The following is a 57671-nucleotide window of genomic DNA, read 5'->3' on the forward strand; positions in this document are numbered from 1 at the left end:
GTGCCCGGACGTCGGGCGGCGAGCCGTCGGCGACCACGACGGGCAGCTCGGCGGCGAGGGCGCGCAGGTACCCGGCGAGCTCGGCGAGCTCTTCGTCGACCACCGTGTGCCGACGCAGCGGCAGTACGTAGGCCGCGTCGCGCCCGACCGCGTCAGACATGCGCGTCGAGCGGCACGCGCAGCGCCGAGCCGCCCTCCTGCCACCGGCCGAGCGCGTACGCGGCGACGTCGCCCTCGACGGCGAGGCACGCCGCGGCGCCGAGGAGGACGTCGTCGCGCAGGCCGGGCTCCTGCTCGACGAGCCGCCCGGCGAGGTCGCGGGCCGCGATCTGCTCGTGGACGGCGTCGGCCTCGACGTGCTCGTCGAAGTACCCGGTCGTGTCCTCGTCGTGGCCGAGCCGCCGGAAGCCGTTGCCGTACAGCCGGCTGGGGATGGACGACGTCATCTCGAACGCCGCGAGGTGCCCGACGATCGCGCCGCGCAGCCGCCGGTGCAGGCCGAACATCGACATGGTGTTGAGCGCGACGAGCACGACGGTCGGCACCGCGTCCACGTAGCGCCCGTAGGTGTCGTCGAGCCCCACGCCGCGCATCGTGCGCGCGAACAGCTCGGCGTGCATCCGTCCCGGCTGCCCGCCGCCGTACTCGTCGGCCTGGATCTCGACGAGCGCCGCCTTCGGCGCGCCCGCGAGACGAGGGATGGCCCACGTGTGCGGGTCGGCTTCCTTGAGCTGGTACAGCGACTTGAGGACGAGCAGCTCGCGCGCCTGCTCGGCGTCGGCGCGCTTGGCGACGTAGCGCGAGAGGCTGGGTCCGTCGTCGGACGCCGCGAGGTCGAACAGGCGCCGGGCGATGCCTGCCGCGTCGGTCTCGGTGCCGCCCGGCGTGCCGGCGCGCTCGCGCACGGCCGCCTCGAACGGGCGCTCGACGGTCCGGCGCACCGCGAGGAGGGCGGGCTCCCACTCCCACGCGTCGTCGACGCCTGCGACCCCGCGGTGGTGCAGCTCGTACATGACAAGGAGCGCGAGCTGTACGTCGGCGTCGTCGAGGACGTCCCGACCGCCCGGTGCGTGCGCGGCGAGCGCCGTCGCGAGCGTGTCGCGCACCGACGCGAGCCGCGCGTCGGCGTCGTCGGCGGGCGGCCCGACCGTCAGGACGTCGAGCAGGGCCGCGCTCACCGGACCGCGCGCGGCCGGGAGCGGCAGGCGCGTCTGCCGCGGTGCGGCGTCGGAGTCGTGGGCTGTGGTGCCTCGCACCGTGGTCGACGTCATCGGGAGCTCCTGTGGCGTGAGCGTCGGCGCCCCTGCTGGACGCCGAGGTCATGGTGGACGACGTCCCGTCGACTCGCGACCGCTGGGGGTCCCGCCGTCACCGACCGTTCATCCGCAGGTCAGCGGGGCTGTCTAGCGTCGCCGGCATGCGTCCACGTGCCCTGCACCTCCTCCCGACCGCCGTCCTCGTCGCCGGCCTCACGGCGTGCGCGTCGGGCCCGCCGACGAACGCGAGCATCGACGAGTTCTGCACCGCCATGGAGGCCTACTGGGTGTCGGCCGAGTCCAGCGATCCCACGGACCACGTCCGCGCCGCGGAGAGCCTCTCCAGCACCGGAACCCCCGAGGGCGCCCCCGACTACGCCGTCCGCACCGCCGAGACGCTGGGTACCTGGCTCGAGAGCGAGCGCGGCGAGGACGAGGGATACTACGCAGAGATGACGAGCGACCAGCGCTGGGACCTGCGCGATACCGACCTGTGGGCGCAGGTCACGTGCTGGGCAGGGGAGATCGGCGACATCGAGGACCACCCCTCGTACCAGCCACGCCCCTGACGGTCAGGCGGGCACCGCCGAGACCCGCGGCCGTGACGCGGCACGCGCGGCGGTCCCGTCGCGCCAGGTGAGGTACCCGCCGTCGAGGTTGCGGACGTCGTAGCCGAGCTGGGTGAGCAGGCGGGCGGCGGTGTGCCCGCGCTGCCCCACCTGGCAGTGCACGACGACGGGTGCGCCCGCCGGGATGTCGCGCGCTGCCCGGTCGCGCAGCTCGTCGAGCGGCATGTTGAGCGCCGCACGGCCGTCCGCCGTCCGCACGGTCCCGCGCGCGTGCTCGGCGGGCGTCCGGACGTCGACGAGCGTGATGCCCTGGTCGACGAGTGCGTCCAGCTCGTGCCATTGCACGGCCCGCGTCTCGCCGGCCCGCAGGTTGTCGGCCACGTACCCGAGCATGTTCACCGGGTCCTTGGCCGAGCCGTACGCCGGTGCGTACGCGAGCTCGAGGTCGGCGAGCTCGGAGGCGGTCAGCCCGCCGGCCATCGCGGTGGCGACGACGTCGATCCGCTTGTCGACGCCGTCGCGCCCGACGCCCTGCGCGCCGAGGACGAGGTCGGTGTCCGGGTCGACGAGGAGCTTGAGCGCCATCTGCTCGGCGCCCGGGTAGTAGCCCGCGTGCTGGAGCGGGTGGGTGTGGATCGCGCGGTACGGGCGTCCTTCCGCGAGCAGGCGCTTCTCGCTGCGGCCGACCGTCGCGGCGGTCAGGCCGAAGACGCCGACGACCGCGGTCCCGACTGACGGGCGCACGCGGCGCGCCCTGCCGAGGATCACGTCGGCGACGTGGCGGCCGTGCCGGTTGGCGAGGTTCGCGAGCGGGATCGTCGTGGTCGCGGCGCCGGGGCCGGCGGGGGCGAGCGCGTCGAGCTTCGTCGCGGCGTCGCCGACGGCGAACACGTCGGGCACGGTGGTGCGCAGGTCCTCGTCGACGACGATCGCGCCGCGCGGGTCGGTGCGGGCACCGGCGCGGGCGGCGAGGTCGGAGTCCGGTCGGACGCCGACGGCGGCGACCACGAGGTCGGCCGCGACGGCGCCGAGGGCGTCGCCCGCGGCGTCGGCCAGGTCGACCGTGCGCGCGCCGACCGCGGTCACCTGGGCGGAGGTGCGCACGTCCACGCCGTGCGCCTCGAGCTCCCGCCGCACGCGGACCGCCATCTCCGGGTCGAGCGGGGCGAGGACCTGGTCAGCGAGCTCGACGAGGGTCACGTGCAGGCCGCGGTGCACGAGGTTGTCGGCGACCTCGACGCCGACGAACCCGGCGCCGATCACGACGGCCGTGCGGGCCGGGCCGCCGCCCTCCCCCGCGTGCGCGATCGCGTCGACGAGACGGTCGACGTCGGCGACGTCCCGCAGCACGAGCGCCCGCCCGACCCCGGGCACCGGCGGGACGACGGGACGGGCGCCGGGGCTGAGGACGAGGCGGTCGTACGTCTCGACGTACGCCTCCCCCGTGGTCTCGTCCCGGACGGTGACCTGATGCGCCACCGGGTCGACGTCGGTCACGCGGCTGCGGACGCGGACGTCGAGGCGGAACCGGGCGGCGAGCGACGCGGGCGTCTGGAGCAGCAGCGCCTCGCGCTCCTCGATGACGCCGCCCGCGTGGTACGGCAGCCCGCAGTTCGCGAACGAGACGTGCTCGCCGGCCTCGAGGACGACGATCTCCGCGTCCTCCGACAGGCGGCGCAGGCGCGTGGCCGCGGACATGCCTGCGGCGACCCCTCCGACGACGACGACCTTGAGCGAGTTCTTCTCCGTCATGTCGACCACAATACCCCCCGGGGTATAGTGGTCGAGAAATCGGCGCCCCGGCACGAACGCCGCCGGGTACCGTCACGACCGACCGAGGAGGACGACCATGTGCCAGGCAGTCACGTGCCGGCGGTGTGGCAAGACGACGTGGACGGGGTGCGGCCAGCACGTCGACCAGGTGATGCGCGGCGTGCCGCGCGAGGACCGGTGCGAAGGGCACACCGCCCAGCGGTCGGGGTCCTCCGTGCTCGCCCGGCTGTTCGGGCGCTGAGGCGCGGATCGAGGAGGGGACGCTCATGGAGCTCGACCAGGACGAGATGAAGAAGGTCTCCAACCGGCTCAAGCGGGCGCAGGGCCAGCTCGCGGCCGTCGTGCGCATGGTCGACGAGGGCGGCGACTGCGCCGACGTCGTCACCCAGCTCTCGGCGGTGTCGAAGGCGCTCGACCGCGCCGGGTTCGCGATCATCGCGTCCGGCCTCAAGCAGTGCCTGACGGACGAGGAGAACGGGCCGGCCGACGTCCAGCGCCTCGAGAAGCTCTTCCTCTCCCTGACCTGAGCGGACAGGCGCGCCCTTCGGCTGCCGCGGCTCGCCGGTGCATACGTCGAGCAGCGGCAGGTGCCGCGCGAGACGGATGAGAGCAGGAGGGCAGCGTGCACGGGATCGCGGCGATCTCCCAGCGGATGACGGAGATCGAGACGATGATGGGGCTCGGTGCGAGGCCCGCGGCGGCGGCGACCGGCAACGCCGTGCGCTTCGACGCGGTGCTCGACGCGGCGATCGCGACGACCGGCGCCCGCCCGACGACGGACGTCCGGTCCGCGGACGGCGTCCCGGTCGCGCTCGCGGTGTACGGCAACGGCAAGGTGCCCGCCTCCGCGCTGGAGACGGTCGGCACCACGGGCCACCGGATGTGGGGCCCCGCCGCGCAGCAGCTCGAGCAGCTCATGGCGGCCGCCGCGCGCGAGGGCGTCACGATCGGGATCACGGACTCCTACCGCTCCTTCGACGCCCAGGTCGACGTCGCCCAGCGCAAGGGCCTGTACACCCAGGGCGGCCTCGCCGCCGAGCCCGGCACCAGCCCGCACGGGTGGGGCATCGCCGTCGACCTCGACCTCGACGCCCAGGCGCAGACCTGGATGCGCGCCAACGCGGGCCGATTCGGCTACGTAGAGGACACGCCGCGCGAGCCGTGGCACTGGGTCCATCGCGGCGGGCTGATCTGAGCGGGTCCCGACGACGCGGACCTCGACTCGTCTCTGCCGCTGGGAGCCACTGGCGCCCGCTCAACCGCGTCGAACTCACTGCCCGCCGGATAGGGACAACGTGGACTGGCGGCGCGCGGAGCCTGCGCTAGCCGACCGTTGAGGTGAGAGTTCGCTGCGCGCCCGACCGCGTTCGTTTTCACCCTCTTCGCGGTCTTGGCTCCTTGTGTCGGAGCACGTTATGTTCCGTGCACCTTCGCTGGTTGTGAGCTTGCTGGGAGCCAGGCTGGGGCCCGCCCGTAGGGGGTGTGGGTTTCGGTTGCTGGCGCGCGGGTGCGTGCCGTGGTGGATCGGCTGGTTCGCGATGGCGTTCTTGGTGTCGTTCTCTGGTGTCCCGGGTGCGTGGCGTGCGTCGGTGGCGTCTGTCGCTGGCGCGGTCGCGCTGAGCGTGGGTGTTGTCGCACTGCCGAACCCGGCCATGGCGGCACCGGCCGCCGTGGAGGAGCAGGCAGTCCCGGCCGCAGTCGACCCCGCGTGGGTGCCACGGACCGCTCCTGATGCCGGATCGGCGATGGTGAACGCCCGGCTCGCGGGTGAGCCGGTCGAGGACCTGTCCCAGCGCACCGAGTTCGGGTCGGTGTGGGCGTTGCCGAACGGGCAGTGGACCGCGCAACAGGGGTCCGGCCCGGTGTGGGTGCGCACGGGTGGGGACGGCACCGCGGAGGAGGACTGGGCGCAGGTCGACCTGACCTTGCAGGCGGGTGAGGACGGGACGGTTCGTCCGGTCGCGGCGGTGTCGGGTCTGGAGATTTCCGGTGCGACGGACGCCGCTGAGGACGGTCTCGTCGAGCTGGCGTCGGTGACAGACGCGGGCACGGGTGTGGTCTCGGCGATGCACTGGACGGGTGCGTTGCCGGAGCCGGTGCTCGAGGGCCGGCGCGCGACGTACGAGGGCGTGGGCGAGGGCCTGGACCTGGTGGTCGAGGCGACGAACACCGGGTTCGAGCAGTTCTTCGTCGCCCATGACGAGGCCGCGGCGCGGGCGGCGGTCGCGGACCCGCTGGTCGTGACGGCCGAGGGCGGCACCGTGGCCGCGACTGCTGATGGTGGTCTCGAGGTGACCGCGGCTTCGGGCGAGGTCGTGGGTGCGGGTGCGACGCCGTTGGCGTGGGACGCGGGCGTGGAGGAGCACCGCCCGGAATCCCTGCTGGAACCCGCCGCCCCGGTCGACCCGGCGGCGCCGCGGTTGGCGCCGCTGCCGGACCTGGACGTGCTGTACGGGAAGGAGCCGGAGAGTGAGCCGGCTCCTGCGCTCAAGGGCCAGACCCGCACGTCGACGGCGACGACGCCCGGCCCGGTGGACCCGGTGGAGGCGGACCCGCTGTCGGCCGCGGTGACGCTGGACGAGTCGGTCCAGGTCACCGACCCGTCTACCGCACTGGTCGAGCTGACCGGCGTGGAGGAGCTCCTTGCTGATCCGGGCACCGAGTACCCGGTCGTGATCGACCCGCAAGTGAACCTCAACCGGGGCCTGGACCTGTACGTGCAGACGGACGCGACGGTGGACACCTCGGCGCGCACCTACATGCAGATGGGCACGTACAACGGCGGCGGGGTCAAGGCCCGCGGGATCATCAACTTCCCGACGTCGGCGATCGCAGGCAAGGTCGTGACGGCCGCGACCATGGAGCTGTGGAACTTCCACTCGTTCTCGTGCAGCGCGCGCAACTGGGAGGTGTGGCACACCGGCGGCATTTCGACGGCGACACGGTGGACGAACCAGCCCGCGTGGCTGACGCGACAGCTGACGACGTCGCAGACCAAGGGGTACGCCGACTCGTGCGGCGACGGATGGGTCAAGACAGACGTCAAGGGCGCCATGACCTACGCCGCGAACCGCGGCGATGCTCAGATCACGCTGGGCGTGAAGGCAGAGAACGAGTCGGACTCCTACGGGTGGAAGAAGTTCAACACCGCTGACGCCGGCGCCTACATCCCCTCCATCTGGGTGACCTACAACTCCTACCCGAACACTCCGTCGAAGTCGGGCCATGCGGCGGGGGAGTACGCGTGGTGGCCGAACTCGACGGACGCGAACCGGGTGCTGTACATCAAGGTCGCCAAGCCGCACCTTCAGACGACGGTGTCCGACCCGGACGGCGGCAACGTCAAGGGCCTGTTCTCGGTGTACGGCGCGAACAACACGGTGGTGTGGAACCAGCTTCCGGGCTCGTCCGTGGCCTCGGGCGGGACGTCGAAGTTCGTGCCCGCCTCCACGACCCCGGCGCTGGCCAACGGCACGACGTACACGGCCAAGGTGTGGGCCAACGACGGATCGTTGACGTCGAAGTCGAACGCACCGCAGTGGAACTTCACGATCGATACCGCGAAGCCGGTCGCGCCGAGCGTCACCGCGACCGGGTACACGAACGGGCAGTGGAAGGACACGCCGCCGGCGTCGAACGCGTTCACGGTGAAGTCGACCTCGACGGACGTGGTGCGGTTCGAGTACTCCCTGGACGGCGGGACCTGGTCCTCGATCGCCGCGACGGGTACCACCCCGACCGCGACGATCACCTGGAACCCGGCCAACGGTGCCCACACCCTGAAGGTGCGGGCGGTCGACAAGGCCGCCTGGGCGTCTGCGGAGACCACGTTCGGCTTCGGCGCGGGAGGCTCCGCCCTGTCCTCACCGGCGACCGGGCTCAAGTCCACCGACACGTTCCAGGTCAAGGCCAGCGGTCCCTCGACCGCCTCGGGCACCGTGACGCCCTCGATCTGGTGGCGCGCGGCAGGCACCGCCGAGCCGGCCAACTACGACGGGTCCAAGGGCTCCACCACCGGCTGGACGAAGGCGGCCGACCTGCCCGCGGTCGCGGCGAACACGGCCGTGGCGGTGAACAAGCAGTGGTCCGCTGCGGCCGCGGCCGAGGCACTGGGCAAGTCACGGGTGCCGGTGCTGCTGGACGTGCAGGTCTGCTTCACCTACTCCGCCTCGGGCATCGTGCGCTGCACCTGGACCAACGACACCGCATCCCGCAGCTCAGTCGTGCGGGTCCCGCACGCGTTCGGTGACAACTACCCGGTCGCGGACGCCGGGCCCGGGCAGGTCGCGCTATGGACCGGGGAGTTCAACACCTCCGCCACCGACGTCTCCGTGCCCGGGTACGTCGGGGACCTGTCCGTGTCTCGCTCGTACTCCTCCCAGGCCGGCACCGACGACACGTCGGTGTTCGGGCCGGGGTGGAAGGCGTCGTTCGACGGCACCGACATCGGCATCGCCGGGTTCGAGGTCGCCGACTCCACCGACGTGGACGGCACGATCTCCCTCATCGACAACGAGGGCGGGGCCATGGTGTTCCGCCAGCCCGGCGGCACCCGGACCGCGATGAAGCCCGGCCGGTACACCCCGGTCGACGAGGACACCGCCACCGTCGGCGCCACGCTCACCCTCACCGGGACCGGCGCCGCCGCCACGCTCGACTTCACCGAGGAGGACGGCACCCTTACCCGGTTCACCTACTCCCACACCACCAATGGCGAGCGCATCTGGTTGCCGGCCTCGGTGACCGAACCCGGCACCGCCGGGGCGACGTCGTTCACCCGCGACGCCACCACGAAGAAGATCACCCGCATCCTCGCCCCCGTGCCACCAGGGGTCACCTGCCCCGCCACCGGTGCGCTGAACCCCGGGTGCCGGGTGATCGACATCGCCTACGCCACCACCACCGCCGGGGCCGACGTCGCCGAGCAGGTCAAGCAGATCTCCTACACCGCCTACGACCCCGACAAGGCCGGCGGGCCCGGCATGAACACCGTCGTGGTCGCCACGTACGAATACGACTCCGCCAAGCGCCTGGTGAAGGTCACCGACCCGCGCGTCCGGCTGTCCACGAGCTACGCCTACGCCGGCACCTCCACCTCCGGGCAACCATTGCTGACCACCGTCACCCCGTCGGGCCTCGCGCCCTACACCCTGACCTACGGGACCTCGTCGCAGGACGCGAAGTCGCTGCTGACAGTCGACCGCGCCCCCGCCACCAGCGGCGGCGCGACAGCGCGGCTGTCCCGGTTCGTGTACGGGATCGACCCCACCGCGACCACCTCTGCGCTGCCCAACCTTCGGGCCGCCGACACCGCGGCCTGGGGGCAGGCGGTGCCCCCGACGTATGGCGCGGCAGTGTTCTCCGCCGACCGGCAGCAGGTCGCCGGCTCCGCGCCCGCCGACGTGACCGCGGCCGACTGGCCGTACGCGGACCTGCAGTACACCGACGCCGAAGGGCGCGTGGTCAACACCGCGGCGTTCGGTGCCGGCGCCTGGCAGTTCACCGCGACCCGGTACGACACCGGCGGACGCGTCGTGCACGAGCTCGATCAGAAGGCCACCGCCCAGCTGCGGGCCCTGACCGCATCCCAGGGCCAGCTCGCCGTCCAAGTCATCGACTCCTACGCCACCATCACCCGCTACAACCCCGACATCACGGCCGCTAAGGAGATCCAGTACGAGGGCGGCACCATCACCGCGGGGGACGTCTTAACCTCGGCCGGCACCCTAGTTACCGACGTGTGGGAACCCGCCCGCGAGACGAACCACGGACTCGTGCGCAAGCACACCCACACCGACTACGACCAGGGCGCACCCAACAACGGGGTAAACCCAGAGACGGCGATCGCCTACCGCCTGCCCACCACCGTCACCGTCACCGAGGCTGACGCCCTCTCCGGCAGCAGCGACACCAGCGTGCCGGTCGCGAGCGGCGAACCCGTCGTCTCTCAGACCCTGACCGGGTACGACGCAACGGACGGCGTGCCACACACCGACCCCACCTCTGGTTGGGCTGTAGGTGAGGCCACCACACATACCAGAGTCGCCGGCGCGCTCGGGCGCAACATCACGACTCTCGTGAGATACGACACCGAGGGTCGAATCGTTGAAACAAGGAAGCCTGGATCTACTGGTGCAGACGCTGCGACGCTGTACAACCACTACTACACCGCCGAACCCCAAAGTGGAAGCACAGTTGACTGTGGTGAAAAACCGCAGTGGGCGGGACTCCCATGCGTGCTTCGGACCGCCGAGGCCACGCCAACGCTCCCCACGGAAACAACGAAGCGGTACAACTTCTACCTATCCGCGACCGAGTTCGTCGAAGCTCTCGGGACCTCGACCCGAACGACAGCTACGACTTACGATGCTGCCGGCAGAAAGACCCTGTCAAAGATCACCACGAGCGGACTGTCGGGTTCGACTCCGGTCCCAGCCATCCAATTCGCATACGACCCCGCAACAGGATTCCCTACTCGTACCTTAAGCGTCAGCGATGAGGGTGCCGAGATCGAACGCATTACAACGGCGTACGACCTATGGGGCCGCGCAATTTCCTACACGGATGCGTCCGGCGCCCTAACCACGACCACCTACGATACGGCAGGAAGAATAGGCAGAGTAACCGATCCTCAACAGACAGTGGAGTACGAGTACGACGCTGAAGATGAGCACCGCGGGTACACTACCCTTGTCCGAATTCCGGGTATTGGGCAGTTTACTGCCGAATACGACGAAACCGGTGCGATGACGTCTCAGTCGCTTCTCGGTGGACGCGTTACGCAGCACCTCGACTATGACCGCGCTGGCGCGCTAAAGGGTCTCACATACTCAGGTGCGCCAATGCCAGGCGAAGGCGAGTTGGACCTGCTGGGGTGGTCCATTGAGTCCGACATTCTGGGCCGCACTACCGCACTAGATTCGATCTCCGGAAGCGGAGAACGCGGAATCGCGCGAACTCAGACTTTCACGTACGACAATTCCGACCGCCTAACGAGCGCGTCCGACACCACAGGTGACAAATGCACAACACGCAACTACGCGTTTGATGTGCGTGGGAACCGCCTCTCTCAAAGCACCACTACGGACGAGACTGACTGCATCGGCGCTCCCACCATGGTCGTCGACAAGACGTGGAGTCACGATGGCGCCGATCGAGTACAGTCGAGCTCAGACGCGAGCAGTGCCTACGTCTACGATGCGCTGGGACGGCAGACTGAAATCCCTGCCGCCGACACCCCTGCCGGCCCGAATTCGGACTCGCTATCGATTGGCTATTACGCCACCGACGCGGCCAAGTCGCTGTCGCAGAACGATCTGAGCATCGAGTACTCACTAGACCCGGATGGACGCCGTTCTATCGAGAGGACCGACACCCCGGGCCGGACGACCGTGCTCACTCGACACTATGTCGACAGCACGGACAATCCGGGCTATGAGGTTGAGAACGCAGGGTCGAGCAGCCAGGTCACCACGTGGTACGGGCCATCCATCACTGGCCTACTCGGTCTCCGAATCGTCAATGCCCAAGCTGTCCTCAGCTTGGTTGATCCCGTCGGCTCCATCTCCACGTCTATTCCCCTTCCACGACCGGATGAAGTCCTAGAGATTGGGCGAATTAGCGCATGGGATGAGTACGGGAACCCCCTCGGTCCGGATCGTGCGGCTGATCCACACGGATGGCTCGGCGGTCTCGAACGTGTCACTGCCGATACTGGACTCGTGCTCATGGGTGCACGGCTCTACAATCCCGTCACTGGACTGTTTACATCGGTGGACCGGACATTCGGCGGAAACACGACGGCATACGCTTACCCTCAGGATCCGGTGAACTGGAGCGACACTACTGGACACTACGCCGTTGCAACACCGGGAGCTCTAGCACTGCTGCTCGCCGCAGGAATATCACTAGCACTTGCCCTGGCAATTCAGCAGTGCATTCAGCGGGGCTGCACATTTACGCTCCGAAATAACCAGCGAGTGCCCTTTCCAAAGTGGACAAACAAGCGTATGAAGACTCACTGGGTGTACGTTATTTTCACTGTCGCTAGCAGGGCAGTATATAAGTACGGCATAACGGGTGCGCGCCCGTATTCCGCACGTCCCGCAAGCCAACTTGGGCTCTGCGCTAAGAGAATGAAAACGAGGTGCAAGTACACGATGTTGGTCAGTGCACCGAATTGGTATGCGGCCCGCGTGGTCGAGGCGTCCCTGATCCTGGCTTATGGGCGACGACATGGTAAGTGCCCTCCAGGCCACAACGGGATGGTGTGCACGTGAGACGAGACTTCCTTAGCGACTGGTTCTGGCACTTGATTGAATCCGCTATTGTGGATGCGGAGGATCCCGCCAGTTCCCTGACCCGACGACTGTCAGGCCTGCTAGACGATGATTTCCGGATCTTCGTCGACGAGTTCCAGCTGGCCCTTCGGAAGCTTCAACCCGTGGCTTTTAGGGGAATCGACGTAGGCCAACTTGACGGTGATCTGCGCAGGAGCGCTGAGGTGCTCGTCATCATGCAAGGCAGGACTTCTTTTGACGCTGTCGTAAGGAGTGGGTCTTTCGAACTTGAGTTGGGTCCCGAAATGGAGGATGCGCAGGAAGTCGTCGATGCTCTAGAAGTTGCCCACGAGTCGCGGCTCGATGCACCCTTCGAGCGAGGCGGGACCTTCCCGCGGGGCCTTATCGCTGCATACCCCGAAAATCCCTATGGGATGGCGATCGGAAGACTGCTCGAGGCTGCTGAAGGTGCGTGCGCAAGAATTGAGAAGTCGCCGGAACTGCAACAACTGCTGCAAGTCCGTGAAGGTACGGATTCGGTCTTCTTAGTCATCATCTTCACGCCTGACGAGAGTTTCAGTCGGATGCGAAGACAGGAAGGCGAGATTTCGGCGGAGTTCGGGTATTCGATCAGCGCGTCCGCCACCCCCGAATCGGCGGTGTGGATGGTGGCCGAAGCGTACGATGCTCTCGCCAGGAAGTTCGACCTTCCTCCGGTCAGTTTTTCTTGATTTCCGGGGGTTCGGGCGCGGTTCTGCAGGGGCGTTGCCTGCCAGGGCCGGTGCTGGAGGCGTCGTGGGACAAGTCCGTATTACCACCCGGTCTTCAGCGATGCAGATTGCACGATCTAGCTGGTAGGCGTGCGTGCTCGGGACGTGCGAGCTCGCGCGCTGAGATGGGCTCTGGGCGGCGCCTTTGAGGTCGCCGGCGCGCAGTACTGTCGAGTGCATGGACGGTGGGGGCGGCGACAGCGCGTGGCTCGCGTTCTTCGCGGGCGTCGTCGTCGTGGCCGCGGCGATCGGCTGGTTCGCCGCCCGGGCGTCAGGTCTGGGTGTCCGCCGGCACACCGAGGACCGTGAGCTGCGGGAACTACTCGATCTCCACCACGACGACCTGGCGCCGTAGGTCGACTCGACCGGCGGAAAGTTAACTGGTAGTCGTGCGAGCTCGGCGGGTGCGAGTCCGAGTGGCGGCTACTGTCTCCGTGGCCGATGGGGCCCGTCTGATCTGACTCGCCCGGGTGGATGGAGCAGCACGGAGTCGTGGAACGGGTGACGAGCGGCGCTGTCTCTCTCTGCAACGATGGCACCGGGGGCGTCGTTGACCTTCTGCGGTTGAGGAACGAGCGACCTCGGTCGCGGTAGCACTCCGAATCGTGACGACCGGGCCTAAGGGGCGGCTGGATGGAGTTCAGGGTCAGCGTTCTGCTGTCGATTCAGCGGGCGTTGTGGGATCTCGTGGGTCCGAACCTGCGTGGTGTCACCGCGACCTTCGACTATCCCGTGGTGACGGCAAGGTTCCTCTTCGAGAACGATCCGACGGACGACGACCTCGAGGACGTCTCGCTGGCGGAGACCCATGTGATTGCAGACTTCCACGAAGACGTCACGGTCGACTTCACGGCCGTATGGGCGCCGGTCTCGGAATCGCGCGACCTCCTCCCGGGTGAGCACTGGGTCTACCTTCGGAAGGAGCCGTAGGCGAAGGTCAGGTCGTCTGGTCGAACACCTGCAGCTCAGCGCGCAGGAGAGGGACGTTCGTCGCGCCGGTGAACTGCATCGGAACCGACCCGGGAGTCTCGAGCACGCGACCATCCTTCCGAGGAATCGTGCATCTGATGCACGAAACCTAGGGTGACCTGCGGCGAGGCGGCAAGAGTCGACCGGCATCGGCACACCCCACAACGGCGGAAATGTGCTGCTGACCTGCAGCGACGACGTCATCGCACCGAGGTGCGAGTTCCTGCATCAGATGCAACTCGCACTAGTTGAACGCCGATAATTGCCCTTATGTCACATTAGCGCGGTTTCGCTGTGATTGCTGTGATCTCCGCTGAGGGCTGTCGGCTTGATGAGCGTCATTCCCTCGGGTGCGGTGGAGCGATCAAACTCGATGTAGTGGCCCTTGAACTCATCCGGGGTCTTGACGGTGAGTCGATAGCGCCCAGGCGTGAGCGGGGTGACGTCCACGAGCGCGCCTGCCGAGGGTCTGCTTCCGATCGGCGTGGTGATGACCGCATTCATGTCTTCGCCCTGCGCTGCTTGGATGCCGTGGGCGATGCGTTCGAGAGTCGAGAGAAGCAGTAGTTCGAGGTCACCCCCGAGGTCGAGTTCGTAGGCACACCAGAGCGCTGCGTCGTCGATCGGGCCGGCTTCTACGGCAGCCCGTCGGGCCTGGGTGACGTCCTTGCGGTCGATCCCGAGAACGTCTTCGAGCGTGCCCTGTGGGTGCAACCAGAGTCCAGCGTCTCGCCAGATGGCACGCACCTTTCCGCCCTTTTGCGCCTCAACCCCCTCTCGTGCCGCGGCGAGCCACGCCGCCCGGCCTTTCGGGTTCTTGTCGTATCCCTCCTTGTTCGCACGATCGACGAGCGGGCGTACGACCGAGCTCGTTCGCGGATCGACGGCGTAGAGCTCGCTGTCATAGGCGGCCACGACGACCGGGTTGGTGTCCATCTCGGTCTGTACCTCGGGTGAGAAGAGTGCGTCCAGGTCGGCAACGGCGCGCACGTCGAGCTCGAGACGTCGCGATACCCCGTGCCACATCGCGACTCCCCCCGCTCCGCCACATTCGACGAAGTCAGTTTGCGCGACGATCTCAGCGGCGCACAGACGCTGAAGAGCAGTGGTGAGAGCCGCGACATCCGTCGGGCCCTCCACCAGGACTGGGCGCGGTGAGAACGCGAGGAGGCTCACCAAGGACGGGTTTTGGGTCAGGGACGCGGTAACCCTCTCCTGGTCATCTGAACGGACCGCTGTACTGAACTGCATGGGAGTAGCACCGGGGCGGAACACCCACACCGCGTCAAGGTCACCGCACTGCTTTGGCCGCAGGAGCGTCGGCTCGTGCGTAACAACCACCGCTTGCCGACCGGTCCTTGAGCATTCTCGAGAGAGTTCTGTGAGCCAAAGGCGCGCCATCGACGGGTGCAGGTGGAGCTCCGGCTCATCCACCACGAGAAGCTGCCAGTCGCTCCTGTAAGTCTCGACCAGAAGGATGATGAGCTCTCGCAGCCCGTGCCCTTCCTCGCGGAACAGGGAGTACTCAGTGCCATTCATCCGCACATCGGGGTCGAGAAAGCCCGCATTCTCGCGCAGCTCGACTGTGCGGCCCAGCGCCCGGCGAAGGAATGCTCGAGTGCGGAGTTCGACGTCAGGCTGGTTGTGCAGGGCATGCATACTGAACAGCGCCTCGCCCCCGCCGTAAGCTCTTGACATGGCCTGAGCCTCCTTGAGGCTCTCCTCGCCCAGAGGAACGCCTCGGTACTTTCCGGCGAAGTTGGTTCCCGACCCGCTTGCGAAGCTCATGATGCCTGTCAGGCGGTCGGTGGAGACGTACCGTCCGCCGGCCTTGATGGCCAGAGCCTGTGCAGCTCGTGACTTGCCGCTTCCGTTACGTCCGACAAAGAACCGAACTCCCGGAGTGCGCAGGTCAAGCGCGAGGTAGTCCTCGGCGCGCCGACGTTCGTCTTCGAGCCCCGGGAAGACATCTGCCCACCTCAGCGAGATCCGGGACGCGGCCCCACCAAGTTCGTTCGCCACCGTCATGGATCGATGATGGCTGACTGGGCACTGCTTTCAGCCTCGCCCCACCGCGCGACCGCGTCGAAACACCTGGCTTGACGCTGATGCCTGCCGTATGTCACTGCGAGGTCTGGCCGCCCCTCCCCGTTGGGAGGCGTCCTCGCGCTGATCAGCGAGAACTGCGCGACGGGCTCGTCGCTGACCCGAGCGTTCGGATTCGTAGCCAGCAAACGAGGCCCCGGACGACCGAGTCGGGAGCCGAACATCAGGCACGAGCCACCGCTTCCCGAACTCGCCATTGCGCCCTTACCTAGCGACCGACGACCGTCGGTGTCGACGACGAGCACGCCGGTTGTGGAGGGCAGCCTTGGCGGACTGCACGGGGTGCCTGCGCCAGCGTCGACGGCGCTCTATGCGGAGCACCGCTGCGTACTCGCTGCGGCTGCGCGCCCGCGCCATGTTGACGAACTCAACGCGTAGCTCTTGGAGTCGCCGGTTGTGCTGCTCCCAGACCAGCTCCGCCGCCTCATAGGTCTCGTCGCGCCGCAGTTCCACGATTGTGGGCTCAAGTCGACGGCCAGGGTCCTCGGCAAGGTACCCGTCCGGGTCGGCGCGATGGAGGAAGGCCAGCCAGTGGATGTTGACGTGTGAGTCACCCCGGCGTGTCCGGGGACCTGATTCCTTGGAAGGATGAAGGTCATGGCACGTCCCTCGAAGTACCCGCCGGAGATGCGGGAGCGTGCGGTGCGGATGGTCGCCGAGGTGCGACCGAACTACGGCACGGAGTACGAGGCGATCCGTGAGGTCGCGCGCAAGCTCGGGATCGGTTCGGCTGAGACGCTGCGGCAGTGGGTGCGCCGCGGGCAGGTCGACGCCGGTCAACGTCCCGGGATCACGTCCGAGGAGTCGGCGGAGATCAAGCGGTTGCGGCGCGAGAACGCCGAGCTGCGGCGGGCGAACGAGATCTTGAAAACGGCATCGGCTTTCTTCGCGGCCGAGCTCGACCGGCCACAGACCAGGTAGTGGCGTTCATCGAGGCGCACAAGGATCACGCCGTGGGTGGTCTGCGTTGGGGAGTCGAGCCGATCATCGCTGTCCTGCGCGAGCAGGGCATCCAGATCGCCCCGTCCACGTACTACGAGGCTCGAGGCCGTGCCCCCTCGCGCCGGGCGGTGCGTGACGAACGGCTGCGCAAGGTCGTGTTTGAGGCGTGGTCCAAGCGCCGGGTCCTGGGCGCCAGGAAGCTGTGGCTGAGACTGCGCAGGGACGGGCACGACATCGCCCGGTGCACCGTGGAGCGTCTCATGGGCGAGCTCGGCGTCACCGGGGTGGTGCGGGGCAAGGCCCGACGTGTGAGGTCACCGGGGCCGGCGGCGGTCCGTGCAGCCGATCTGGTCGACCGGCACTTCGCCGCCCTGGCGCCCAACACGTTGTGGGTCGCGGACTTCACCTACGTCCCGACCTGGTCGGGCATGGTCTACGTCGCGTTCGTGTTCGACGTCCACTCCCGCCGGATCCTGGGCTGGCGGGCAGCCACATCGATGCGGACCAGCCTGGTGCTGGACTGCCTGGAGATGGCGCTGTGGACCCGGCGCACCGAGGGCGTAGTCGACCTGTCCGGGCTGGTCCACCACACAGACGCCGGCAGCCAGTACACCTCGATCGCGTTCACCGACCGCCTCATCGACCACGGCATCGACGCATCGGTCGGGTCCGTCGGGGACGCGTACGACAACGCCCTGGCCGAGTCCCAGATCGGGCTCTACAAGACCGAGCTCATCCGCCCCGACGGCCCCTGGAAGGGCCTCGACGACGTCGAAGCCGCCACCCTGGACTGGGTCCACTGGTTCAATACCGAGCGCACCCACGGATCGATCGACGACCTCACCCCGGTCGAAGCCGAGGCGGCCTACTACAGTCACCATCAACGCCAAGCCGGCGCGGCTTGACGCACGAAACCCAGTCCCCGGACACGCCGGGGTGACTCACCGGCGCCATCACCTACGGCTGGCTCGGCGGCAAGGAACGCGCCCAAGACACCACCGGCCTCACCCTCATGGGCGCCCGCCTCTACAACCCCACCACCGGCCTCTTCACCAGCGTCGACCCCGTACCCGGCGGAAACACCACCGCCTACGCCTACCCACAAGACCCCATCAACCACCAAGATCTCGACGGACGGTTCGCCTTGCGTAAGTGGATCAAGCGAGGCGTGGCAGTGCTTGGAGTCGCTGCTGCCGTCGGCTGTATCGTCGCAACTGCCGGTGTGTGCGGCGCTCTCGCCCTCGGTGCCGCCGCAGCCAGCATCGGCAGCAACTTTTACTCGTGGAAGCGCGGCAAGGGGTCAGACAGAATGACGGGTAGGCAGTTCGCCGCCAACACGGCGTTCGACCTATTCTCTGCATTCGTTCCGGGAGCTCGCGCCGTTCGCAGATTCCCGGGGGCCCACACAAAGTTGGGGAATGTCGTCAGGGCGCGCCTGGGTCATCCCAGGCACATGAACTTCAGTGGTCGGCGGGCCCCGGCCGTTCGGCTCCGCGAGGCAGCGCGGTATCGGCCCGTTCGCACTACCGCACGCATCGCTTTCAATGTCTACTCTGCCCGCAGGTCCGCAACAGGGCGGTGGTGGTAGCGATGCTGCTCGCGTTCGGAATGCTGCTTTCCCTCTGCAGTCTTGGATTCTTCAGCGTGGGCTACTACTGGGTTAAAACTCTGAAAGGCCCCCGGTCCACCCTGGTCATGTACTCCGTTGGGACGACATTTCTCCTCATTGGACTTGCTGGCCTGATCGTGGGTCTTGGGGCAATCTTCAGCGCCCCCTTAGGCGCCCCTCTAGCATGGGCTGTCTCAGGTGGTTTCGCTGCACTATTGCTGGGAAATGTCCTGCTTCCCCTGCACCCTGCCAGGATTGAGGGCCACGAGAGTGAACCTTTGGCTAGGCGTGAGGGCGGCGTAGGCAGCCGGCTTGTCACAGCCGGTGCAGCATGCGCGACAGCATGCGCGGCTCTGCTGGCAATTTTCGGCGGGTAGTGGCAACGGAGTGGCCGTTGGCGCAGTTAAGGCCAGGCACGTTACTCCCAGCGCATGGGCCAGCGCGGTCCATACGTTGCGGTCTTCGATGAGGTCACGCCGGCCCGGGTGCAGTGGGTCCTGCTGCAGATGCCGCCACACCCGCCGGCGCTGCGGCCGGTGACCTCACGGTCGGGTACTACGACACCGACGCCGCCCGGAGCCTGGCACAGAACGGCGCCACCACCACCTACACCCTCGACCCCGCCGGCCGCCGCCACACCGCGAACGATGCCGGGGCAGCCCTGGGTCCGAGTGGTGCCACGGTGCAGTTGGCAACGGGGTGCGACCACCGGTTCACAGGCAAGGAAACTCGTTGACCAGCGAAAATACTCGCGGATAATCGACCTTGAGCCGTTGTGCAAGCGCTGTACACACTCGTCTTGACGCGGTCGCACCACGGCCCAAGGGACCGCCATGTGTGCCGTACCGCTACCGTGCCTCGACCCGAGCTGCGCGGCGATCGACGTCGTGCCAGCGGAACTGGCGGACGACGTCATCGATGACCGGCACGCGCGAGAGCACGGAGAAGACGGCGAAGCCCAGTGCCCCGCCGAGCACGTTGAAGATCAGGTCGTTCACGTCCGCGATGTGCCCTCCGCCCAGCACGTGCGCCGTCACGTACTGCGTGCCTTCGATGACGGCACTGAACATCGCCGCCGCGCCCGAGACCCTCCCCCATGAGACCCGGACGAGGACGAGCGGCACGAGGATGCCGACCGGGACGAAGACCAGGACGTTCATCACCGCGTCGGCGACCTCGTAGTCCGCGAACGGCACGACGACGAGGTAGCTGCTCCACGGCGCGCTCCGGGCGGGCTTGTCCCAGTAGATCGGGAAGACGGTGTTCGCCACGACGCCCGCGGCATAGACACAGAGCGCGAGGGCCACGGAGGCGCGCGGCACCGAGAGCCGCCCACGGCGTCTCAAGAACCAGAGCAGCACCACCAGCACCGCTGCAGCGAGCGGGACGACGACCGGGAGGACGGGGACCTGGTGGAACACGGGTGACCTGCGCATTCGTGGAGACGTCATCGCACGTCAGCACGTGCGGCTCCACCCTGCCCGCCGACGACGGTCATGCCATCCACCCGTGGTCGGATCCGACTCGCGGGTGGCGGTCCGTCGCCGGCGGACAGGTGAACGCGGGTCGTCAGGCGAGGCCCTCCAGGTGGATCGCCTTGCGCACGGTCATCTCGTCGAGCAGGTCCGGGCCGAACCCGGCACCGCCGCCGCTCCCCCGCCGCGGGTCGGCGGAGCCGCCGGGCGCGCCGCCGAACACGGCGTTGACCTTCACGGTCCCGACGTCGAGCTGGTCCGCGGCGCGCAGCGCGCGCTCGAGCGACGGCGTCAGCACGGTCGCGGCGAGCCCGTACGCGGACGCCGACGCGCGCCGCAGCCCTTCGTCGAAGTCCGCGACGCGCACCACCGGCGCGACGGGGCCGAACGTCTCCTCCGTGAGCAGAGCGACGTCGTCGGGGCAGTGGTCGAGCACCGTCGGGGCGTAGAACGACCCGTCGCGGTCGAGCCGCTGCCCGCCCACGACCACCTCGGCACCGGCCGCGGTCGCGCCGCGCACGTGCTCGTCGACGACGGCGAGCTGGTTCTCGTCGACGAGCGGCCCCATCATCGTGGCGTCGTCGGCGGGGTCGCCGACCGTCACCTCGCGGGCGATGCGCGCGAGCTCCGCGACGACGGCGTCCGCGACCTCCTCCACGACGTACGCGCGCTCGACCGCCGTGCACAGCTGGCCGCCGTTCGTGAACGCACCCGTCGCGATCTGCTGGGCCGCGAGCGCCGGGTCGACGCCCGCGTCGACGACGATCGGGTCCTTGCCGCCGTTCTCGAGCAGCACCTTGGTGCCGCGCGACCCCGCGGTCGCGGCGATGCGCCGGCCGGCCGCCGTCGACCCGACGTGCGCGACGAGCGCGACGTCCTCGTGCGCCACGATCGCCTCACCGATCGAGCCGTCGCCGCTGAGCACGCGCAGCACGTCGGCGGGCAAGGCGCCCGCGACGAGCTCGGCGAGCCGCACGCCGGGCGCGTCGCTGCGCTCGGACGGCTTGTGCACGACGACGTTGCCCGTGATGAGCGCGGCGGCGATGAGCCCCGCGGCAGCCGGGTAGGGGTCGTTCCACGGCGTGATGACCGCGACGACGCCGCGCGGCTCGCGGCGCACCACGTCGAGCGCGGCCGGGTCGCCCGCGAGGACGCGCCCGGAACGAGACAGACCGGTGACGGCGGCCTCCTCGAGCAGCTCGGCCGCGACCTCGGCCGACTGCCGCGCCTCGCGCTCGAGCCGCCCCGTCGTCGCGCACAGCAGGGCGCCGAGCTCGTTCGCGGCGTCGCACACCGCGCGGGCGGCGGCGCGCAGCGCGCCCGCGCGCTCCCCCGGCGGCGTCGCGCGCCATGCCGGCCACGCGGCCGCCGCGGCACGGACGGCCGCGTCCACCTCCTGCGCCCCGGCGCACTCCACCGGCGTGCCCGGGCGGCCCGTGGTCGGGTCGGTGCGCTCGACCCGGTGGGCGCCGGGCGTCCGGGCGTCACCGCCGGACACGGCGGACGGGGCGGGCTGCGCGGTGGGCGTGAGCGTCATTCGAGGCCTCCAGAGGTGGGACGTCAGGGGGAACGACACGACGAGAAGTACGTATGCGTGCAAGGTCGGCGTGCGAGAAGCGCTTCTCGGCGAGAAGGTGAAGCCGGGTTGCAGCAGCGCCGACCCGCACGCGTCAGGTCGTGCCCCCGTTCGGGGCACCACCAGCCTGGCCCGAGAAAGGAAGGCTCGCCATCCATGCGCGTCCTCGGTGTCAACGCCCTGTTCCACGACCCCTCCGCGGCGCTCGTCGTCGACGGCAAGGTCGTCGCGGCCGCCGAGGAGGAGAGGTTCTCCCGGCGCAAGCACGGCAAGCGGCCCGTGCCGTTCGCGGCGTGGGAGCTCCCGGAGAGGGCCATGGCGTGGTGCCTCGAGGAGGCCGGTCTGCGCCCGCAGGACCTCGACGCGGTCGCGTACTCGTTCGACCCGGCGCTCGCGAAGCCCGCCGAGGAGATGGGCCTGCCGGACCCGTGGGACTGGCTGCGCGTGCAGTACGCGGAGCGGGCCCCGCAGTTCATCGCGACGGCGCTACCGGGCCTGTCGCCGTCGGCCGTGCGGTTCGTGCCGCACGAGGTCGCCCATACGGCGTCGGCCGCGCTCGCGTCGCCGTTCCCGGTCGCGAGCGTGCTGTCGCTCGACGGGCGCGGTGAGCGTTCGTCGCACCTCGCGGGCCGCTACGACCACGGCAAGCTGGAGGTGCTCGCGAGCCAGGAGCTGCCGCACTCCCTCGGCCTGGTCTACGAGTCCCTCACCGAACACCTCGGGTTCCTGCGCTCGAGCGACGAGTACAAGGTCATGGCCCTCGCGTCCTACGGCGAGCCGCGCTTCCTCGACGACCTGCGCGAGATCCTCTACGCGACGGACGACGGCGGGTTCGTCGCCGAGGCGCCCGACTGGACCCGGTGGGCGCCGAAGCGTGTCGACGACGGCACCTGGGGCACCGAGCACGGCGGCATGGCGGAGCACGCCGACCTCGCCGCGTCCGTGCAGGCGCGTCTCGAGGAGGTGCTGATCGACCTCGCGACGTGGCTGCAAGGCCAGACGGGCGACCGCGTCCTGACGATGGGCGGCGGCACCGCGCTGAACTGCGTCGCGAACTCCCGCATCTGGCGCGAGACCCCGTTCGAGGAGGTGTGGGTCCAGCCTGCCGCCGGTGACTCCGGCACGGCGCTCGGCGCGGCCATGCAGCTCGCCGCGGAGGGGGGCGACACGGTGGAGCCGATGGGGTCCGCCGCCCTGGGCCGGTCCTGGACCGACGACGAGCTCGCGGCGTGGCTGCGCACCGCGAAGGTCCCGTTCACCACGCCGGACGACCTGCCCGGCGAGGTCGCGCAGGTGCTCGCCGACAACGGCGTGATCGCGTGGTTCGACGGCCGTGCCGAGTTCGGGCCGCGCGCGCTGGGCCACCGCTCGCTCATCGCCAACCCCGGTCCGGTGGAGAACCTGGAGCGGCTCAACGACGTCAAGGGCCGCGAGCAGTTCCGCCCCGTCGCGCCGATGGTGCTCCTCGAGGACGCGGCGGAGATCTTCAGCGGCGGTCCCATCCCGAGCCCGTACATGCTCTTCGTGCACGAGGTCGCCCCCGAGTGGCGCGACCGGATCGCCACGGTGGTGCACGTGGACCACACGGCCCGCATCCAGACGATCGACGACTCCACGCCGCGCCTGCAGGCGATGATCCGGGCGTTCAAGGAGCGCACGGGCCTGCCCGTCGTCGTGAACACGAGCCTGAACACCGCCGGGCGGCCGATGGTCGACGACCCGCGTGACGCGCTCGAGCTGTTCGGCTCCGCTCCGGTCGACGCCCTCGTCCTCGGGCCGCACCTCGTCCGGCGCGCGGACGTCTTCGCCCCCGGCGCGGGCGACGGGGCGGCGGCGTGACGGCGCCCGCCACCCCGGGTGTCGCCGGCACCGAGCCGACGTACGCCGTCGTCGTGCCGTCCATCGGCCGGCCGTCGCTGCTGCGCCTGCTGGAGACGCTCGCCGCGCAGGCGGACGGCTCGCCCGCCGCGCCGCGGCCGTCCGAGGTGGTCGTCGCCGACGACCGACGGCTGCCGGTGGCCGGCGGTGGCACGGCGCAGGAGCCGGTCCCCGAGCCCCTCGACCTGGGTGACGTCGGCGCCCGGCTCGGCGCGCGCGTCGTGCGCACCGGCGGGCGCGGCCCGGCCGCCGCCCGCAACGCCGGCTGGCGCTCGACGTCGGCCCCGTGGGTCGTGTTCCTCGACGACGACGTGGAGCTGCCCGACGGCTGGGCCGACCTGCTCGCCGCGGATCTCGCCGCCGCCGGCGAGCGCACGGGCGGTGTGCAGGGCCGTCTGCACGTGCCGCTGCCGACCCACCGCCGCCCCACCGACTGGGAGCGTGGCACCGCGGGCCTGCAGGACGCGCTGTGGCCGACCGCCGACATGGCGTACCGCCGCACCGCGCTCGAGCAGGTCGCCGGCTTCGACGAGCGGTTCCCCCGCGCCTACCGCGAGGACGCCGACCTGGCGCTGCGCGTGCGCGAGGCGGGCTGGGAGCTCGTGCGCGGCACGCGGACCACCACCCACCCCGTGCGCCCGACCGACGACGGCGTGAGCCTGCGCGTCCAGGCGGGCACGCGCGACGACGCGACGATGCGCGCCCTGCACGGACCGGACTGGCGCGAGCGTGCCGAGACCGGTCGCGGCCGCCTCGCGTGGCACGTCGTTACGGTGGGCGCCGCGGGCGTCGCCGTCGCGGGACTGCTCGCGCGCCGGCCTGGCGTCGCCGCGCTCGGTGCCGCGACGTGGGCCGGGCTCACGCTCGACTTCGCGCGCCGTCGCCTCGCGCCGGGGCCGCGCCCCGGCGACGACGTCTTCGCCGCGGAGCTGCGCCGCATGGCCTGGACGAGCGCCGCGGTCCCGTTCGCGGCCGTGCGCCACCGCGTCGCGGGCACGATCGTCGCGCGCCGCGGGCTCGACCCGTGGCCCGGCACGCTCGCCGCGGTGCTGTTCGACCGCGACGGCACGCTCGTCCACGACGTGCCCTACAACGGCGACCCGGCCGCCGTCCGCCCCGTGGACGGCGCGCGCGAGGTGCTCGACGACCTGCGGGCGCGCGGCGTGCGCGTCGGCGTCGTGTCCAACCAGTCGGGCGTCGCGCGCGGCATGATCACGCGCGACCAGGTCGACGCGGTCAACGCGCGCGTCGAGGAGCTGCTCGGCCCGTTCGACACGTGGCAGGTGTGCCCCCACGGGCCCGACGACGCGTGCGCGTGCCGCAAGCCCGCGCCCGGCATGGTGCTCGCGGCCGCGGCGGAGCTCGGCATCGAGCCGTGGCGCTGCGCCGTGGTCGGGGACATCGGCGCCGACGTCGCCGCGGCGCTCGCCGCCGGCACCACGCCCGTGCTCGTGCCCACGCCGGTCACCCGCGCCGAGGAGGTCGACGCCGCACCCCACGTCGCGGCCGACCTGACCGCCGCGCTCCGCGCGCTCAAGGACCGGCTGCCCGAGGAGCGCGCGTCGTGACGGCGGACGTGCTGGCCGTGCGCCTCGACAGCGACGGCGACGTGCTCCTCACCGGGCCGGCGATCCGCGCGCTGGCGGCCCGGGCGACAGAGCACGGCGGGCAGGTCGACGTGCTCGCGTCGTCCGCCGGCCGTGCCGCCGCCGAGCTGCTGCCAGGCGTGCGCGACGTGCTCGTGTTCGACGCGCCCTGGTCCGGCTACGCACCGCCGCCGCTCGACCGCGCCGAGGTGCTCGGCCTCGTCGAGACGCTCGCCGCGCGCCGGTACGCGTCCGCGGTGATCTTCACGTCGTTCCACCAGAGCCCGCTGCCCATGGCGCTGCTCGCCCGCCTCGCGGGGATCGGTCACGTCTCCGGCACGAGCGAGGACTACCCCGGCTCGCTGCTCGACGTGCGCCACCGCCGCCCCGACGGACTGCACGAGGTCGAGGCCGCCCTCGACCTCGCGCGCGCTGCCGGGTACCCGACGCCGACCGGTGACGACGGGGCACCCGACGACCGCCTGCGCGTGCGTGAACCGCTCCCCGACGTGCGCGACCTCGTCCCCACCGGCCCGTACGTCGTCGTGCACCCCGGCGCATCGGTGCCCGCGCGCGCGCCGGCGCCCGACCACGCGCGCGCCATGGTCGCCGCGCTGGCCGAGGCTGGGCACCGCGTCGTCGTCACCGGCGGTCCGCGCGAGACCGGGCTCGCGGCGCACGTCGCGGACGGCCGCGCGACCGACCTGTCGGGGCGCACCGACCTCGCGGGCCTCGCCGCGGTGCTCGCCGGGGCGGCGTGCGTCGTCGTCGGCAACACCGGGCCCGCCCACCTCGCCGCCGCCGTCGGGACGCCCGTCGTCTCGCTCTTCGCCCCCGTCGTCCCCGTCGACCGGTGGGCGCCCTGGGGCGTGCCGACCGTCGTCCTCGGCGACCGGGACGCCGTGTGCCGCGGGACGCGGGCCCGCGAGTGCCCCGTCGCCGGGCACCCGTGCCTGACCGGGATCGCGGCGGGCGACGTCGTCGCCGCCGTCGAGCGGCTCGTCGCGACGTCCCCCGGCACGCTCCCGACCGCGCCCGGGAGGGCGCCCGAGACCGCGGAGGTGGTCGCATGAGGATCCTCGTCTGGCACGTGCACGGGTCGTGGGCGACGGCGTTCGTCGCCGGCGACCACGAGTACGTCGTGCCCGTCGTCGCGGACCGCGGGCCCGAGGGCCGCGGGCGCGCGCAGACGTGGGACTGGCCCGCGTCCGCCCGCGAGGCGACGCCCGAGCAGATCGCCGAGCTCGCCGCGGACGGCGGGATCGACGTCGTCGTGCTCCAGCGGCCCGAGGAGGTCGAGCTGCTGCGGCGCTGGACCGGTCTCGTGCCCGGGCGCGACGTGCCCGCCGTCTACGTCGAGCACAACGCGCCCACCGGGCACGCCGCACGCTCGCGCCACCCGCTCGCCGACCTCGACGTCGTCGAGGAGGGCCTCGTCCCGGTCGTCCACGTCACCGCGTTCAACCAGCTCATGTGGGACTGCGGCGACGCGCGCACGCTCGTCGTCGACCACGGCATCCCCGATCCCGGCCACCTGTACACCGGCAGCCGGGCGAGCGTGGGCGTCGTCGTCAACGAGCCCGTGCGGCGCTGGCGCGTCGCCGGCACCGACGTCCTGCTCGAGGTGGGTCGCCACGCGCCGCTCGACGTGTACGGCATGGGTGTCGGCAAGCTCGCCGAGCACCTGGTCGAGCCGCCGTCCGGTCAGGCCACGGGACCGGCGCTCCAGCACGGCCTGCACGACGACGTCCCGCAGGCCGCGATGCACGCGCGCCTCGCGACGTCGCGCGTCTACCTGCACCCCTACCGCTGGACCAGCCTCGGCCTGTCGCTGCTGGAGGCGATGGCGCTGGGGATGCCGGTGCTCGCCCTGCCGACCACGGAGGCGCCCGTCGCGGTCCCGCCCGCGGCAGGGGTGCTCAGCTCCCGTCCCGACGAGCTCGTCGCCACCGCGCGGCGCTGGCTCGCCGACCCCGACGAGGCCCGCGAGCGCGGCTCCGCCGCGCGCGCCCACGTCCTCGAGCACTACTCGCACACCACGTTCCTGCGCCGCTGGGACACGGTCCTCCAGGAGGTGACCTCATGAAGATCGCCATGATCTCCGAGCACGCCAGCCCGCTCGCCGCCCTCGGCGGCGTGGACGCCGGCGGGCAGAACGTCCACGTCGCGTCGCTGGCCACGCGGCTGGGCGCGCAGGGGCACGAGGTCGAGGTCTACACCCGGCGCGACGACGCGACGCTCCCCGAACGCGTGCCGCTCGCGCGCGGCGTCGAGGTCGTGCACGTGGACGCCGGCCCGCCGCGCGCGGTGCCGAAGGACGAGCTGCTGCCGCACATGGACGCGTTCGGCGCGGACCTGCGCCGCCGCTGGTCCGACCCGGACGCCGCCCCCGACGTCGTGCACGCGCACTTCTGGATGTCCGGCATCGCCGGGCTCGTGTCCGCGCCCGGGCTCGGCATCCCGCTGGTGCAGACCTTCCACGCCCTCGGCTCCGTGAAGCGGCGCCACCAGGGCCCTCGCGACACGAGCCCCGCCGAGCGCGTGGCCCGCGAGCGGCTCCTGTGCCGCGCGGTCGACCGCATCGTCGCCACCTGCACCGACGAGGTCGCCGAGCTCGTCGCCCTGGGCGCCGACCCGGACCGTGTGGACGTCGTCCCGTGCGGGGTCGACGTCGGACGCTTCCGCCCCGACCCGGCACGCGCGGAGCACCAGCGCGAGCGTCGCCGCGAGGAGCCGGGCACGTTGCGGCTCCTGACCGTCGGGCGGCTCGTGGAGCGCAAGGGCGTCGACACGGTGATCGAGGCGCTGCCCGCGCTGCCGTCCGCGGAGCTCGTGGTGGCCGGCGGTCCGGCAGCGGACCGGCTGGACCAGGACGAGGAGGTGCAGCGGCTGCGTGCGCTGGCCGACGCCCTCGGCGTCGGGGACCGGGTGCGGTTCGTCGGCAGCGTGACGCAGGACGAGGTGCGCGACCACATGCACGCGGCGGACGTGGTCGTGTGCGACCCCTGGTACGAGCCGTTCGGCATCGTCCCGCTCGAGGCCGCGGCCTGCGGGCGGCCGGTCGTGGGTGCCGCCGTCGGTGGCCTGCTCGACTCGGTCGTGGACGGACGCACGGGACTGCTCGTACCGCCGCGCGACCCGGGCGCGCTCGCCGCGGCGCTCCAGCGCCTCGCCGACGACCCGGCCCTCGGCGAGCGGCTCGGGTCCGCCGCGCGGGTGCGCGCCGAGCGCCTGTACAGCTGGACCGCCGTCGCGGCGAGCACGCTGGAGTCGTACGAGCGCGTGGTGGCGACCGGATCTCGGTCCGGCAGGCCCCGTGGTACGGCCGCGGTGCCGACCGACGTCCCGTCGGAGGTGCCGGCTCGCACGACCGCACCGGCCCCGGCGGCCGGTGCGCTGCGGGCGGTGAGCGCCCGATGAGCGCCGCGCGCGACTGGCTGCGTGCGCACGCCGACGACCTGCACCAAGGGCTCGACCTCCTGCTCGCCGAGGCCGACCGCATCGACGCGTGGGGTGAGCGCCTTGCGGACGTCGTGCTCACGGGCGGGCGGCTGCTCGTCGCGGGCAACGGCGGCAGCGCCGCGGAGGCGCAGCACCTGACGGCCGAGCTCGTCGGGCGGTTCGAGGGCGAGCGCGTGCCTCTGTCCGCGATCAGCCTGCACGCCGAGACCTCCAGCCTCACCGCGATCGTCAACGACTACGGCATCGGCGAGATGTACGCGCGGCAGGTCGCCGCGCACGGGCGCGCGGGCGACGTCCTGCTGCTGCTGTCCACGTCGGGCAGCAGCGAGAACGTCGTCGCCGCGGCGCAGCGTGCGCGCGAGACCGGCCTCACGACGTGGGCGCTCACCGGTCCGCGGCCGTCGGCCCTGTCGGCGGCGTGCGACGACACGCTCGCGATGCAGGGCGCGTCGACGTCGTCGGTCCAGGAGCTGCACCTCGTCGTCGTGCACGCGCTGTGCGCCGCCGTCGACGCGCACGTGCGGCACCGGCAGGCCGCGGCGGAGTCCGTCGCCGACAGCGGTGCCGACACCGCCCACGCGCAGCCGCAGCCCGAGGGACCCGCGCACGCGGACGACCGGCCGCGCGTCGTCGTCGTCGGGGACGTGCTCCTCGACCGCGACGTCGACGGCCAGGTGACGCGCTTCTCCCCCGACGGGCCCGTGCCCGTCGTCGACACCCTCGGCGTGCGCAGCAGCCCCGGCGGCGCCGGCCTCACCGCCCTCCTCGCGGCCGACGCCGCACGCGTACGGCTCGTGGCGCCGTTCGGTGACGACGAGGCCGGCGCGGACCTGCGCGCGCTGCTGCGCCCGCACCTCGGCGTCGTCCCGGTGCCGCAGGAGGGCACGACGCGGCGCAAGACGCGCGTGCGATCGGCCGGGCAGACCGTCGTCCGCGTCGACGACGGCGGCCCGGCCCGGCCCGTCGACATGCCCGAGGCGGCGGTGCGCGCGACGCTCGGCGACGCCGACGTCGTCCTCGTGTCCGACTACGGCGCCGGGACCACGCACGACGGGCCCCTGCGCGTCGTGCTCGCGGAGGTCGCCCGGACGACGGCGGTCGTGTGGGACCCGCACCCGCGCGGCGGCGCGCCCGTGCCCGGCGCGGCGCTCGTCACGCCCAACCTCGCCGAGGCGCTCGACGCCGCGGACCGCCTCGGGATCGACGCGACGGCCGACGACGTCGGCGGGCTCGCCCAGGCGCTCGCGCGCGGCTGGGACGTCGACGCGGTCTGCGTGACCGCCGGGGAGCGCGGCGCGTTCGTCGCGCGCGCCACGGGCGAGCCGGCGTACGTGCCGGCGACCGCCGTGGCGGGCGACCCGTGCGGCGCCGGTGACCGCTTCGCGTCCACGGCGGCGTGCGAGCTCGCCCGCGGCGCCTCGCTCGTCGACGCCGTCGCCCGCGCGGTCGACGCCGCCTCCGCGTGGGTCGCCGCCGGCGGCGCCGAGGGCTACCGTCGCCGCGCGGACGCCGCGACGGCTGCCGGCGCGACCCCCGGAGCGGGTGCGACGCCCAGGGCCGGGTCCGCCGGCTCCCCGAGCGACGGCGACGGCCCGACGCCCGAGGAGGTCGGCGCCCGCCTGCGGGCACGCGGCGGCACGGTCGTCGCGACGGGCGGGTGCTTCGACATCCTCCACGCCGGGCACGTCGCGACCCTCGAGGCCGCGGCCCGCCTCGGCGACCACCTCGTCGTCCTGCTCAACGGCGACGCGTCCGTGCGGCGCCTCAAGGGACCCGACCGACCCGTCGTCACGCAGGCCGACCGCGCCCGCGTGCTCGCCGCGCTCGACTGCGTCAGCGACGTCGTCGTCTTCGACGAGGACGACCCCCGCGACGCGCTCGACCGCCTCCGCCCCGACGTCTGGGCCAAGGGCGGCGACTACACCGAGGACACGCTGCCCGAGGCCGAGGTCGTGCGCCGCCACGGCGGGCGCGTCGTCGTCCTGCCGTTCGTCGCCGGGCGGTCCACGACGTCGATCCTCGAACGATCCGGGCGCTACGCCCCCACGACCACCTCCCGCACCACCTCGAAGGAGACCACCGCATGACCTCTCCCACCACGTTCCAGCAGCCCGCCGACTCCCCCGCGCCGGTGCCCCGCGAGGTCGGCACCGTGTACGTCACGGGCGGCGCGAGCGGCCTCGGGGCCGCGGTCGTCGAGGCGGTGACCGCCGCCGGCGGCAAGCCCGTCGTCCTCGACCGGGTCGCGCCCGCGAACGGCGGGCTGCACGCGATCGTGGACCTGTCCGACTCCGCGGCGGCCGCCGCCGCGGTCGAGCGCCTCGCCGTGGAGGTCGGACCGCCCGACGCGGTGGTCACCGCCGCCGGGACCGACGCGTGCGGCCGCCTCGAGGACATCGACGTCGAGACGTGGGAGCGAGTCGTGCAGGTCAACCTGTTCGGGACCGTCTCGGTGGTGCGCGCCGCGCTGCCGCACCTCGCCGAGCGGCGTGGGACCGTCGTCACCGTCGCGTCGACGCTCGGGCTCAAGGGCGTCTCGGACGCGACCGCGTACTGCGCGTCGAAGTTCGCCGTGCGCGGCTTCTCGCAGGCGCTCGCCGCGGAGACCGCGGGGACGGTCGGCGTGACGTGCCTCGTGCCCGGCGGCATGCGGACCGCGTTCTTCGACGGCCGCACCGAGCAGTACAAGCCCGGCCCCGACGCGGACCTCAACGATCCGCGCGCGACCGCCCAGGCGGTGATCACCGCGCTGCGCCAGCCGGTCGGGTGCGAGATCCGCGAGATGCTCGTCATGGCCTCCGGCGAGACGTCGTGGCCGTGAGCGAGGGCATGACGGGACCCGAGGACCTCACCGGCGACGGGGCGAGCGAGCTCGCGCCCGACCTCCCGGCGGTCGTCGAGGGCGAGGACGAGGGCACGGTGCTCGTGCTGCGCGCGCTCGGCCTCGGCGACGCGGTGACCGCGATCCCGGCGCTGCGCGGCGTGCGGCGCGCGTGGCCGCGCCGGCGCGTGCTGCTCGCCGCGCCGAGCGAGGTCGGGGCGTGGCTCCAGGGGCTGGGTCTGGTCGACGGCGTCGTACCCACGACCGGCCTCGAGCCGCTGCGCTGGGGCGAGGAGGCCGAGGCGGTGACGGACGCGCCGCCCGCCGGGCACGTCGCCGTCAACCTCCACGGCAGCGGGCCGGAGAGCCACCGCATCCTGCTCGAGACGCAGCCGGACCTGCTCGTGGCGTTCCGGTCCGACGAGGCCGTCGTGCCGGGGCCGGACTGGGACGACGACGAGCACGAGGTCGACCGCTGGTGCCGCCTCGTGACGTGGGCGGGTGGCCGGTGCGCGCGCGAGGACCTGCGCCTCGAGCCGCCGGCGTCGCGGGGCACGCACGTCGTCGTGCACCCCGGCGCGGCCTCCGGGTCGCGGCGCTGGCCCGCGGACCGGTTCGCCGCGGTCGTGCGCCGGCTCGCGGACGCCGGGCACGACGTCGTCGTGACGGGCGGGCCCGCCGAGCGCGAGCTGTGCGCGGAGGTCGTCGCGGCGGCGGGTGCCGGGGACGACCTGGCGCCCGGCGGCTCGGTGAGCGACGCCTCGGGCACGCTCGACCTGCCCGCGCTGGCGGACGTCGTCGCCACGGCGCGGCTCGTCGTCTCCGGGGACACGGGCGTCGCGCACCTGGCGACGGCGTACGGCACGCCGTCGGTCGTGCTGTTCGGGCCGACACCGCCCACGCTGTGGGGGCCGGCGATCGACCCCGAGCGGCACGCCGTCGTCTGGCACGGCGAGGACCTCGTCGCGCCGGGTGGCGACGTCACCTACCTCGGCGACCCGCACGGCGACGACGTCGACCCGGCGCTCGAGCGCGTGACGGTCGACGAGGTGGTCGCCGCGGCGGAAAACCTCCTGACGGGGGCCGACGCCGACGCCTAGGGTCGACGGCATGGCTCCGTCCGTGCCCTCTGGCCTGCCCCTCGACACCTCCTCCCCCGAGGCCTTCGACGCCCTCGACCGGCACCTGGCCGCGGCCGCCGCCGCGGACGAGTTCTCCGGCGTCGTGCGCGTCGAACGGCACGGGGAGGGGGTGTTCGAGCGGGCGTACGGCACGGCCTCGCGCCGCTGGGGCGTGCCCGTCCGCACGACGACGCGCTTCGACGTCGCGTCCGTGACCAAGCTGTTCACGGCGGTCGCAGTACTGCAGCAGGTCGGTGCCGGGCACCTCTCGCTCGACGACCGGGTCCACGACCACGTCGACCTCGCCGGCACCGCGATCCCCCGCGAGGTGACGCTGCGGCACCTGCTCACGCACACGTCCGGCATCGCCGACGACGCCGACGAGGAGGCCGGCGAGTCCTACGAGGCGCTGTGGGTGGACCGGCCGAGCTACTCCGTCACGACGACGGCCGACTTCCTCCCCGGCTTCGTCCACAAGGAGCCGAACTTCGCGCCCGGCGAGAGCTGCCGGTACTGCAACGTCGGGTTCGTGCTCGCCGGGCTCGCCCTCGAAGCCGTCACCGGGCAGACGTACCGCGACTACGTCCGCGAGCACGTGTTCGCGCGCGCGGGCATGGCGTCGTCCGGGTTCTTCCGCATGGACGAGGCCGCGCCCGACGTCGCCGAGGGCTGGGAGCCCGTGCACGGCGACGCCCCGGACGGCGACCACGAGCGCCCCGTCGTCGGGTGGCGGCAGAACATCTACTCCTACCCGCCCGTCGGCTCGCCCGACGGCGGCGCGCACGTCACGGCGGCCGACCTCGTCCGGTTCCTCGGCGCCGTGCGCGACGGCGTCCTGCTCCCGCCCGACCTCACGCGCGCGTTCTTCACGCCGCAGGTCAAGCACGACGACGGCGACACCGACGAGACGGACGAGAAGGACGCCGAGGGCCTCGCGCCCGAGGACCGCACGGCCGCGGTGCACTACGGGTTCGGCCTCGAGTTCGAGCTCCGCGCCGACGGGAGCGTGCGCTCGGCGTACAAGGAGGGCATCAACACCGGGTCGAGCGCCATCCTGCGCCACTACCCGGACGCCTCCGCGGAGGCCGGCGACCTGCCCCCGGCGGCAGCGCCGGGGACGACGGTCGTCGTCGTGTCGAACGCCGAGGCCGGCGCGTGGGGGCCGGTGCGGCGGATCGACGCGCTGGTCACCAGGCAGGGCTGAGCGGTCTCGGTCAGGAGGACGGCCGCGACGACGTCGAGGCTGGAACAGCGTCGTCTCGGGCGTCGCGCCGGGCACCGGTCAGCCGGCGGGGCCGGGTACCCGCTCTCGCTCGTGGATGATCGCCGTGAGCAGGGTCAAGGCGTCGGCGGACGTCTGATCGGTCGGGGTGTACACCTCGAGGCGGTGGTCCGGACTGTCGGCCTGCAGCCAGATCTGGAACTCGAGCGCCAGCTCACCCACCAGGGGGTGGTGGAATTTCTTGCTTCCGCCGACGCACTCGCCGACGTGCCCGGACGCCCAGAGCGAGGCGAACTCGGGGTCCTTCATGCTGAGCTCGCCGACGAGCTCGGCCAGACGTGCGTCGTCGAGGTACTTGCCGCTGATGCGCCGCAGGTAGGCCACGTTCGTGCACGCCTCCGTCGTCCAGTCGGCGTAGGAGCCGCGTACCTGCGGGTCCAGGAACAGCAGCCGTGGCATCGAGGGCCGCGTCGCGGGGTCCGCGGGACCGTCGAACGGCAGGTGCGGGGCCAGCAGGGCGTGACCCGGCCGGGTCCAGGCGAGCACGTCGTTGCGCCGCCCCAGGAGTACGGCAGGCTGCTCGGAGAGGGCTTCCAGCATGGCCAGCGCCCGAGGGTGCGGCCGCTCGGGCCGGGTGCGTGGCGTGGGGCGCAGCGGCGCGGGCCTGGCCAGGTCGAGCAGGTGCTCGGTCTCTGTCGAGGTCAGCTGCAGCGCGCGGGCCAGGGCCATGAGGACCTCGGTCGAGGCGTTGCGAGCCTGTCCCTGCTCCAGTCGCGTGTAGTAGGCGACGCTGACCCCCGCGAGCTGGGCGACCTCCTCCCGCCGAAGGCCGGGCACCCGACGTCGGCGACCCCAGCTGCTGACGTCTGCCCGCTCGGGGTCGAGAGCAGCACGACGCGAGCGCAGGAACTCGCCCACGCTCGTCGATGCCGCGCCGTCGGGTGGAGCCATGCACACCAGCGTAGGCACGCGGGCCGGTCCGAGCATGTCCCTGCCAGTGGTACCAACGCCGAGCGCATGCTCAGCGGGTGTCTGGCTGCGGCACCACGGGAGGACCAGCGTGGTGGACATGCACTCCCCCGACGACACGTCACGCACCCGACTGGTGCTGCTGACCCTCGCCGCCGGCACCTTCGGGATCGGCACCACCGAGTTCGCCATCTCCGGCCTCATGCCTGGGGTCGCCGACGAGTTCGGCGTCTCCGTCACGACCGCAGGATGGGCAGCCACCACCTACGCCCTGGGTGTCTTCCTCGGAGCCCCGGTGATGACCCTGGTCGGGCAGCGGTACGACAAGCGCACGTTCCTGCTCGGCCTCATGGTCCTGTTCGTGGTCGGGAACCTGCTGACAGCGTTCGCACCGTCTTTTGCGCTGGTCCTGCTGGGCAGGGTGGTCACCTCGCTCGCCCACGCGGCCTTCATCGGTATCGGGTCCATCATCGCCTCGCGCGCGGTCCCCGAGCACAAGAGGACGAGCGCGATCGCGTTCATGTTCTCCGGCCTGACCCTGGCCACGCTGATCGGTACCCCGATCGCGACCTGGATCTCGACCGAGTTCTCCTGGCGGGTCTCGTTCCTGGGCATCTCGGCGATCGGCCTGATCGCCCTGGCCGGCGTCCTCGCCTACATCCCTGCCGGCACCAGCGACGAGTCGTTCGACATGGTCGCCGAGGTCCGCGCCTTCGCCAACCCCCAGCTCCTGCTCGCCATGGTGATCACCATCCTCGGACCAGCCGGGTTCTTCACGTCCATCACCTACATCGCACCGATCACCATGGACGTCACCGGCACCCCGGAGAGCTGGGTCACGATCTACATGCTCGTCTTCGGCATCGGGCTGTTCGTCGGCAACCTGCTTGGAGGCCGGCTCGCCGACAAGAACCTCATGGGACTTCTGCTGGGCAGCCTCGCGCTGCTGACTGTCACCCTGGTCGTGTTCTGGCTCGCCGCGAGCAGCGTCGTGGTCACCTTCGTCGCGGTGTTCGTCATGGCGGCCGCCGGGTTCGCCACCGTCTCGCCGATCCAGCGGCTCGTCATGGAACGCGCCGAACGAGCCGGTGCACCCAACCTCGCGTCCTCGATGAACATCGGCATGTTCAACCTCGGCAACGCCATCGGCGCCTGGCTCGGCGGCTTCGTCATCAGCGCGGGACTCGGCAGCAGCAGCCCCAACCTCGCCGGAGGTCTCCTCGCGGCGGGCGCCCTCGTCGTCGCCCTCCCGATCTGGCTGCAGGCCAGGAGGCCGGCGCCGCAGCATGCCGCGATCGTCGAACCCGTGGGGTGAGACCGGGCAGCGACGCACGATGTCGAGCAGGCGATGTGCTCCGTACGCCCGCTCAGTGCAGCGTCGCGCACGCGGCGTCGACCTGCACGGCGCCGACTCCTTCCTCGAAGCCGACGTGCGCGATCTCGACGGTCGTCCGGCCGTCCGGCGTCGGGCCTTGCCACCACTCGCCGTCCAGCGGCTCGGGCGTACCGAGCCCGTCCCGCGACCACGCCTGGACGATCCGCTCGGCGACATCCTCGTTGTCCTGGGTGATCGAGAGGAAGTCGACGTTGTCGACCGCGGTCGCGAGGTCGCGCGTCGTGAACCGGCCGGTGAGCGACGGGAGGACGCCGGCCGTCCCGTCGGCGGTGGTGCACGGGGCGTCCACGACGGCGAGCGGCTCCGGCCACAGCAGGTCCGGTCCGCCGGCGTCCTGGGCGGCGGCGCGGAGCGCCTCGAGGTCGGCGCGCGCGGCCGCACCGCTCACCGCCGGGGCCGCCGACGGCGCCGGCTCGGGCGCCGCGGTGGACCCCGCCCCGGACGACACGCGTGGCGGCGCCTGCTGCGTGTGCTCCTGCGCGTCGGCCGCGTCGCGCTGCTGGGCGAGCTCCTGCCAGTCCGCGTCGGACGGGCCGGCGGTGGCCGCCGCCCAGGCCCACACGGCACCCGCGCCGAGCACGACGGCGAGCACCCCGCCCGTCACGGCGCGGCCCGCCCGCGAGCGCCACGCGCCGAGGCGCCGCGCCACCAGCGCGACCGCGGCCAGGACGGCCGCGGTGACGAGCGCCGTCGCGAGCACCGCGTGCCACACCGGCTGGGTCGGCACGACGTCCACAGGGCCGGCGACGCACCAGCCCTGCCGCGGGAAGCCGCCGCTGACGAAGCCGATCTCGCCCGACGCCCTGCCGAGCAGAGGCCCGCAGGTCTCGTCGACGTCCCAGAAGGGCTCGGCGAGCAGCGAGACCCATCCCGTCCACAGCCAGGCGACGGTGGTCAGCACGGCCGTGGCCCCCGAGAGAACGCTGATGGTGCGCGGACGGTCGTCCTCTGCCGCCCGGCGCGCACCGCGGCGCTCCACGGCGACGGCGGCGGCACCCGTGAGAGCGCCCCAGACGACCACCGCGGCGGGGCCTCCGTACGGCGGGACGGAGACCGCGAGCTCCCCTGCCCACCCGACGCCCGCGCCGACCACCGCGGCCAGGAGCACGGGCAGGACGACGCGCCCGGCAGAGCGGTCGGCCCGGTCGACGAGCCGTGCCGCGAGCCCGCCCACGACTCCCGCCGCGCAGCCCCACACCGCCGCAGCGGGCGACCAGACGACGGCGAGGAGCGTCGACAGGAAGAGGGCGGAGCTGAGGCGCGAAGCGAGGTCTCCGGCCGGTGCGAGAAGGATCGCGAGGCCGAGGACGACGGCCACCGCCGGCGGGCCGATCCACAGCCCGTGGACGGCGGCGACGCCCGGGCTGACCCGACGGACCGCGGGACCGACGGCCGCCGTCGTGAGGTCGGCGGGTCGGTGGTCAGGTCGGGAGACGTCGGTGTCGTCCGGGTTCGTGTCGTCCACGCCCGTATCGTCCCGACGCCCGGCCCTCGGCGCTGCCGCCTCCGCCGTCCTCGCCCCGCGCCTGCCCGGCGTCCGCCCGGAACCTTCACCGGGCGCCGTCGGACGCGGCGTCGTCCATGTCGCGGGATGCGTGAACACCGGCCGTTCCGGAGCATGGAGGCACGTCCGCCGCGCCGGCGACCGCCGTGCGCCCGTGCCGCACGACCGCGCGGCCGTCCCCTCAGGAGGCACGATGACCGACGCGACCGAGAACCGGACCGTGGCCGACGGGCTCGTGCAGCGCCTCGTCGACTGGGACGTGGACCGTGTGTTCGGGTACGCCGGCGACGGCATCGACCCGATCCTCGCGGCGCTGCGCCGCCGCACGGGCGACGTCGACCTCGTCACCGCCCGGCACGAGGAGATGGCGGCGTTCATGGCGACGGGCCACGCGAAGTACTCGGGGACGGTCGGCGTGTGCCTGGCCACGCAAGGCCCCGGCGCCGTCCACCTCCTCAACGGCCTCTACGACGCGAAGCTGGACCGCAAGCCTGTCGTCGCGATCGTGGGGCAGGTGGTGAGCACGGCGCTCGGCTCGGGGTACCTGCAGGAGGTCGACCTGCACACGCTGTTCAAGGACGTGTGCGCGCAGTACGTGCAGACGGTCATGGCGCCCGAGCAGCTCGAGCACGTGCTCGACGCCGCGTTCCGCACCGCGCTCGCGACGTCGAGCCCGGTGTGCGTGATCGTGCCGCACGACGTCCAGCAGGCACCCCTGCCCGACGCCCCGCACGCGCACGGGATCGTGCACTCGTCGGCGACGTTCGCCCGCAGCCGGGCCGTCCCCGACACCGAGGCGCTCGAGCGGGCGGCGCGCGTGCTCGGCGAGGGCGAGCGGGTCGCGGTGCTCGTGGGCCAGGGCGCGCGCGGCGCCGAGGAGCAGGTGCGCGCGCTCGTCGAGAGGCTCGGCGCGGGCGTCACGACGTCGCTGCTCGGCAAGCCCCTGCTCGACGAGTCGCTGCCGTACCACTGCGGCGTCATGGGCCACCTCGGCACGACGGCGTCCGCCGAGCTGATGTCCGGGTGCGACACGCTGCTGGTCGTCGGCAGCAACGACCCGTGGACCGAGTTCTACCCGGAACCGGGGCAGGCGCGCGCCGTGCAGGTCGACGTGACGGCGCGGAACATCGGCGCGAAGTACCCCGTCGAGGTGCCGCTCGTCGGCGACGCGGCTGCGACGCTCGAGGCCCTCGTGCCGCTGCTGCCCGAGCGGACGGGGTGGCGCGCCGACGTCGAGGGGTTCGTCCGCACCTGGCGCGAGATCGCCGACCGGCGCGTGCACCAGGAGACCGAGCGGCTCAACCCCCAGCGCGTGGTCCACGAGCTGTCGCAGCTCCTGCCCGACGACGCGCAGGTCGCGGTCGACGTCGGATCGGTCGTCTACTGGTACGCGCGGTTCCTGCGGCTGCCCGTCGGCGTCGACGCCCACCTGTCGAGCACGCTCGCGTCGATGGGCTCGGCCATGCCGTACGGGATCGCGGCGAAGCTCCTGCACCCGGACCGGCCGGTCGTGGCGCTCGCCGGCGACGGCGCGATGCAGATGAACGGCCTGCTCGAGCTCATCACCGTCGCCCACCGCTGGCGCGACTGGGCCGACCCGCGGTTCGTCGTGCTCGTGCTGAGCAACGGCGACCTCGCGGAGGTGTCGTGGGAGCAGCGGGAGATGGAGGGCGACCCGCGGTTCCCGACGTCGCAGACCGTGCCCGACTTCCCGTACGCCGCGTACGCCGACCTGCTCGGCCTCGCCGGACTGCGGGTCGAGGCCGGCGACGACCTGCGGGAGGCGTGGCAGGAGGCGCTCGGCGCCGACCGGCCGGTCGTCGTCGAGGCGATCGTGGACCCGGACACGCCGCTCCTCGCGCCGCTCCAGCCCGAGAAGAAGCTCGAGCAGACGCTCCGCGGGCTCGAGCAGGAGGACGCGGGTGGCCAGGCGGCGCGGCTCCTGCGGGAGCAGCGCGACCAGGAGCGCTGAGCACGCGCGCGCCATGGGCCGAGATGCGAGGGGTGCGCAGGCGGGCGACGATCTCCGGGACGGCCGACGCCGTCCGTCCGCATCTCCTACACGAACCTGTCACATGGCGAACCATCGACCGTCCGACGTCAGCGCGGAAGCCGCAGCCCCGGCGACAGGAGGGATCACCCGCCGGTCGCTGCTGAAGGCCCTGCCCATCGTGGGTGGGACCGCGCTCGTCGCGTGCACCCCGACCTCCTCGCCGCCCCCCACGGTCACCCCGCAGGACGTCGACGCGCCGCAGCGGACGCCGCGCGGGCCGGAGGCCTTCCCGGACTCCGAGGGCTACCGCTTCTTCACCGAGGAGGAGGCACGCACGGTGGACGCCGTCGTCGGACGCCTCGTCCCCGGCGACGCGAGCGACCCGGGCGCCGTGGAAGCGGGCGTCACGGCGTACATCGACGGCAAGCTCGCCGACGACACGCCCTACGCGCAGCCGACGTACACGTCGGGCCCGTACGCCCAGGCGTACGAGACGAGCCCCGCAGAGGTCGGTGGCGCCGCGGTGCCCGTCGCGGAGCAACAGCTCTACCGGTACGGCTACCAGAGCGAGAGCACGCCCCAGGAGCGGTACCGCACGGGACTGGCCGCGCTGGACCGGTACGCCCAGACCCGGTTCGGCGCGATGTTCGCCGCACTGCCGTCGCCGCGCCAGGACGAGATCCTCACGGTGCTCGACGACTACGCGCAGCGCAGCGAGTCCGCCGGTGACGTCCAGCAGAGCGGCGGAGGGAGCCGGGCGGGAGGCTCGGAGGGCGGGAGCGGCGGCTCCGGCCGCACGAGCGACGACGTGCTCGACCGCGCGGGAGACGTGTTCGGCGGAGCCGACCCGGGCGGGCTCTTCTCGATGCTGCGCAACGACACCATCGAGGGCATGTTCGCCGACCCGGCGTACGGCGGGAACCGCGGCATGGTGGGCTGGGCGCTCGTGGGCTGGCCCGCGGCGCAACGCTCGTACTCCCCCGAGGAGATGCTGCGAGGGACGGACAAGCAGCCGCAGCCGATGCACGGGCTGCCAGTGATGAACCCCGACCGCCCCGGCGGCGGACGCGGCGCGATCGAGCAGCCGAAGCCCGGCGTCCAGGGCGGGCACGGAGGGCACGGGTGAAGCGGCACGCCGAGGTCGACATCGTGACGATCGGCGGTGGCATGACCGCCTCGATCCTCGCGTCGCAGATCCTGCCCAGCACGTCGCGCACCATGGTCTCGCTCGAGCAGGGTCCCGCCCAGTGGACCTACCCCGACTTCGCGCACAACCACGACTCGCTGCGCTACCAGAACCGCTACGCGATGATGCAGGACCTGTCGCAGACCACGTGGACGTGGCGGCCCGACGCCCGCTCCCCCACCCTGCCGTACCGGCAGTTCGGCTCCTTCCACCCCGGGGAGGGGCTCGGCGGGTCGATGGTGCACTGGACGGCGCTGACGTGGCGCTTCCTGCCGGACGACTTCCGCTACCGGTCGGTCAACCAGGAGCGCTACGGCGCCGACCGGATACCCGACGAGATGACGGTCCAGGACTGGCCCATCGGCTACGACGACCTCGAGCCGTACTACGACAGGCTCGAGTACGACATGGGGGTCTCGGGCCTCGCCGGCAACCTCGGGGGCACGATCGTCCCGGGCGGCAACCCCTTCGAGGGACCGCGCGAGCGCGGCTACCCGAATCCGCCGCTCGCGGACAGCGCGTTCGGGCAGCTCTTCTCCGGCGCGTGCCAGGACCTGGGCCTGCACCCCTTCCCGACGCCGTCGGGCATCCTCTCGCGCGGGTGGACCGACCCGTACGGGCACGAACGGGCCGGCTGTCTGTACTGCGGCTTCTGCACCAGGTACGGGTGTGAGGTGGGTGCGAAGACGAGCCCGCTGACGACGTGGCTGCCCCCGGCCCTGGAGACCGGCCGCTACGAGGTGCGCACGCAGTGCCGCGCCCTGGAGATCGAGACCGCGGACGACGGCCGTGCCACCGGCGTGCGGTACGTCGACGCCCGCGGCGAGGAGCACTTCCAGCCCGCGGCGGTCGTCGTGTGCTCGGCGTTCACGTTCGAGAACGTGCGCATGCTGCTGCTGTCCCGAGGCGGCGCCCACCCCGACGGCATCGGCAACGACCGGGGCCAGGTCGGCCGCAACTACACGTACCAGCTCATCCAGTCGCCGGCGAAGGGCCTGTGGGAGGACCGGACCTTCCAGTTCTACATGGGCAACGGGTGCACCACCGAGCAGATCTACGACTACAACGCGGACAACTTCGACCACTCCGACCTCGACTTCCTCGGTGGCGCGCAGATCTCCGGTCAGGCCGGGCAGCGCGAACCGATCAGCACGGTGGGCACGTTGCTCGAGGGCCTCACCGACCGGCAGTGGGGCGCCGAGTGGAAGTCGCTGCTCGGACGGTCGTGGGACAGCGTCGGCACGGTGAACATCCAGGGCGACAGCCCCGCGTACGCCGGCAACTTCCTCGACCTCGACCCCACCTGGACCGACGCGTGGGGCCTGCCGATGCTGCGCATCACGTTCGACTGGCGCGAGAACGAGCGCGCGATGTACCGGTTCCTCGCCGGCCGCTGCGAGGAGATCCTCCGGGCGATGAACCCCGACAGGGTCTCCGTCACGCGCGAGCTCAGCCCGTACCGGATCGACCAGTACCAGAGCACCCACCCCACGGGCGGGGCGATCATGGGCAGCGACCCGGGCGACAGCGTCACGACGAGCTACGGGCAGGTGTGGGACACGCCCAACGTCTTCGTCACCGGTGCCGCGCTCTACCCGCAGAACCCGGGCGCGAACCCGAGCGGCACCGTGGGCGCCCTCGCGCTGCGTACCGCGGAGGCGATCCGCGACCGCTACTTCGCCGCACCGGGAGAGCTGCTGTGAAGGCCGCGACGCCGCGCCGTCGCACCGCCGCCGGCACGGCGACGTGCCTCGCCGCGGTGCTGCTCCTCGCGGCCGCGTGCGCCGCGGACGACGCGCCGCCGCCGGTGCAGGTGGACCTCACGAGCGAGGGCTTCGACCCCGCGGTGCTCGCCGTGCCCGCAGGGACGGAGGTGCGGTTCGTCAACCGCACGCCGACGGCCCGCACCGTCGCGAGCACGCCGAGCGGACAGGAGCCGTCCGGCTCGCCGGCGGCCGCGCACGGACGAATCGGCGAGGAGTCCGACGGGACCCGCGCGCCGGACGAGGGCGACGACTCCGTGGACGGCCCCATCGACTCGGGCCGCCTCCTGGAGGGCGAGACGTACGCCGTCGTGCTCGAGGAGGCGGGTGAGTACCTCTACCACGCCGTTCCCCTCGAGGAGGGCCTGGGCGGCGGGCCGGAACGTGTCGACGCGCAGCGGCTCGGCACGCAGCTCGTCGGCACGGTGCGCGTGGAGACGACGCCGTGAGAACCACACCCCGCTCCCGCGCCGCGAGCGCCGCCCGGCTCCTCGCGCTCGCAGGCACCGCCGCGGCGCTGCTCGCGGGCTGCTCCGGGTCCGGCGGGCAGCAGTCGGCGCTCTCGCCGTCGGGCGCCGAGGCGGAGCGCGTCGACAGCCACTGGCAGCTGATGCTCGTGGTCGGCTCGGTCGTGTGGGTGCTCGTGGTCGTCGCCCTCCTCGTCGCGGTGCTGCGCCGCGGGCGCGAGGACGGCGAGGACGGGAGGCGCGGCCACCTCGTCGTGGCGTTCGCCGGCGCGGTGGTCCCCGCGCTCGTCATCGTCGCGGTCTTCGCCGACTCCGTGCTCGTCCTGCGCGACACCGCCGACGACGGCGCGAAGGCGGAGACGGTCGTGGAGGTCACCGGGCACCAGTACTGGTGGGAGATCCGCTACCCCGGCCACGACGTCGTCACGGCCAACGAGGTCCACGTCCCGGTCGGCGAGACCGTGCGCGTCGAGCTGACGAGCGCCGACGTCATCCACAGCCTGTGGGTCCCCGAGCTGAGCGGGAAGGTCGACCTCGTCCCCGGGTCGACGAACGTCATGACGCTCCACGCGACCGAGCCGGGCACGTACTGGGGCCAGTGCGCCGAGTACTGCGGGGTGCAGCACGCGTGGATGCGGTTCGTCGTCGTCGCGCACGACGAGGAGGAGTTCGACGGCTGGGTCGCGGCGCAGGCCCGACCGGCCGAGGGGGGTCTGCCGCTCGCCGAGGACGACCCCGCGGCCGACGCGGACCCGACGGGCGACCCGACCGCTGCGGACGCCGAGCTGGTCGCGCGGGGGCGCGAGGTCTTCATGTCGTCGTCGTGCGTGTACTGCCACACGATCGCGGGCACCGAGGCGCGCGGCACGCTCGGGCCCGACCTCACGCACCTCGCGAGCCGGCAGACGCTCGGCGCCGGCGTGCTCGCGAACGACACCGGCAACCTTGCCGCCTGGATCCTCGACCCGCAGTCGGTGAAGCCCGGCAACGCGATGCCCGGCACGGACATGGACGGCGACGACCTCCAGGCCCTGCTCGCCTACCTCGAGAGCCTGGAGTGACGATGACGACGACGGACGCACGCCACGTCGACGCCTTCGCCGAGGTGTGGCGCCGACCGCGGGGGTTCCGCGGCTTCTTCACGGCCGTGCAGCACAAGGCGGTCGGGACCCGGTACATGGTCACGGCCGTCGTGTTCTTCCTCGTCGGCGGCGTCGAGGCGCTGTTCATGCGCGCCCAGCTCGCGCAGCCGGAGAACGACGTGCTGTCCGCGCAGACGTACAACGAGCTGTTCACGATGCACGGCACGACGATGATGTTCCTCTTCGCCGTGCCGTTCCTCGAGGGCCTGGCGGCCTACTTCCTGCCGCTCCAGCTCGGCGCGCGCGACATGCCGTTCGCGCGCTACAACACGTTCAACTACTGGTGCTACCTCCTGGGCGGCGTGCTGCTGTACAGCAGCTTCGTCGTCGACATGGTGCCCGACGCCGGGTGGTTCGCCTACGTGCCGCTCAGCGGTCCGGAGTTCTCCGACAAGGCGATGGACATCTGGCTGTTCGGCCTCGCGCTCGCCGAGCTCGCCGCGATCGGCGCCGCGATCGAGATCGTCATCGCCGTGCTGAAGATGCGCGCGCCGGGCATGTCGCTCGACCGCATGCCGATCTTCGTGTGGACCATGCTGTGCGTCGCGGTCCTCATCATCGTCGCGTTCGTCCCGCTCCTCGTGGGATCGCTGCTCCTGGAGCTCGACCGCAACCTCGGCACCGCGTTCTTCGCCACCGACCGGGGCGGCGACCCGCTGCTGTGGCAGCACCTGTTCTGGATCTTCGGGCACCCCGAGGTCTACGTGATGTTCCTGCCCGGCGCCGCGATCATCAGCCAGGTGATCCCGGTGCACGCCCGGCGTCGCCTCGTCGCCTACCCGCTCGTCGTGGCCGCGGTCGTCGTGACGGCGATCATGAGCCTGGGCCTGTGGGTGCACCACATGTACACGACCGGGCTGCCGCCCGTGACGCTGTCGTTCTTCACCGCGGCGAGCATGTCGATCGCGGTGGCGAGCGGCGTGCAGGTGGTCGCGTGGCTCACCACCCTCTGGTTCGGGCGCCCGCGCGCGACCGTCCCGATGTTCTACGCCGTGGGCTTCCTCATCACGTTCGTCGCGGGCGGCATCACGGGCGTCATGGTCGCGTCCGCACCGTTGGACGCCCAGGTGCACGACACATACTTCGTCGTCGCGCACTTCCACTACGTGATCATCGGGGGGATGCTCTTCCCCGTCCTGGCCGGGCTGTTCCACTGGTGGCCCAAGCTCACGGGACGCATGCCGAGCCACCGGTGGGGCGTCACCGGCTTCTGGCTCACGTTCCTCGGTTTCCACCTGACGTTCTTCCCCATGCACCTGTCCGGGTTGTGGGGCATGCCGCGCCGGGTCTGGACGTACGACCGCTGGCTCGGTGTCGACGTCCCCAACCTGCTGTCGACCGTCGGGGCGTTCGTCCTCGCGGCCGGCGTGGTCGTCACGGTCGTCACGCTGTGGCGCGGCGCGCGGCGCGGAGCCCCCGCGGGCCGAGACCCGTGGGACGGCGACACGCTGGAGTGGGCGGCGCAGTCGCCGCCGCCGGGCGCGAACTTCGAGACGATCCCCGTGGTCGCGAGCCGCAGCCCGATGTGGGACCAGCCCGACCCGGAGACCGTCGACGCCGAGACGCGCGAGCTCGTCGCGGCGTTCGACCACGCACCGATCACGCTGCGCGCGACGCCGCTCACGACGGTCGTCGCCGCGCGGCCCCACGGCGCCGCCGCGCAGGCCCGGCCGACGCCGTGGCCGCTCGTGCCGGCCCTGGGGCTCACGACGGTCGCGGTCGGCCTGCTCGTCGAGGTCGGTCTCGTCGTCGCGCTCGGCGTGCTCGTCGTGCTCGGGGGGCTCCTCGGCTGGGCGCTGACCAACGAGCGCGACCTCGACGAGGTGACGACCGAGCCCGTCGGCGGCCGGTTCCCCATCGAGGCGCCCGGCCCGCAGGGGCTGGGGTGGTGGGGCGCGGCGGGGACCGCCGTCGTGCTCGTCGTCTCCGTCGGCACGGTCGCGTTCTCCGTGCTCTTCCTCCAGGTCAACGCGCCCGTGTGGCCGCGGGCCGGCACGCTCGGCACACCGTGGCTCACCGCCGCGACGGGTGTCGTGTCCGCCGTCGCGCTCGCCGCGACCTGGTGGGGCGCGCGCCGCTCGGCCGACGCGCCCCGCGAGCGCCGCACCGACCGGGGACCGCACCTCGTCGTCATCACGGTCTCCGCCGCGGCCGCCGTCGTGGCACTTGCGCTGGTCGTGCTGCAGTGGACGACGTCCGGGCTCGAGGCCGGCCGGCACGCGTACGACTCGGGCGTGCTCATGCTCCTCGCGACGCTGGCCCTGGCGGTGGTGTTCGCGCTCGGGCAGACGCTCACGACCCTCCTCGCCCGCCTGCGCCACGCGCGCGACGTGCGGACGGGGCTGCAGCTGCAGAACGTCGCCCTGCTGTGGGCCGCGGTGCTCGTCGTGTGGGCGGTCGCCTGGGTGACGACGGACCTCCTGCCCGCGGTGGTGGTGTGACATGAGCCCGACGGCACGTCCCGCGGGCGACCGGCCCGGCCGGCACCCGGAGCCCCACCGCGTCGACCGGCGCGTGCGGGCCGCGGTCGCATCGGTCCTCGTGCCCCCGGTGGCATGGGCGGTGGCGCTCGGTGCCTCGTACGCCGTCCAGGACTTCGCGTGCACCGCCTACGCGAGCGCGGGCGCGCCCGCCCCCGACGCCGCGGTGGGCGCCGTCGTGCTCGCCCTGGACGCCGTCCTGCTCCTCCTCACGGTCGCCGCCGGCGTGGTCGCCCTCCGCGCCCTGCGCCGCGCCCGCGCGACGGACGACGACCTGCTCCGCTTCCTCGGCGCGCTCGGCCTCGCGCTCGCGGTCGGGTTCGGCGCGGGGATCGTGCTCATCGCCGTCAACCCGCTCGTCCTGGAGGTGTGCGCATGAGCGTCGTGCGCAGGACCGCGACGGCGGTCGTCGCCGTCGGCGTCGTCGCGGCGGGCGCCGCGGCGACCGTCTCGTGGCTCGGCACGGGCGACGACCACGGCCCGCGCCACGTCGTGCCCGGCGGCGACGCGGAGCGGGGCCGCGAGCTCCTCGTGACGTACGGCTGCACCTCCTGCCACGCCGTCCCGGGCGTCCCGAGCGTCGAACGGGGAGTCGGCCCCGACCTCGCCGGGATGGACGAGCGGCTCGCCATCGCCGGGCACCTGCCGAACCGACCCGAGGAGCTGATCCGATGGATACGCGACCCGCAGGAGATCGCACCGGGCACGCTGATGCCCGACATGGGCGTGGACGCGCAGGACGCCCGGGACATGGCGGCGTACCTGTACGGGCCGTGACGCCGCTGCGCCTCCTTGCCGCCGCGACCGCCGTCGCGGCGGTCGTCGCGGTCGTGCTGGGCGCGGCCGCCCCGCCCGACGCCGTCCAGGGCGACGCACAGCGCTGGATGTACGTGCACGTCCCGGCGGCGTGGGGCGCGTACGCGTGCTTCGCCGTCGTGCTCCTCGCGAGCCTGCGCGTCGCCGCGCGCGACACCCCGCGGTCCCTGCGGCTCGCGACGGCGGCGGCCGAGGTCGGTGTCGTGCTCACCGCCGTCACGCTCGCCACGGGCAGCGTGTGGGGCGCGCTCACGTGGGGCACGTGGTGGGTGTGGGACGCCCGCGTCTCGTCCACCGTCGCGATGGGCCTCGTCTACGCCGGGTTCCTCGCCGCGCGCTCGCTCGCGGCGACGTCGCGCGCCCGCCGGGTGGTCGGCGTGCTCGGCGTGGCCGGGTTCCTCGTCGTGCCGGTCGTGCACATGTCGGTCGTGTGGTGGCGCACGCTCCACCAGCCACCCACGATCATGGCTCCCGGGACGACGGCGCCCATCGACCCGTCCATGGCGGCGGCTCTCGTGGCCGCGCTCGTCGCCGTCACGCTCGGCGCGGCGCTCGCCGTCCTGCTCCGGGTGCGGCGCGCGGCCCGCCCGCGCCCGGACGACGCCGGACGGCCGGGCGAGGACGCCGAAGCCCTCGACGCGGGACGCCCGGACGCCCGGGTCCCGGCCCGCGCACCCGTGGCCGGAGGGGCGGGGAGCCGATGACGGTCCCCGCACCACGTCCCCGGCGCGCCCGTGCGGTCCGCTGGGCGGTCGTCGTCGCGGCGGTGCTCGGCACCGGGGCGATCGCGTGGTCCGCCACGCAGGACGGCATGACGTACTACCGGACGCCGAGCGAGGTCGCCGCCGACGCGCGGGCGTCCCGCGACGTCCGTCTGGGCGGCATGGTCGTGCCGGGCAGCGTCGCCGAGCGCGATGAGGCCGCGACGTTCGTCCTCACCGACGGGGCGGTCGACGTGCGCGTACGGTACGCCGGGTCCCTGCCCGGCACCGTCCGCGAGGGCGAGGGCGCCGTGGTCGAGGGACGCGTCGACGACCAGGGCGTCCTGCACGCGACGACCGTGCTGCTGCGCCACTCCAACGAGTACCGCGCGCCGGAGGCCCGCTCGTGACGCTCGGCACCGTCCTGCTCGTCGCCGCGGTCGCGCTCGCCGCCGTGGCCGCGGCCGCGTGGGCCGTGACCGCGTGGGCCGCAACCCCGCGCACGGCCGGGCGCGTCGCCGGGGACGGCGGCCTGCCCGCGACGGCGCGGCGCGCGGCCCCGCTCGCCACGTACGGCGCCGCGCTCGCCGTCGCGGGCGCCGTCGCGCTCCTCGAGGTCGCGCTCGTGCGGCAGGACACCGACGTCGCCTACGTGGCGCGTGTCGCCTCGGCCGACATGGGCGTGTACTACCGCGTCACGGCCCTGTGGTCCGCGCTCGAGGGCTCGCTGCTGCTGTGGCTCGCCGCGCTCGCTGCCGTGACCGCTGGCGCGGCCGCGACGCTGCGCCGCCTCGACGGACCGACGCGCGCGACCTCGCTCGCCGTGCTGGCGGGACTCGTGACCGTCTTCGGCGTCGTCTCGCTGCTCGCCTCGCCGTTCGTGGCGTCGGTCGTGCGCGGGGCACCGCCCAGCCCGCTGCTGCGCGACCACGTCGCGATGGGCATGCACCCGCCGCTGCTGTACGCCGGGTTCGCGCTGCTCGCCGTCCCGTACGCCCTGTCGGTCGCGGCCTGCGTCGACCGTCGCGTCTCCTCCGGCGCTGTCGCGACCGCTCGCGCCTGGAACCTCGCCGCCTGGACCGCGCTCACCGCCGGGATCGGGCTCGGCGCCTGGTGGTCCTACGCCGTCCTGGGGTGGGGCGGCTACTGGGCCTGGGACCCCGTCGAGAACGCCTCGCTGCTGCCCTGGCTCACGGCGACCGCGCTGCTGCACACGCTCGGGCCCCGCACGCGCCGCGGGCGATGGCGCACGTGGGCCGTCGTGCTGGGCGGGCTCGGGTTCGTGCTCGTCGTGCTCGCGCAGGTCATCACCCGCTCGGGCGTCGTCGAGTCGGTGCACGCCTTCACCGCCTCGACGCTCGGGCCCGTCCTCGTCGCCGCGCTCGGCCTCGTGCTGGTGCCCTGGCTCCTCCTGCTGCGCCGGTGGTCGCGGACTCGCGCGGCCGACCGCCCCGGCGAGCGCAGGCGCCCGGGCGTGCACACCGCCGCGCTCGAGGCACAGCGCGTCCTCCTCGTCGCGGTCCTCGTCGTGGTCGCCGTCGGCACGCTCCTGCCGACCGCGCTGCTCGTGACGACCGGCGAGCGCGTCTCGGTCGGCGCTCCCTGGTACGCACGCACCCTCGCCCCGCCCGCGCTCGCGCTCCTCGTGCTGCTCGCCGCCACCCCGTGGCTGCGCGACCGTCCCGGCCGCCGCGGCGCACCCCCTGGCCTGCTCGCCGCCGCCGGCGCGGCCGCCGTCACGAGCTGCGCGGTGGGTCTCCTCGCGCGCGACGCCGCGCTCGCGCTCACCGGGGCGCTCGCGGCGTTCGTCGTCGTCACCGGGGTCGCGCAGGTGGCGCGGGACCGGCGCGCGCTCGGCGCGTGGTTGGCGCACACCGGCGTCGCGGTCGTCGCCGTCGCCGTCGTCGCCGGCGGCCAGTCGCTCGTACGGGAGGAGAGCGTGCCCGTCGGCGGGTCCGTCACCGCCGGGACCACGAGCGTGACCCTCGTTCAGCTCGACCGGCGCGCGGAGCTCGGGCACCACGTCGCCGAGGCCGAGCTCGTCGTCGGCGAGGGCGGCCGCTACGTCGGGACGCTGCGACCCCAGCTGCGCTGGTACGACGCCGACGGCGTGCTCGTCGCCGGCCCGGCGACCCGTTCCACCCTCACGGGCGACGTCCACGTCGCGATCCTCGACGCCGACCCCGGGGCGGGGACCGTGACCCTGCGGCTCGCGGTCACCCCGCTCGTCGGGTGGATCTGGGCGGGCGGGCTGCTGCTCGTCGCCGGCGCGGCGCTCGCCGGTGCGCGGGGCGCACGACGGCGCAGGAACGACGCGCGTCCGCGGGGGACGACGCGACCGACGACCCGGGCGGGCGGGGACCGCCTCCTCCGGTCGCGGCTCGTGCACGGCCTCGTCGCGCTGCCGGCCCTCGCCCTCGCGACGGCAGGCTGCGCCGCACGGACCGAGGCTCCCGAGCCGGCTCCGCCCCTGGCCGGCCCCGACCTCGACGGCGTCGCACGCGACCTCGCCGACCTCGAGGGCTCGGTCGTGCTCGTCCCGGCCTGGGCGTCGTGGTGCGGGCCGTGCGTCGACGAGATGCCGTTGATCGCCGACGCCGCCGCGCGGCACGAGGACGACGGGCTCGTCGTCCTCGGGCTCAACGTGCGCGACCTGCCCGGCAACGCGCGCGCGTTCGCGGAGCGCCACGACGTGCCCTTCCCCAGCGTCTCCGACCTCGACGGGACGACCGCCGTCGGCTGGGGCCTGCGCGGCCTGCCGATGACCTACCTCGTGGACCGCGAGGGCCGGCTCGTCGAGACGCGCGTAGGTCCCGTCGACGAGGCGTGGCTCGAGGACGTCGTCGCCGAGGAGGTGCGCAGATGACCCGGCGCGCGACCTGGTGGTGCCTGGCGGCGCTCGTCGTCGTCGCGCTGCTCGGGGTGGGCGCCGGCGCGCTCACCGCAGGGCCGGCCGGTGCCGACGCGCAGGTTCGCGCGGTCGCGTCCACGCTGCGGTGCCCGTCGTGCGCGGGCGAGGACGTCGCCGACTCGGCCGCGCCGGTCGCCGCGTCCATGCGCACCGTCATCGCCGAGCAGCTCGACGAAGGGCGCACGCCGCCCGAGATCCGGGCGTGGTTCGCCGACGCGTACGGCGACGACGTGCTGCTCGACCCGCCGCGCCGCGGCGCGGGCTGGGCGTTCTGGCTCGTGCCCGTCGCGGTGCTCGGGGTCGCCGGTGTGCTCGTGCTGCGGCGCGCGCGCCGCCGGTGGGTCGTCGCCGCGCTCGCGGCGGCGGGCGTCGCCGCGGTGCTCGCCCCCGTGCTCCCCACCGTGCTCCCCGACGGGCCGTCGGACCGTGGGACCGCGGACGACCCGGCGCCCGCCGCGGCCGGGCCGGACACCGCCGGGGTGCTCGCCGGGGCCGTCGCCGCCGAGCCGGGCCGGGCCGAGCTGCGCGCCGCGCTCGCGCGCCGGCTCGCCGAGCAGGGCCGCCACGACGAGGCGGCCGCCGAGTACGACGCACTCGTGCGCCTGCGCCCCCTCGACGCCGACGCCCGGTATCGCGGCGGGTTCGCGCACGCGCGCGCCGGCGACGTCGAGCAGGCGGTCGCGTCGCTCGAGGCCGCGGTCGAGCTCGACCCCGAGCACGCGTCCGCGCTCCTGCTGCTCGGCACGCTCGTGGCCGAGACTGACCCGGACCGGTCCGCCGAGCTGCTCGCGCGCCACGACGCCCTCGAGCCCGCCGCACCGGAGGCGACCCCGTGACCGCGCGCGACCGGCCGCGGACGGCGCAGCGCGCCGCGACTCTGCTCGCCGCCGTCCTCGCGCTGGGCGGGTGCGCCGGGCAGGCGGGAGACGCCCCCGCCGACGGCGGACCGGTCACCGACCACGTCCGCGTCGGCCTCACCGAGTGGACCGTCGAGACCGGTGGGGTGCGCGCGAGCGTGGGCGAGGTCACGCTCGTCGTCACCAACACCGGCGCGACCGGGCACGACGTCGTCGTGCAGGGCACCCGGGGCACGTGGGGCACACCCGTGCTGGACCCCGGCGAGAGCCACGAGATCGTCGTCGAGACCGTGCCGGGCGAGGTGCTCGACCTCGTCTGCACGGTGACGGGCCACCACGCCGCGGGGATGAGCACGACCCTCGCCGTGGCGGCCGGGGACGCGCCGTGACGCTGCGGGCCACGACACCCCCGCCCGCCGACCGCGCCGACCGCGCCGCCGGCACCGCCGCACCGGCTCCGGCGCAGGCGCCGGCCGGCCCGCCCGGGCCGCCCCCGGGGCGCACCCGGGCGGGGGTCCTCGCCCTTCCCCTCGCGGTGGCCGCGCTCACGGGGCTGGTCGGGCTGGTCGGCGGCCTCGCCCTCACGGGAGCGGCGGGACCGCGGCTGCTGCTCGACCCCGGCCCGCTCGCGCGCTGGGGCGGGCCGACCGTCGAGCTCGTCGCCCGCAGCGGCGCGACGGTGACGGTCGGCGCGCTCGTGCTCGCCTCCGTCGTGCTGCCGCCCGGCGCCGCGCTCACGGCAGCTCGGCGCGCCGCCACGCTCGCGGCGCTGGTCTGGGCCGTCGCGCAGGCCGCCGTCGTGCCGCTGTCCGCGCTCGACGTGGCCGGCGACCGCGGCACCGGCGGCGCCCTCGCCGCGCTCCTCGCCACACGGCCCGGGGTCATGCTGCTCGGCGCCGCGCTGCTCGCCGCGCTCACCGCTGCCCTGGCGGGACTCGCCTCCCGCTCCGGCTCGCCCGCGCTCACGGGGATCACCGCGCTCGTCGCCCTCGTCGCGCTCGCCCCGGTCACCGGCGCCGGGCACGCGCACGGCGACGACGGCGCAGGCAGCGCCCTGTGGCTGCACGTGGGCGCCGTCGCGGCGTGGGCCGGCGGGCTGGTCGTGCTCGTGACCCTCGTGCTCGGGCAGCGGGCCGCGGGCAGGGTGGGGACGGGCGCGGGCCCAGCGGGCGCAGGCGTCCCGACCGCCGACCTGGCGGACGGGCGCCTCGCGGCGGTCGCGAAGCGGTACTCCGCGATCGCCGGCGTCGGCTTCGCGCTCACGGCCGCGTCCGGTGCCGTCGTCGCCGTCTCGCGCCTCGACTCCCCGGACCAGCTCGTCACGACGCCGTGGGGCGTCGTCCTGCTCGCCAAGGTCGTGCTGCTCGTCCTGCTCGGGGCGGCAGGCGCCGCCCACCGGCGCCACACCCTCCCCGCCCTGCGCGACGGCGCTCGCGGCGCGTTCGCGCGTCTCGCGGCGGGGGAGATCGTGCTCATGGCGGGCGCCGTGGGGCTCTCGGTGGCGCTCGCCGCGTCGTCCCCGCCCGCCGTGCCCGCGGACCACTCCGCGACGGTGCCCGCGCTGGCCCCCCTCGCGGCGCTCACGCAGTGGAGCCTCGAGCCCGTGGCCGCGCTCGCCGCGACCGTCGGTCTCGTCGCCTACGGGCGGTGGGTGCTGCGGCTGCGCCGGCGCGGCGACGCGTGGCCGCCCGGCCGGTCGCTCGCGTGGGCGACCGGCATGGTCCTGCTCGTGTGGACCACCAGCGGCGCACCGGGCGTGTACGGCCACGCCCTGCTGAGCGTGCACATGCTCCAGCACATGGCGCTCGTGACGTTCCTGCCGCTGCTCTACGTGCTCGGCGCGCCCGTCTCGCTCGCGCTGCGTGCGCTGCCGCGCCGCACGGACGGCTCGCGCGGTCCGCGGGAGTGGCTGCTCGCCGTCGTCTCGAGCCGCGTCGCGGCGGTACTTCTCCACCCAGTCGTGGCGACCGCGAACGTCGTCGTGTCGATGGCGGTCTTCTACCTCACACCCGTCGCGGGGTGGAGCCTCGCCGAGCCCGCGGTGCACCTGCTCGCCGCCGCGCACTTCACGCTCGCCGGGTACGTCTTCGCCGACCTGCTCATCGGCACGGACCCGGTGCGGCGGCCGCCCTACCCGGTGCGGCTGCTCATGCTGGCGCCGGCGATGGTCGTCCACACGATCCTCGGTCTCGTGCTCGTCACCAGCGAGCGCGTGCTGCTCGCCGCGCCCGAGTCCGCGCGCGCGGTGCTCGTCGCGGCGCCGGACCTGCTCACCGACCAGCGCGCCGCCGGCGCGGTGATGTGGGCGCTCGGCGAGGTCCCCGCGATGGGGATCGCGCTCGCCGTCGCGCTGCGATGGGCCGCCGCGGACGAGCGGGCGAGCCGGCGCTCGGCACGCCGCCACGGTCCGCGGCCGCTGCCGCGCACCGGCCCGCGCGTCAGCCCGTGACCATCTCCTCGCCCGGTCGGGACGCGTCGTGCGTGACGACGGACGCGCCGCCCAGCGACCGCGCGTCCCAGCCCGCAGCCCGCCAGGCGGCGAGGTCGAGCGCGTTGCGCGTGTCGACGAGCCGTGCCGACCGCACGACCGCGGCGAGCGCGGCCGGGTCGAGGTCCCGGTACTCCGGCCACTCCGTGGCGAGCACGACCGCGTCCACACCCGCCACGGCCTCCGCGACCTCCGTCGCGTACCGCAGCTCGGGCGCGGCGGCCTGGGCGAGCGCGATGGCCTGCGGGTCGGTGACGACGACGTCCGCCCCCTCCCCCGCGAGGCGGCGCGCGAGGTCGAGCGCGGGCGAGGAGCGCACGTCGTCGCTGTCGGGCTTGAACGCGGCGCCGAGGACGGCCACGCGCCGGCCGGCGAGACCGCCGCACGCCGACCGCACGAGCTCGACCGCGCGGTCGCGGCAGCGGTCGTTGATCGCGTCGACCTCCTCCAGGAAGGCCACGGCCCGGCCCACGCCCAGCTCCTCGGCGCGCGCGGAGAACGCCCGGATGTCCTTCGGGAGGCAGCCGCCGCCGAAGCCGAGGCCGACGCCGAGGTAGTCGCCCCCGATGCGCGCGTCGTAGGACATGGTGCCGACGAGCGCGACGGCGTCGCCGCCCGCGACCTCGCACACCTCCGCCATCGCGTTCGCGAACGAGATCTTCGTCGCGAGGAACGCGTTCGCGGCGACCTTCGCCAGCTCGGCCGTCGCGTAGTCGGTGACGACGCGGGGGACGCCGTCGGCGAGCAGGCGGGCGTACACCGCGTCGAGCCGCGCGGCGGCGCCGCCCGGCTCCGGGCTGCGGGCGGTCTCGCCGCCGTCGGCCACCTCGTCGCGCGGGACGCCGTAGACGAGACGGTCCGGGTGCAGGGTGTCGTCGACCGCGTGGCCCTCGCGCAGGAACTCAGGGTTCCAGGCGAGGCGGACGCCGTCGGGCAGCTCGGCCGCGAGGCGCGCGGCGGTGCCCACGGGCACGGTCGACTTGCCCACGACGACGTCGCCCGGCCGCAGGTGCGGGCGCAGCGCCGCGAGCGCCGCGTCGAGGTGGTGCAGGTCGGCGACGCCGCTGCCGGCGGACTGCGGCGTGCCGACGCACAGGAAGTGCACGTCGGCGCCGGCCGCGTCGGCGGCGTCGGTGGAGAACAGCAGGGCGCCGCGCGTCGTGCCCTCGGCGAGCAGGTCGGGCAGGCCGGGCTCGTAGAAGGGGGCGCGGCCGGCGTTCAGCACGGAGACCTTGGCCGCGTCGACGTCGATGCCCACGACCTCGTGGCCGAGCTGGGCCATCGCGGCGGCGTGCACGGCACCGAGGTAGCCGCAACCGTGCACCGAGACCTTCATGACGCCTCCCCCGCCCCGGAGGCGCCGACGACGGCCGGCTGCCCGGCGGTGTCCGACCCCGGGGCGGCCACGGCCCGCTCCGCGTCGGACGGCGCGTCGGGCCGGTCGTCCGGCCGGGACCGGAACCAGGCGACCGTGCGCGCGAGGCCGTCGGGCCAGGACGTGGCGGCGCGCCACCCGAGCTCGCGCTCGACGAGCGTCGTGTCGGGGCGGCGGCGGCGCGGGTCGTCCTCCGGCAGCGGGATGCGTACGAGCGGTGCGTCGGAGCCGGTGGCCGCGAGCACGTCTCGGGCGATCTGCTCGACCGTGAGCTCGGTCGCGTTGCCGAGGTTCATCGGGCCGGTGTGCCCGCTCGCGGCGAAGGCGAGCAGGCCCTCGACGAGGTCGTCGACGTAGCAGACGGACCGGGTCTGCGACCCGTCGCCGGCGACGGTCAGCGGCTCGCCCGCGAGCGCCTGGCGCACGAACGTGGGGACCATGCGCCCGTCGTGGCCGCGCATGCGCGGACCGTACGTGTTGAAGATGCGCACGATGCCGGCGTCGACGCCGCGGCTGCGCCGGTAGGCGGTGGTGAGGGCCTCGGCGAACCGCTTGGACTCGTCGTAGACGCTGCGCGGCCCGACGGGGTTGACGTTGCCCCAGTAGTCCTCGCGCTGCGGGTGCACCTCGGGGTCCCCGTACACCTCGGACGTCGACGCGAGCACGAACCGTGCGCCGGCGCGCTCGGCGAGCTCGAGGGCGCGGCGCGTGCCCGCGGACCCGACGAGCAGGGTCTCGACGGGCAGGCGCAAATAGTCCACGGGCGACGCCGGGGACGCGAGGTGGAGCACGAGGTCCACCCGGTCCGGCTCGGGCACGTCGAGACCCGCGGAGACGTCCGCACGCACCAGCGTGAAGCGCGGGTCGTCGCGCAGCGCGGCGACGTTGCGCTCGTCGCCGGTCGACAGGTCGTCGACGCAGACCACCTCGGCGCCCGCGGCGACGAGCGCCTCGCACAGGTGGCTCCCGACGAACCCGGCACCACCGGTGACCACCGCGCGCCGCACGGCGCGCGGGGAGCTCGCGGCGCTCACCGGCGCACGAGCTTGAAGAAGGTGCTGCCGCCCCCGCCGGACCGTTGCGCCTGGTAGAGGAACGCGAGGTCCGAGCCGTCGAACTTCGCGAACCAGTCGTCCCAGGACAGGTGCTCGAGCTGGTCCTCGCCGGCCCCGCCGGGGAAGTCGATGCGCAGGACGCCGGCCTCGTCGTCACCGCGCTCGGTGCCGCGCACGCTCGCAGGCGTGCCGCCGTTCTCCTCGACCCACCTGCGGATCTCGTCGTGGTCGGTCGTGGTCCTCGTCTCCGACGTGTCAGCCATGATCGCCTCCACCGCTCACGTTCGTGCTCGACGGGCTCCGTTGCTGGACCCGGGCACCGTCCACGCTGGCACGGTGCCCGACGCCCCGCACGCCGAGCCGCACCCGGAAGCCCAGGTCAGGACGAGGGCGAGGGCACCGGGCGCTCGGCGAGCGCGGTCGCGACGGCGTGCAGGTTGTGCGCCATGAGCTGCGCGGTGCTGCGCGCCCACTCGTGGCCGTGGCCCGTCTGGACGTAGTCCGGCCCCGGCCCCGGGCCCTGGTTCCAGTACACCCACGCCTGCCCGGGAATCGTGTAGCCGATGTCGACGAGCCCGCCGGAGATCTCCGAGATCACGTGGTGGGCGCCGTCCTCGTTGCCCGTCACGACGACGCCGGCGACCCGGTTGTACGCGACGGGCGTGCCGTCGTCGGTGGTCTCCGAGAGCATCGCGTCCATGCGCTCGAGCATCCGCTGGGCGATCGACGACGGGCGCCCGACCCACGTCGGGGTGAGGACGACGAGGATCTGGGACTCGAGCAGCTTGTCGTGGATCGCCGGCCACCCGTCGCCCTCGCCGAGGTCGGTGACCACGCCGGGCGGTACGTCGTGGTCGACGAGCCGCACGTGCTCGACCTCGACGCCACGGTCCTGCAGCGACTCGGCGACCACGCGGCCCAGGGTCTCGGTGTTGGACGGCTCGGGCGACTTCTTGAGCGTGCAGCTGACGAACAGGGCCTTCATCGGTACCTCCGCGACGGCGTGAGCGGCCTGGTCTCGACCTCTCGCCACGGTAGCGCCGGCCCTCCGGGCCCACGACCGCACGGCGCCCGGCCGGCGACGCCGGCGGGCCCGCGGCGGCTCAGGACTCGTCGCCGGGACCGAAGTCCGGCACCGGGCGCTGCGTCGCCTC

Annotated in this window: 46 protein-coding genes (2 of these 46 only partly in view); 33 read left to right on the forward strand and 13 right to left on the reverse strand. The window is 73.2% G+C overall.

All coding sequences use genetic code 11. From position 1 onward, the window contains the following. Window positions 1-160, reverse strand: the 5' portion of a protein-coding gene (locus ACFTZA_RS10570) for a glycosyltransferase (protein ID WP_378193933.1). It extends 869 nt beyond the left edge of the window; only the first 160 of its 1029 coding nucleotides appear in the window; the start codon lies at window positions 158-160; the stop codon falls past the left edge of the window. Further along, window positions 153-1271 (reverse strand): iron-containing redox enzyme family protein, encoded by a 1119-nt coding sequence (locus tag ACFTZA_RS10575; RefSeq protein WP_378193936.1) that lies wholly within the window; start codon window positions 1269-1271, stop codon window positions 153-155. The genes ACFTZA_RS10570 and ACFTZA_RS10575 overlap by 8 nt, the downstream gene beginning before the upstream one ends. 146 nt (window positions 1272-1417) lie before the next feature. Here ACFTZA_RS10575 and ACFTZA_RS10580 point away from each other — a divergent pair, with 146 nt between their 5' ends. Beyond that, the gene (locus ACFTZA_RS10580; protein ID WP_378193939.1) at window positions 1418-1825 is read left to right on the forward strand and encodes a hypothetical protein; all 408 of its coding nucleotides are present in this window, start codon (window positions 1418-1420) and stop codon (window positions 1823-1825) included. 3 nt (window positions 1826-1828) lie between these two features. On the opposite strand, the gene ACFTZA_RS10585 is transcribed toward ACFTZA_RS10580, so the two are convergent. Beyond that, window positions 1829-3577 (reverse strand): FAD-dependent oxidoreductase, encoded by a 1749-nt coding sequence (locus ACFTZA_RS10585; RefSeq protein ID WP_378193942.1) that lies wholly within the window; start codon window positions 3575-3577, stop codon window positions 1829-1831. A gap of 287 nt (window positions 3578-3864) precedes the next feature. On the opposite strand from ACFTZA_RS10585, the gene ACFTZA_RS10590 reads away from it, so the two are divergent. From ACFTZA_RS10590 to ACFTZA_RS10615, 6 genes are all read left to right on the forward strand, one after another. Beyond that, complete coding sequence (locus ACFTZA_RS10590; RefSeq protein WP_378193945.1) at window positions 3865-4125, forward strand: metal-sensitive transcriptional regulator; 261 nt, start codon at window positions 3865-3867, stop codon at window positions 4123-4125. A 95-nt stretch (window positions 4126-4220) separates the two neighbouring features. Further along, a complete protein-coding gene (locus tag ACFTZA_RS10595; protein ID WP_378193948.1) occupies window positions 4221-4793 on the forward strand; it encodes a D-alanyl-D-alanine carboxypeptidase family protein in 573 nt (190 codons plus the stop codon). Between the two features lie 316 nt (window positions 4794-5109). Then, on the forward strand, window positions 5110-11877 hold the full coding sequence (locus ACFTZA_RS10600) for an RHS repeat-associated core domain-containing protein (protein ID WP_378193951.1): 6768 nt from the start codon (window positions 5110-5112) through the stop codon (window positions 11875-11877). Then, window positions 11874-12608: a hypothetical protein gene (locus ACFTZA_RS10605; protein WP_378193953.1), complete on the forward strand. Its 735-nt coding sequence runs from the start codon at window positions 11874-11876 to the stop codon at window positions 12606-12608. The genes ACFTZA_RS10600 and ACFTZA_RS10605 overlap by 4 nt, the downstream gene beginning before the upstream one ends. 217 nt (window positions 12609-12825) lie before the next feature. Continuing rightward, a complete protein-coding gene (locus tag ACFTZA_RS10610; protein WP_378193956.1) occupies window positions 12826-13002 on the forward strand; it encodes a hypothetical protein in 177 nt (58 codons plus the stop codon). 278 nt (window positions 13003-13280) lie between these two features. Then, window positions 13281-13577 carry a hypothetical protein gene (locus ACFTZA_RS10615; protein WP_378193959.1) on the forward strand — a complete coding sequence of 99 codons (297 nt, stop codon included), beginning with the start codon at window positions 13281-13283 and terminating at the stop codon, window positions 13575-13577. Between the two features lie 312 nt (window positions 13578-13889). Here the strand turns inward: ACFTZA_RS10615 and ACFTZA_RS10620 are convergent, their stop codons facing one another. Continuing rightward, window positions 13890-15644, reverse strand: a complete 1755-nt coding sequence (locus tag ACFTZA_RS10620; RefSeq protein ID WP_378193962.1) for an ATP-dependent endonuclease — start codon at window positions 15642-15644, stop codon at window positions 13890-13892. A 675-nt stretch (window positions 15645-16319) separates the two neighbouring features. Here ACFTZA_RS10620 and ACFTZA_RS10625 point away from each other — a divergent pair. Then, window positions 16320-17569 (forward strand): IS3 family transposase gene (locus tag ACFTZA_RS10625; protein WP_378193965.1). Its coding sequence is split into 2 segments (ribosomal slippage): window positions 16320-16602 and window positions 16602-17569, totalling 1251 coding nucleotides; the frame shifts between segments, so codons are not numbered across the junction. A gap of 47 nt (window positions 17570-17616) precedes the next feature. After that, window positions 17617-18252, forward strand: coding sequence for an RHS repeat-associated core domain-containing protein (locus ACFTZA_RS10630; protein WP_378194251.1), 636 nt, complete (start codon window positions 17617-17619; stop codon window positions 18250-18252). 869 nt (window positions 18253-19121) lie between these two features. Here ACFTZA_RS10630 and ACFTZA_RS10635 read toward each other — a convergent pair. Together ACFTZA_RS10635 and ACFTZA_RS10640 are read right to left on the reverse strand one after the other, a co-directional pair. Further along, window positions 19122-19709 carry a VanZ family protein gene (locus tag ACFTZA_RS10635; RefSeq protein WP_378193969.1) on the reverse strand — a complete coding sequence of 196 codons (588 nt, stop codon included), beginning with the start codon at window positions 19707-19709 and terminating at the stop codon, window positions 19122-19124. Window positions 19710-19842: 133 nt separating this feature from the next. Next, the gene (locus tag ACFTZA_RS10640; protein ID WP_378193971.1) at window positions 19843-21285 is read right to left on the reverse strand and encodes an aldehyde dehydrogenase family protein; all 1443 of its coding nucleotides are present in this window, start codon (window positions 21283-21285) and stop codon (window positions 19843-19845) included. Window positions 21286-21480: 195 nt separating this feature from the next. On the opposite strand from ACFTZA_RS10640, the gene ACFTZA_RS10645 reads away from it, so the two are divergent. Genes ACFTZA_RS10645 through ACFTZA_RS10685 form a run of 9 tightly spaced genes read left to right on the forward strand, consistent with a single transcriptional unit; the run spans window position 21481 to window position 33396 of the window. After that, window positions 21481-23163, forward strand: a complete 1683-nt coding sequence (locus tag ACFTZA_RS10645; RefSeq protein WP_378193974.1) for a carbamoyltransferase — start codon at window positions 21481-21483, stop codon at window positions 23161-23163. Continuing rightward, window positions 23160-24770, forward strand: a complete 1611-nt coding sequence (locus tag ACFTZA_RS10650) for an HAD-IIIA family hydrolase (RefSeq protein WP_378193977.1) — start codon at window positions 23160-23162, stop codon at window positions 24768-24770. The genes ACFTZA_RS10645 and ACFTZA_RS10650 overlap by 4 nt, the downstream gene beginning before the upstream one ends. Further along, window positions 24767-25861 carry a glycosyltransferase family 9 protein gene (locus ACFTZA_RS10655; protein ID WP_378193980.1) on the forward strand — a complete coding sequence of 365 codons (1095 nt, stop codon included), beginning with the start codon at window positions 24767-24769 and terminating at the stop codon, window positions 25859-25861. The genes ACFTZA_RS10650 and ACFTZA_RS10655 overlap by 4 nt, the downstream gene beginning before the upstream one ends. Next, the gene (locus tag ACFTZA_RS10660; RefSeq protein WP_378193983.1) at window positions 25858-26874 is read left to right on the forward strand and encodes a glycosyltransferase; all 1017 of its coding nucleotides are present in this window, start codon (window positions 25858-25860) and stop codon (window positions 26872-26874) included. Before ACFTZA_RS10655 ends, ACFTZA_RS10660 begins: the two co-directional genes overlap by 4 nt. Further along, the gene (locus ACFTZA_RS10665) at window positions 26871-28208 is read left to right on the forward strand and encodes a glycosyltransferase (RefSeq protein ID WP_378193986.1); all 1338 of its coding nucleotides are present in this window, start codon (window positions 26871-26873) and stop codon (window positions 28206-28208) included. Before ACFTZA_RS10660 ends, ACFTZA_RS10665 begins: the two co-directional genes overlap by 4 nt. Next, window positions 28205-30337: a PfkB family carbohydrate kinase gene (locus ACFTZA_RS10670; RefSeq protein ID WP_378193989.1), complete on the forward strand. Its 2133-nt coding sequence runs from the start codon at window positions 28205-28207 to the stop codon at window positions 30335-30337. The genes ACFTZA_RS10665 and ACFTZA_RS10670 overlap by 4 nt, the downstream gene beginning before the upstream one ends. Further along, complete coding sequence (locus ACFTZA_RS10675) at window positions 30334-31071, forward strand: SDR family oxidoreductase (RefSeq protein ID WP_378193992.1); 738 nt, start codon at window positions 30334-30336, stop codon at window positions 31069-31071. Before ACFTZA_RS10670 ends, ACFTZA_RS10675 begins: the two co-directional genes overlap by 4 nt. Beyond that, entirely contained in the window at window positions 31068-32171 is a 1104-nt protein-coding gene (locus ACFTZA_RS10680; protein ID WP_378193994.1) for a glycosyltransferase family 9 protein, read from the forward strand. The genes ACFTZA_RS10675 and ACFTZA_RS10680 overlap by 4 nt, the downstream gene beginning before the upstream one ends. A gap of 10 nt (window positions 32172-32181) precedes the next feature. After that, window positions 32182-33396 (forward strand): serine hydrolase domain-containing protein, encoded by a 1215-nt coding sequence (locus ACFTZA_RS10685; RefSeq protein ID WP_378193997.1) that lies wholly within the window; start codon window positions 32182-32184, stop codon window positions 33394-33396. Between the two features lie 78 nt (window positions 33397-33474). Here the strand turns inward: ACFTZA_RS10685 and ACFTZA_RS10690 are convergent, their stop codons facing one another. After that, window positions 33475-34365, reverse strand: a complete 891-nt coding sequence (locus tag ACFTZA_RS10690) for a helix-turn-helix domain-containing protein (protein ID WP_378194000.1) — start codon at window positions 34363-34365, stop codon at window positions 33475-33477. A 118-nt stretch (window positions 34366-34483) separates the two neighbouring features. On the opposite strand from ACFTZA_RS10690, the gene ACFTZA_RS10695 reads away from it, so the two are divergent. Beyond that, window positions 34484-35698 carry an MFS transporter gene (locus ACFTZA_RS10695; protein WP_378194003.1) on the forward strand — a complete coding sequence of 405 codons (1215 nt, stop codon included), beginning with the start codon at window positions 34484-34486 and terminating at the stop codon, window positions 35696-35698. Between the two features lie 52 nt (window positions 35699-35750). Here ACFTZA_RS10695 and ACFTZA_RS10700 read toward each other — a convergent pair whose 3' ends face one another. Beyond that, complete coding sequence (locus tag ACFTZA_RS10700; RefSeq protein WP_378194005.1) at window positions 35751-37244, reverse strand: hypothetical protein; 1494 nt, start codon at window positions 37242-37244, stop codon at window positions 35751-35753. Window positions 37245-37476: 232 nt separating this feature from the next. Here ACFTZA_RS10700 and ACFTZA_RS10705 point away from each other — a divergent pair, with 232 nt between their 5' ends. From ACFTZA_RS10705 to ACFTZA_RS10770, 14 genes are all read left to right on the forward strand, one after another. Beyond that, window positions 37477-39255, forward strand: a complete 1779-nt coding sequence (locus ACFTZA_RS10705; protein ID WP_378194008.1) for a thiamine pyrophosphate-requiring protein — start codon at window positions 37477-37479, stop codon at window positions 39253-39255. A 103-nt stretch (window positions 39256-39358) separates the two neighbouring features. After that, window positions 39359-40402, forward strand: coding sequence for a gluconate 2-dehydrogenase subunit 3 family protein (locus ACFTZA_RS10710; protein WP_378194011.1), 1044 nt, complete (start codon window positions 39359-39361; stop codon window positions 40400-40402). Continuing rightward, the gene (locus ACFTZA_RS10715) at window positions 40399-42165 is read left to right on the forward strand and encodes a GMC family oxidoreductase (RefSeq protein ID WP_378194014.1); all 1767 of its coding nucleotides are present in this window, start codon (window positions 40399-40401) and stop codon (window positions 42163-42165) included. Before ACFTZA_RS10710 ends, ACFTZA_RS10715 begins: the two co-directional genes overlap by 4 nt. Next, entirely contained in the window at window positions 42162-42674 is a 513-nt protein-coding gene (locus ACFTZA_RS10720) for a hypothetical protein (protein WP_378194017.1), read from the forward strand. The genes ACFTZA_RS10715 and ACFTZA_RS10720 overlap by 4 nt, the downstream gene beginning before the upstream one ends. Beyond that, window positions 42671-43753, forward strand: a complete 1083-nt coding sequence (gene coxB, locus ACFTZA_RS10725) for a cytochrome c oxidase subunit II (protein ID WP_378194020.1) — start codon at window positions 42671-42673, stop codon at window positions 43751-43753. Before ACFTZA_RS10720 ends, coxB begins: the two co-directional genes overlap by 4 nt. 2 nt (window positions 43754-43755) lie before the next feature. Further along, on the forward strand, window positions 43756-46275 hold the full coding sequence (gene ctaD / locus ACFTZA_RS10730) for a cytochrome c oxidase subunit I (RefSeq protein WP_378194023.1): 2520 nt from the start codon (window positions 43756-43758) through the stop codon (window positions 46273-46275). A gap of 1 nt (window position 46276) precedes the next feature. Then, entirely contained in the window at window positions 46277-46693 is a 417-nt protein-coding gene (locus ACFTZA_RS10735) for a hypothetical protein (RefSeq protein ID WP_378194026.1), read from the forward strand. Beyond that, window positions 46690-47091: a c-type cytochrome gene (locus ACFTZA_RS10740; RefSeq protein WP_378194029.1), complete on the forward strand. Its 402-nt coding sequence runs from the start codon at window positions 46690-46692 to the stop codon at window positions 47089-47091. The genes ACFTZA_RS10735 and ACFTZA_RS10740 overlap by 4 nt, the downstream gene beginning before the upstream one ends. Further along, window positions 47088-47834 (forward strand): cytochrome c biogenesis protein CcsA, encoded by a 747-nt coding sequence (ccsA, locus tag ACFTZA_RS10745; protein ID WP_378194032.1) that lies wholly within the window; start codon window positions 47088-47090, stop codon window positions 47832-47834. Before ACFTZA_RS10740 ends, ccsA begins: the two co-directional genes overlap by 4 nt. Next, window positions 47831-48241: a cytochrome c maturation protein CcmE gene (locus tag ACFTZA_RS10750; RefSeq protein WP_378194035.1), complete on the forward strand. Its 411-nt coding sequence runs from the start codon at window positions 47831-47833 to the stop codon at window positions 48239-48241. Before ccsA ends, ACFTZA_RS10750 begins: the two co-directional genes overlap by 4 nt. Next, entirely contained in the window at window positions 48238-50697 is a 2460-nt protein-coding gene (locus ACFTZA_RS10755; RefSeq protein ID WP_378194038.1) for a cytochrome c-type biogenesis CcmF C-terminal domain-containing protein, read from the forward strand. Before ACFTZA_RS10750 ends, ACFTZA_RS10755 begins: the two co-directional genes overlap by 4 nt. Next, a complete protein-coding gene (locus ACFTZA_RS10760) occupies window positions 50694-51578 on the forward strand; it encodes a cytochrome c-type biogenesis protein CcmH (protein WP_378194041.1) in 885 nt (294 codons plus the stop codon). The genes ACFTZA_RS10755 and ACFTZA_RS10760 overlap by 4 nt, the downstream gene beginning before the upstream one ends. Then, window positions 51575-51988, forward strand: a complete 414-nt coding sequence (locus ACFTZA_RS10765) for a hypothetical protein (protein WP_378194044.1) — start codon at window positions 51575-51577, stop codon at window positions 51986-51988. The genes ACFTZA_RS10760 and ACFTZA_RS10765 overlap by 4 nt, the downstream gene beginning before the upstream one ends. Continuing rightward, window positions 51985-54048, forward strand: coding sequence for a cytochrome c oxidase assembly protein (locus tag ACFTZA_RS10770; RefSeq protein ID WP_378194047.1), 2064 nt, complete (start codon window positions 51985-51987; stop codon window positions 54046-54048). The genes ACFTZA_RS10765 and ACFTZA_RS10770 overlap by 4 nt, the downstream gene beginning before the upstream one ends. On the opposite strand, the gene ACFTZA_RS10775 is transcribed toward ACFTZA_RS10770, so the two are convergent. The 5 genes from ACFTZA_RS10775 to ACFTZA_RS10795 all read right to left on the reverse strand — a co-directional run. Further along, complete coding sequence (locus ACFTZA_RS10775) at window positions 54038-55423, reverse strand: UDP-glucose dehydrogenase family protein (protein ID WP_378194050.1); 1386 nt, start codon at window positions 55421-55423, stop codon at window positions 54038-54040. The genes ACFTZA_RS10770 and ACFTZA_RS10775 overlap by 11 nt on opposite strands. Further along, the gene (locus tag ACFTZA_RS10780; RefSeq protein WP_378194053.1) at window positions 55420-56496 is read right to left on the reverse strand and encodes a UDP-glucuronic acid decarboxylase family protein; all 1077 of its coding nucleotides are present in this window, start codon (window positions 56494-56496) and stop codon (window positions 55420-55422) included. The genes ACFTZA_RS10775 and ACFTZA_RS10780 overlap by 4 nt, the downstream gene beginning before the upstream one ends. Next, window positions 56493-56780, reverse strand: coding sequence for a hypothetical protein (locus ACFTZA_RS10785; protein ID WP_378194056.1), 288 nt, complete (start codon window positions 56778-56780; stop codon window positions 56493-56495). Before ACFTZA_RS10785 ends, ACFTZA_RS10780 begins: the two co-directional genes overlap by 4 nt. 116 nt (window positions 56781-56896) lie before the next feature. Further along, on the reverse strand, window positions 56897-57502 hold the full coding sequence (locus ACFTZA_RS10790; protein WP_378194059.1) for a flavodoxin family protein: 606 nt from the start codon (window positions 57500-57502) through the stop codon (window positions 56897-56899). Window positions 57503-57620: 118 nt separating this feature from the next. Continuing rightward, window positions 57621-57671, reverse strand: the final stretch of a protein-coding gene (locus tag ACFTZA_RS10795) for a DUF305 domain-containing protein (RefSeq protein ID WP_378194062.1). Its footprint extends 576 nt past the window's final position; 51 of the gene's 627 nt are visible here — the last part of the coding sequence; its start codon lies beyond the right edge, outside the window; the stop codon is at window positions 57621-57623.

The sequence above is a fragment of the Cellulosimicrobium sp. NPDC057127 genome (genome assembly GCF_042670945.1).
GTDB lineage: Bacteria > Actinomycetota > Actinomycetes > Actinomycetales > Cellulomonadaceae > Cellulosimicrobium.

Excerpts from the sequence above, each read along its gene's own strand:
- ACFTZA_RS10575 (WP_378193936.1), bottom strand. The coding sequence starts at position 1,271 with ATGACGTCGACCACGGTGCGAGGCACCACAGCCCACGACTCCGACGCC.
- ACFTZA_RS10580 (WP_378193939.1), top strand. The coding sequence starts at position 1,418 with ATGCGTCCACGTGCCCTGCACCTCCTCCCGACCGCCGTCCTCGTCGCC.
- ACFTZA_RS10585 (WP_378193942.1), bottom strand. The coding sequence starts at position 3,577 with ATGACGGAGAAGAACTCGCTCAAGGTCGTCGTCGTCGGAGGGGTCGCC.
- ACFTZA_RS10590 (WP_378193945.1), top strand. The coding sequence starts at position 3,865 with ATGGAGCTCGACCAGGACGAGATGAAGAAGGTCTCCAACCGGCTCAAG.
- ACFTZA_RS10610 (WP_378193956.1), top strand. The coding sequence starts at position 12,826 with ATGGACGGTGGGGGCGGCGACAGCGCGTGGCTCGCGTTCTTCGCGGGC.
- ACFTZA_RS10615 (WP_378193959.1), top strand. The coding sequence starts at position 13,281 with ATGGAGTTCAGGGTCAGCGTTCTGCTGTCGATTCAGCGGGCGTTGTGG.
- ACFTZA_RS10620 (WP_378193962.1), bottom strand. The coding sequence starts at position 15,644 with ATGACGGTGGCGAACGAACTTGGTGGGGCCGCGTCCCGGATCTCGCTG.
- ACFTZA_RS10635 (WP_378193969.1), bottom strand. The coding sequence starts at position 19,709 with ATGCGCAGGTCACCCGTGTTCCACCAGGTCCCCGTCCTCCCGGTCGTC.
- ACFTZA_RS10640 (WP_378193971.1), bottom strand. The coding sequence starts at position 21,285 with ATGACGCTCACGCCCACCGCGCAGCCCGCCCCGTCCGCCGTGTCCGGC.
- ACFTZA_RS10645 (WP_378193974.1), top strand. The coding sequence starts at position 21,481 with ATGCGCGTCCTCGGTGTCAACGCCCTGTTCCACGACCCCTCCGCGGCG.
- ACFTZA_RS10660 (WP_378193983.1), top strand. The coding sequence starts at position 25,858 with ATGAGGATCCTCGTCTGGCACGTGCACGGGTCGTGGGCGACGGCGTTC.
- ACFTZA_RS10665 (WP_378193986.1), top strand. The coding sequence starts at position 26,871 with ATGAAGATCGCCATGATCTCCGAGCACGCCAGCCCGCTCGCCGCCCTC.
- ACFTZA_RS10670 (WP_378193989.1), top strand. The coding sequence starts at position 28,205 with ATGAGCGCCGCGCGCGACTGGCTGCGTGCGCACGCCGACGACCTGCAC.
- ACFTZA_RS10675 (WP_378193992.1), top strand. The coding sequence starts at position 30,334 with ATGACCTCTCCCACCACGTTCCAGCAGCCCGCCGACTCCCCCGCGCCG.
- ACFTZA_RS10685 (WP_378193997.1), top strand. The coding sequence starts at position 32,182 with ATGGCTCCGTCCGTGCCCTCTGGCCTGCCCCTCGACACCTCCTCCCCC.
- ACFTZA_RS10690 (WP_378194000.1), bottom strand. The coding sequence starts at position 34,365 with ATGGCTCCACCCGACGGCGCGGCATCGACGAGCGTGGGCGAGTTCCTG.
- ACFTZA_RS10695 (WP_378194003.1), top strand. The coding sequence starts at position 34,484 with ATGCACTCCCCCGACGACACGTCACGCACCCGACTGGTGCTGCTGACC.
- ACFTZA_RS10705 (WP_378194008.1), top strand. The coding sequence starts at position 37,477 with ATGACCGACGCGACCGAGAACCGGACCGTGGCCGACGGGCTCGTGCAG.
- ACFTZA_RS10710 (WP_378194011.1), top strand. The coding sequence starts at position 39,359 with ATGGCGAACCATCGACCGTCCGACGTCAGCGCGGAAGCCGCAGCCCCG.
- ctaD (WP_378194023.1), top strand. The coding sequence starts at position 43,756 with ATGACGACGACGGACGCACGCCACGTCGACGCCTTCGCCGAGGTGTGG.
- ACFTZA_RS10735 (WP_378194026.1), top strand. The coding sequence starts at position 46,277 with ATGAGCCCGACGGCACGTCCCGCGGGCGACCGGCCCGGCCGGCACCCG.
- ACFTZA_RS10740 (WP_378194029.1), top strand. The coding sequence starts at position 46,690 with ATGAGCGTCGTGCGCAGGACCGCGACGGCGGTCGTCGCCGTCGGCGTC.
- ACFTZA_RS10750 (WP_378194035.1), top strand. The coding sequence starts at position 47,831 with ATGACGGTCCCCGCACCACGTCCCCGGCGCGCCCGTGCGGTCCGCTGG.
- ACFTZA_RS10760 (WP_378194041.1), top strand. The coding sequence starts at position 50,694 with ATGACCCGGCGCGCGACCTGGTGGTGCCTGGCGGCGCTCGTCGTCGTC.
- ACFTZA_RS10775 (WP_378194050.1), bottom strand. The coding sequence starts at position 55,423 with ATGAAGGTCTCGGTGCACGGTTGCGGCTACCTCGGTGCCGTGCACGCC.
- ACFTZA_RS10785 (WP_378194056.1), bottom strand. The coding sequence starts at position 56,780 with ATGGCTGACACGTCGGAGACGAGGACCACGACCGACCACGACGAGATC.
- ACFTZA_RS10790 (WP_378194059.1), bottom strand. The coding sequence starts at position 57,502 with ATGAAGGCCCTGTTCGTCAGCTGCACGCTCAAGAAGTCGCCCGAGCCG.